This window comes from Micromonospora sp. NPDC007220 (assembly GCF_040634035.1).
Classification (GTDB): domain Bacteria; phylum Actinomycetota; class Actinomycetes; order Mycobacteriales; family Micromonosporaceae; genus Micromonospora; species Micromonospora reichwaldensis.
In genome coordinates this window covers 57672-113645 of record NZ_JBEYEU010000001.1, presented here as the reverse complement: position 1 = coordinate 113645, position 55974 = coordinate 57672, and the positions used below count along the sequence as shown (strand labels likewise).

Annotated in this window: 56 protein-coding genes and 3 tRNA genes (2 of these 59 running past the window's edge); 35 read left to right on the top strand and 24 right to left on the bottom strand. The window is 73.4% G+C overall.

From position 1 onward, the window contains the following. The 12 genes from ABZ573_RS00565 to ABZ573_RS00510 all read left to right on the top strand — a co-directional run. Positions 1–156: the 3' portion of a hypothetical protein gene (locus tag ABZ573_RS00565; protein ID WP_358114301.1), read on the top strand. 411 nt of this gene lie to the left of the window's left edge; 156 of the gene's 567 nt are visible here — the last part of the coding sequence; its start codon lies off the left edge, out of view; its stop codon occupies positions 154–156. Between the two features lie 107 nt (positions 157–263). After that, a complete protein-coding gene (locus ABZ573_RS00560) occupies positions 264–1136 on the top strand; it encodes a hypothetical protein (RefSeq protein ID WP_358116048.1) in 873 nt (290 codons plus the stop codon). Positions 1137–1191: 55 nt separating this feature from the next. Continuing rightward, complete coding sequence (locus tag ABZ573_RS00555; RefSeq protein ID WP_151456970.1) at positions 1192–1851, top strand: SAF domain-containing protein; 660 nt, start codon at positions 1192–1194, stop codon at positions 1849–1851. 2 nt (positions 1852–1853) lie between these two features. Further along, complete coding sequence (locus ABZ573_RS00550; RefSeq protein WP_358114298.1) at positions 1854–2654, top strand: ParA family protein; 801 nt, start codon at positions 1854–1856, stop codon at positions 2652–2654. Beyond that, positions 2644–4176, top strand: a complete 1533-nt coding sequence (locus ABZ573_RS00545; RefSeq protein WP_358114295.1) for an ATPase, T2SS/T4P/T4SS family — start codon at positions 2644–2646, stop codon at positions 4174–4176. The genes ABZ573_RS00550 and ABZ573_RS00545 overlap by 11 nt, the downstream gene beginning before the upstream one ends. Before the next feature lie 6 nt (positions 4177–4182). After that, on the top strand, positions 4183–5082 hold the full coding sequence (locus tag ABZ573_RS00540; RefSeq protein WP_358114292.1) for a type II secretion system F family protein: 900 nt from the start codon (positions 4183–4185) through the stop codon (positions 5080–5082). Then, entirely contained in the window at positions 5079–5960 is an 882-nt protein-coding gene (locus tag ABZ573_RS00535; protein WP_358114290.1) for a type II secretion system F family protein, read from the top strand. Before ABZ573_RS00540 ends, ABZ573_RS00535 begins: the two co-directional genes overlap by 4 nt. Positions 5961–5986: 26 nt before the next feature. Continuing rightward, entirely contained in the window at positions 5987–6190 is a 204-nt protein-coding gene (locus ABZ573_RS00530) for a hypothetical protein (protein ID WP_358114287.1), read from the top strand. A 90-nt stretch (positions 6191–6280) separates the two neighbouring features. Next, positions 6281–6664 (top strand): TadE family protein, encoded by a 384-nt coding sequence (locus ABZ573_RS00525; protein ID WP_225852454.1) that lies wholly within the window; start codon positions 6281–6283, stop codon positions 6662–6664. Beyond that, entirely contained in the window at positions 6649–7128 is a 480-nt protein-coding gene (locus ABZ573_RS00520; protein ID WP_151456964.1) for a TadE/TadG family type IV pilus assembly protein, read from the top strand. The genes ABZ573_RS00525 and ABZ573_RS00520 overlap by 16 nt, the downstream gene beginning before the upstream one ends. Continuing rightward, positions 7125–7556, top strand: coding sequence for a pilus assembly protein TadG-related protein (locus ABZ573_RS00515; RefSeq protein ID WP_358114284.1), 432 nt, complete (start codon positions 7125–7127; stop codon positions 7554–7556). The genes ABZ573_RS00520 and ABZ573_RS00515 overlap by 4 nt, the downstream gene beginning before the upstream one ends. Positions 7557–7571: 15 nt before the next feature. Continuing rightward, positions 7572–8846 carry a LysM peptidoglycan-binding domain-containing protein gene (locus ABZ573_RS00510; protein ID WP_358114281.1) on the top strand — a complete coding sequence of 425 codons (1275 nt, stop codon included), beginning with the start codon at positions 7572–7574 and terminating at the stop codon, positions 8844–8846. Positions 8847–8878: 32 nt separating this feature from the next. Here ABZ573_RS00510 and ABZ573_RS00505 read toward each other — a convergent pair whose 3' ends face one another. After that, complete coding sequence (locus ABZ573_RS00505; protein ID WP_151457166.1) at positions 8879–9730, bottom strand: Rieske 2Fe-2S domain-containing protein; 852 nt, start codon at positions 9728–9730, stop codon at positions 8879–8881. A gap of 166 nt (positions 9731–9896) precedes the next feature. On the opposite strand from ABZ573_RS00505, the gene ABZ573_RS00500 reads away from it, so the two are divergent. Next, entirely contained in the window at positions 9897–10814 is a 918-nt protein-coding gene (locus tag ABZ573_RS00500) for an EamA family transporter (protein ID WP_358114278.1), read from the top strand. Positions 10815–10854: 40 nt separating this feature from the next. Then, positions 10855–11619 carry a crotonase/enoyl-CoA hydratase family protein gene (locus tag ABZ573_RS00495; RefSeq protein WP_358114276.1) on the top strand — a complete coding sequence of 255 codons (765 nt, stop codon included), beginning with the start codon at positions 10855–10857 and terminating at the stop codon, positions 11617–11619. Positions 11620–11718: 99 nt separating this feature from the next. On the opposite strand, the gene ABZ573_RS00490 is transcribed toward ABZ573_RS00495, so the two are convergent. The 8 genes from ABZ573_RS00490 to ABZ573_RS00455 all read right to left on the bottom strand — a co-directional run bounded on the left by ABZ573_RS00490 (position 11719) and on the right by ABZ573_RS00455 (position 26651). Further along, positions 11719–15411, bottom strand: coding sequence for a discoidin domain-containing protein (locus ABZ573_RS00490; RefSeq protein WP_358114273.1), 3693 nt, complete (start codon positions 15409–15411; stop codon positions 11719–11721). A 178-nt stretch (positions 15412–15589) separates the two neighbouring features. Continuing rightward, positions 15590–18472: a discoidin domain-containing protein gene (locus ABZ573_RS00485; RefSeq protein WP_358114270.1), complete on the bottom strand. Its 2883-nt coding sequence runs from the start codon at positions 18470–18472 to the stop codon at positions 15590–15592. A 144-nt stretch (positions 18473–18616) separates the two neighbouring features. Next, positions 18617–20269: an alpha-amylase family glycosyl hydrolase gene (locus ABZ573_RS00480; RefSeq protein WP_151457108.1), complete on the bottom strand. Its 1653-nt coding sequence runs from the start codon at positions 20267–20269 to the stop codon at positions 18617–18619. A gap of 119 nt (positions 20270–20388) precedes the next feature. Beyond that, entirely contained in the window at positions 20389–21276 is an 888-nt protein-coding gene (locus ABZ573_RS00475; protein WP_358114267.1) for a carbohydrate ABC transporter permease, read from the bottom strand. Between the two features lie 12 nt (positions 21277–21288). After that, a complete protein-coding gene (locus tag ABZ573_RS00470; RefSeq protein WP_327030172.1) occupies positions 21289–22245 on the bottom strand; it encodes a sugar ABC transporter permease in 957 nt (318 codons plus the stop codon). Positions 22246–22323: 78 nt separating this feature from the next. Beyond that, on the bottom strand, positions 22324–23703 hold the full coding sequence (locus tag ABZ573_RS00465; RefSeq protein ID WP_327030171.1) for an extracellular solute-binding protein: 1380 nt from the start codon (positions 23701–23703) through the stop codon (positions 22324–22326). Positions 23704–24065: 362 nt separating this feature from the next. Then, complete coding sequence (locus ABZ573_RS00460; RefSeq protein ID WP_132235096.1) at positions 24066–25067, bottom strand: LacI family DNA-binding transcriptional regulator; 1002 nt, start codon at positions 25065–25067, stop codon at positions 24066–24068. Between the two features lie 126 nt (positions 25068–25193). After that, positions 25194–26651: an FAD-dependent oxidoreductase gene (locus ABZ573_RS00455; RefSeq protein WP_358114262.1), complete on the bottom strand. Its 1458-nt coding sequence runs from the start codon at positions 26649–26651 to the stop codon at positions 25194–25196. A gap of 92 nt (positions 26652–26743) precedes the next feature. On the opposite strand from ABZ573_RS00455, the gene ABZ573_RS00450 reads away from it, so the two are divergent. Next, a complete protein-coding gene (locus ABZ573_RS00450; protein WP_358114259.1) occupies positions 26744–27808 on the top strand; it encodes a serine hydrolase domain-containing protein in 1065 nt (354 codons plus the stop codon). A gap of 322 nt (positions 27809–28130) precedes the next feature. On the opposite strand, the gene ABZ573_RS00445 is transcribed toward ABZ573_RS00450, so the two are convergent. Continuing rightward, positions 28131–29069 carry a phytoene/squalene synthase family protein gene (locus ABZ573_RS00445; protein ID WP_358114256.1) on the bottom strand — a complete coding sequence of 313 codons (939 nt, stop codon included), beginning with the start codon at positions 29067–29069 and terminating at the stop codon, positions 28131–28133. Positions 29070–29134: 65 nt separating this feature from the next. On the opposite strand from ABZ573_RS00445, the gene ABZ573_RS00440 reads away from it, so the two are divergent. The 10 genes from ABZ573_RS00440 (at position 29135) to ABZ573_RS00395 (ending at position 36322) form a co-directional block, all read left to right on the top strand. Continuing rightward, positions 29135–30289: a polyprenyl synthetase family protein gene (locus ABZ573_RS00440; RefSeq protein WP_358114253.1), complete on the top strand. Its 1155-nt coding sequence runs from the start codon at positions 29135–29137 to the stop codon at positions 30287–30289. Beyond that, entirely contained in the window at positions 30289–31797 is a 1509-nt protein-coding gene (crtI, locus tag ABZ573_RS00435; protein ID WP_327031129.1) for a phytoene desaturase family protein, read from the top strand. The genes ABZ573_RS00440 and crtI overlap by 1 nt, the downstream gene beginning before the upstream one ends. 34 nt (positions 31798–31831) lie before the next feature. Further along, a complete protein-coding gene (gene idi / locus ABZ573_RS00430; RefSeq protein WP_358114250.1) occupies positions 31832–32461 on the top strand; it encodes an isopentenyl-diphosphate Delta-isomerase in 630 nt (209 codons plus the stop codon). Then, complete coding sequence (locus ABZ573_RS00425; protein WP_327030166.1) at positions 32451–33401, top strand: MerR family transcriptional regulator; 951 nt, start codon at positions 32451–32453, stop codon at positions 33399–33401. Before idi ends, ABZ573_RS00425 begins: the two co-directional genes overlap by 11 nt. Positions 33402–33476: 75 nt before the next feature. Further along, complete coding sequence (locus ABZ573_RS00420; protein WP_358114247.1) at positions 33477–34271, top strand: polysaccharide deacetylase family protein; 795 nt, start codon at positions 33477–33479, stop codon at positions 34269–34271. 153 nt (positions 34272–34424) lie between these two features. After that, positions 34425–34497: transfer RNA gene (locus tag ABZ573_RS00415), tRNA-Glu, on the top strand. 32 nt (positions 34498–34529) lie between these two features. After that, positions 34530–34606 (top strand) — tRNA-Asp (locus ABZ573_RS00410). Positions 34607–34704: 98 nt separating this feature from the next. After that, a tRNA-Phe gene (locus ABZ573_RS00405) sits at positions 34705–34778 on the top strand. Positions 34779–34825: 47 nt separating this feature from the next. After that, positions 34826–35050, top strand: a complete 225-nt coding sequence (locus tag ABZ573_RS00400) for a hypothetical protein (RefSeq protein ID WP_358114243.1) — start codon at positions 34826–34828, stop codon at positions 35048–35050. 441 nt (positions 35051–35491) lie between these two features. Next, the gene (locus ABZ573_RS00395; RefSeq protein WP_327030164.1) at positions 35492–36322 is read left to right on the top strand and encodes a DUF4303 domain-containing protein; all 831 of its coding nucleotides are present in this window, start codon (positions 35492–35494) and stop codon (positions 36320–36322) included. Between the two features lie 114 nt (positions 36323–36436). Here the strand turns inward: ABZ573_RS00395 and ABZ573_RS00390 are convergent, their stop codons facing one another. Continuing rightward, positions 36437–36763, bottom strand: coding sequence for a hypothetical protein (locus ABZ573_RS00390; protein WP_358114240.1), 327 nt, complete (start codon positions 36761–36763; stop codon positions 36437–36439). Between the two features lie 102 nt (positions 36764–36865). Here ABZ573_RS00390 and ABZ573_RS00385 point away from each other — a divergent pair, with 102 nt between their 5' ends. From ABZ573_RS00385 to ABZ573_RS00375, 3 genes are all read left to right on the top strand, one after another. Further along, positions 36866–37300 (top strand): VOC family protein, encoded by a 435-nt coding sequence (locus ABZ573_RS00385; RefSeq protein WP_151456597.1) that lies wholly within the window; start codon positions 36866–36868, stop codon positions 37298–37300. Between the two features lie 141 nt (positions 37301–37441). Continuing rightward, the gene (locus ABZ573_RS00380; RefSeq protein ID WP_151456598.1) at positions 37442–37942 is read left to right on the top strand and encodes a hypothetical protein; all 501 of its coding nucleotides are present in this window, start codon (positions 37442–37444) and stop codon (positions 37940–37942) included. Between the two features lie 96 nt (positions 37943–38038). After that, a complete protein-coding gene (locus ABZ573_RS00375) occupies positions 38039–38806 on the top strand; it encodes a Stf0 family sulfotransferase (protein WP_151456599.1) in 768 nt (255 codons plus the stop codon). A gap of 157 nt (positions 38807–38963) precedes the next feature. Here the strand turns inward: ABZ573_RS00375 and ABZ573_RS00370 are convergent, their stop codons facing one another. Then, positions 38964–40376, bottom strand: a complete 1413-nt coding sequence (locus tag ABZ573_RS00370; protein WP_358114236.1) for a hypothetical protein — start codon at positions 40374–40376, stop codon at positions 38964–38966. 203 nt (positions 40377–40579) lie between these two features. On the opposite strand from ABZ573_RS00370, the gene ABZ573_RS00365 reads away from it, so the two are divergent. Beyond that, a complete protein-coding gene (locus ABZ573_RS00365) occupies positions 40580–41098 on the top strand; it encodes an SRPBCC family protein (RefSeq protein ID WP_358114233.1) in 519 nt (172 codons plus the stop codon). A 120-nt stretch (positions 41099–41218) separates the two neighbouring features. Here the strand turns inward: ABZ573_RS00365 and ABZ573_RS00360 are convergent, their stop codons facing one another. Further along, positions 41219–41926 (bottom strand): DUF2786 domain-containing protein, encoded by a 708-nt coding sequence (locus tag ABZ573_RS00360; protein ID WP_151455698.1) that lies wholly within the window; start codon positions 41924–41926, stop codon positions 41219–41221. 166 nt (positions 41927–42092) lie between these two features. After that, positions 42093–42482, bottom strand: coding sequence for a hypothetical protein (locus ABZ573_RS00355; RefSeq protein ID WP_151455699.1), 390 nt, complete (start codon positions 42480–42482; stop codon positions 42093–42095). A gap of 155 nt (positions 42483–42637) precedes the next feature. Between ABZ573_RS00355 and ABZ573_RS00350 the strand changes: the two genes are divergently transcribed. Then, positions 42638–43987: an ABC transporter substrate-binding protein gene (locus ABZ573_RS00350; protein WP_327030160.1), complete on the top strand. Its 1350-nt coding sequence runs from the start codon at positions 42638–42640 to the stop codon at positions 43985–43987. 65 nt (positions 43988–44052) lie between these two features. On the opposite strand, the gene ABZ573_RS00345 is transcribed toward ABZ573_RS00350, so the two are convergent. Both ABZ573_RS00345 and ABZ573_RS00340 read right to left on the bottom strand, forming a co-directional pair. Continuing rightward, the gene (locus ABZ573_RS00345) at positions 44053–44796 is read right to left on the bottom strand and encodes an enoyl-CoA hydratase/isomerase family protein (RefSeq protein WP_151455701.1); all 744 of its coding nucleotides are present in this window, start codon (positions 44794–44796) and stop codon (positions 44053–44055) included. After that, positions 44793–45650 (bottom strand): 3-hydroxyacyl-CoA dehydrogenase family protein, encoded by an 858-nt coding sequence (locus ABZ573_RS00340; protein WP_327030159.1) that lies wholly within the window; start codon positions 45648–45650, stop codon positions 44793–44795. The genes ABZ573_RS00345 and ABZ573_RS00340 overlap by 4 nt, the downstream gene beginning before the upstream one ends. A gap of 162 nt (positions 45651–45812) precedes the next feature. Here ABZ573_RS00340 and ABZ573_RS00335 point away from each other — a divergent pair, with 162 nt between their 5' ends. Then, a complete protein-coding gene (locus ABZ573_RS00335) occupies positions 45813–46109 on the top strand; it encodes a hypothetical protein (protein WP_151455703.1) in 297 nt (98 codons plus the stop codon). Between the two features lie 73 nt (positions 46110–46182). Here the strand turns inward: ABZ573_RS00335 and ABZ573_RS00330 are convergent, their stop codons facing one another. After that, a complete protein-coding gene (locus ABZ573_RS00330; RefSeq protein WP_151455704.1) occupies positions 46183–46962 on the bottom strand; it encodes a class I SAM-dependent methyltransferase in 780 nt (259 codons plus the stop codon). Between the two features lie 55 nt (positions 46963–47017). Here ABZ573_RS00330 and ABZ573_RS00325 point away from each other — a divergent pair, with 55 nt between their 5' ends. Next, positions 47018–47416 (top strand): PPOX class F420-dependent oxidoreductase, encoded by a 399-nt coding sequence (locus ABZ573_RS00325; protein WP_132235136.1) that lies wholly within the window; start codon positions 47018–47020, stop codon positions 47414–47416. Between the two features lie 101 nt (positions 47417–47517). On the opposite strand, the gene ABZ573_RS00320 is transcribed toward ABZ573_RS00325, so the two are convergent. Then, on the bottom strand, positions 47518–47727 hold the full coding sequence (locus tag ABZ573_RS00320; protein ID WP_007073996.1) for a BldC family transcriptional regulator: 210 nt from the start codon (positions 47725–47727) through the stop codon (positions 47518–47520). Positions 47728–47978: 251 nt separating this feature from the next. Then, entirely contained in the window at positions 47979–48818 is an 840-nt protein-coding gene (locus ABZ573_RS00315; RefSeq protein WP_151455705.1) for a hypothetical protein, read from the bottom strand. A gap of 172 nt (positions 48819–48990) precedes the next feature. Here ABZ573_RS00315 and ABZ573_RS00310 point away from each other — a divergent pair, with 172 nt between their 5' ends. Both ABZ573_RS00310 and ABZ573_RS00305 read left to right on the top strand, forming a co-directional pair. Then, positions 48991–50073, top strand: a complete 1083-nt coding sequence (locus ABZ573_RS00310) for a Glu/Leu/Phe/Val dehydrogenase dimerization domain-containing protein (protein ID WP_358114226.1) — start codon at positions 48991–48993, stop codon at positions 50071–50073. A 286-nt stretch (positions 50074–50359) separates the two neighbouring features. After that, positions 50360–50575: a DUF3073 domain-containing protein gene (locus ABZ573_RS00305; protein ID WP_089002617.1), complete on the top strand. Its 216-nt coding sequence runs from the start codon at positions 50360–50362 to the stop codon at positions 50573–50575. 143 nt (positions 50576–50718) lie between these two features. Here ABZ573_RS00305 and amcA read toward each other — a convergent pair whose 3' ends face one another. The 5 genes from amcA to ABZ573_RS00280 form a co-directional block, all read right to left on the bottom strand. Further along, positions 50719–50952: a multiple cyclophane-containing RiPP AmcA gene (gene amcA / locus ABZ573_RS00300; RefSeq protein ID WP_151455707.1), complete on the bottom strand. Its 234-nt coding sequence runs from the start codon at positions 50950–50952 to the stop codon at positions 50719–50721. Further along, positions 50921–52024: a cyclophane-forming radical SAM peptide maturase AmcB gene (gene amcB, locus ABZ573_RS00295; RefSeq protein ID WP_358116043.1), complete on the bottom strand. Its 1104-nt coding sequence runs from the start codon at positions 52022–52024 to the stop codon at positions 50921–50923. The genes amcA and amcB overlap by 32 nt, the downstream gene beginning before the upstream one ends. A gap of 170 nt (positions 52025–52194) precedes the next feature. Continuing rightward, positions 52195–53349 carry a phosphoribosylformylglycinamidine cyclo-ligase gene (purM, locus tag ABZ573_RS00290; RefSeq protein ID WP_132235146.1) on the bottom strand — a complete coding sequence of 385 codons (1155 nt, stop codon included), beginning with the start codon at positions 53347–53349 and terminating at the stop codon, positions 52195–52197. A 58-nt stretch (positions 53350–53407) separates the two neighbouring features. After that, positions 53408–54946: an amidophosphoribosyltransferase gene (gene purF / locus ABZ573_RS00285; RefSeq protein WP_151455709.1), complete on the bottom strand. Its 1539-nt coding sequence runs from the start codon at positions 54944–54946 to the stop codon at positions 53408–53410. A 171-nt stretch (positions 54947–55117) separates the two neighbouring features. Continuing rightward, a complete protein-coding gene (locus ABZ573_RS00280; RefSeq protein WP_358114221.1) occupies positions 55118–55471 on the bottom strand; it encodes a sterol carrier family protein in 354 nt (117 codons plus the stop codon). 160 nt (positions 55472–55631) lie between these two features. Here ABZ573_RS00280 and ABZ573_RS00275 point away from each other — a divergent pair, with 160 nt between their 5' ends. Continuing rightward, positions 55632–55974 carry the 5' portion of a hypothetical protein gene (locus ABZ573_RS00275; protein ID WP_358114218.1) on the top strand. Its footprint extends 1613 nt past the window's final position, so the window shows 343 of its 1956 coding nt (coding positions 1–343); the start codon lies at positions 55632–55634; the stop codon falls past the right edge of the window.

Genomic DNA, 55974 nt, shown 5'->3' with positions numbered 1-55974 from the left:
GACGCCACCGGCTACCGGCTGGTCTACGCCAGGGACAAGCGGGTCGTGCCCGGCACCGGCGGGACGCGGCACCTGGCCACCGCCACCGCCACCCGCTACCCGGACGGCCGCTGGCTGATCAGCGCCGGCGCCGCCCACGAGGACCAGCCGTGCTGACGCGGGCGGGACGGGACGCCGGGGCGGCCCACGCCCGTACCGCCGACGGTGGCGGCCGGGATGGAACGGCCCGCCGGTCGCTCGCGGGCGCCGCCCTGGCCCTGCTGCTGGCGCTCGGGGCGGCCGTGCCCGCGATCGCCGCAGGACGCGCGGACCCCGGCGCGGAGTGCCCGCCGGGGCAGAGCGACTGCAGCGTCTGGGACGACGATCCCGGCACCCCGGGCGGCCCCGGCGGCGGCGGGGACGACGGCGGGGGCGGCGACTCGGGCGGCGGGGGCGGCGCCGCCAAGTGCCAGTGGAACGGCCGCACCGTCAAGTGCTACGACAGCGTGCTCGGCTGGTTCAACAACGGCGACGGCTGCTACTACAAGCTCGCCGAACCGCAGCCCGAGGCCCCCGAGGGCCAGCAGTGGTACGTGCGCACCTGCAACGGCGGCGACCTCGGCTCCCAGACCACGGTCCTGCGCGACGCCCCGCCGCCCGGCTTCGGCGCGCCGCCCGACCCGGAGGAACTCGCCCGGCGGGCGCTGGCCAAGATCACCATCGCGGCGCCCCGGATCGCGGTCGCCCCCCGCCGCAGCAACGGTCCCGGCCTGGTCGGGCTGCCGGTCTGGATGTGGGGCCGCAACGACGACCGGAAGTACTTCGGGCCGACCCAGCGGGCATCGGAGAGCGAGCGGGGCCTGACCGTACGGATCACGGCGAAGTTCGACCGGATCGTCTGGAACATGGGCAACGGCCGCAAGGTCACCTGCTCCGGCGCCGGTACGCCGTACCGGGCCGACGGCCCGCTCGCCGGCCGCCCCTCCCCCGACTGCGGCTACCAGGGCTACCCGAAGGCCGGCGACTACCGGGTGCGGGCCACGACCTACTGGACGGTGACCTGGCAGGGCGGCGGCCAGAGCGGCGTCATCCCGGTCAACCGGACCACGGGAACGGTCCCGGTCCGAATCAACGAACTTCAGGTGGTGGCCCAGTGAGCGCGAGGAGTGAGCCGATCTTGCGAGCCCCGCAGTCGCGAACGGAGATGGTCCGGTGAGTGTGGCGACCCGGAACGGAACCGGGCCGGTGGACGCGCCGGTCGCCCCGCCCCGGGTGGTGCGGCAGCGGCGGATGCGGCCCGGGCTGCTCGGCCTGGCCGTGCTGCTGATCGCCCTCGGCGGCCTGGGGGCGGCGTTCGCGGTCACCTCCGTACGCGCCACCGGCAGCTACCTGGCGGTGGCCCGGCCGGTCGAGGTCGGCCGGCAGGTCAGCGCCGACGACCTGGTCCCGGTGCAGGTGGCCGGCGGCCAAGGGCTCTCCCCGGTGCCCGCCGGGCGGCTCGACGAGGTGGTCGGCAAGCGGGCCGCCGTGGCGCTGACCCCCGGCACGCTGCTGACCATGGCGCAGCTCACCGACGACCCGCTGCTCGGGCCCGGCCAGCAGCAGCTCGCGCTGGGCCTGAGCCCCGCCGAGGTGCCCGCCCGCAGGCTCCACCCCGGCGACAAGATCCTGCTGGTGAGCACGCCGGACGGGGACGACGACCGCCCCGCGGGCGCCGCCACCCGGTTCGAGGCGACGGTCATCGACGCCGTCACCTCGGACGACGACGACGAGGTGGTGGTCTACCTGGCACTCGCCGTCCGGGACGTGCCGGCCGTCGTCGCGCTGTCCAGCCAGGAGCGGATCGCTCTCGTACTGACCGAGGCGGCCTGACCATGGCGATCATCGCGCTGGTGTCGGCGAAGGGCTCCCCGGGCGTCACCACCGCCGCCCTCGCGTGCGCCCTGACCTGGCACCGGCGGCTGGTGCTCGCCGAGTGCGACCCGGCCGGCGGGTCGATCCTCGCCGGCTACCTGGGCGGCGCGCTCGACGGCCCCCGGGGCATCGGCGAACTGGCGGTCGGCGAGTTGCGCGACGGCAACCTGGAGTCGGCGTTCTGGTCGCAACTGGTCGACCTGGACGCGCCGAAGCGGGAGCGGCTGCTGCTGCCCGGCGTCGTCGATCCCGCCCAGGCCGGCAGCGTCATCCCGCTCTGGCAGCGCTTCGCCGACTTCTTCGGCAGCCTGGAGTCAGGCGACCCGCCGTACGACGTGGTGGTGGACTGCGGGCGGCTGCACGTCGTCGGTCCACCGTGGCCGATCCTGCGCGCCGCCTCGGTGGTGCTGCTGGTCAGCGGCGCCCGGCTCCCCGACCTCTCCGGCACCCGGGCCATGGCCAGGACGATCGAGCGGGACTTCGCCGAGCACCGGGTGCCGCCGGGCACCCTGCGGCTGCTGCTGGTCGGCGACGGCCACGGCAGCGGCGAGGTCAGCAAGGCGCTGCGGCTGCCGGTGATCGCCCGGATGCCGCACGATCCGCGTACGGCCGAGGTGCTCGGCCTGGGCGGCACCGTGCGGGCCGGTCGGCCCCTGATGCGCGCGGCCGGGGCCCTGGAGGTGCCGGTCGGGGCGATGCTGGAACGCCGGCGCGCCCGGCTGACCTGGCCCGTGCCGCAGGGGGTGCCGGATGCGGTTTGAACCGGTCTCCGGCGATCCGCGCCGGCAGCCGCCCGGCGCCACCTCCACGGCGCCGCCGCTGGCCCCGCCCAACGGACGCCACCATCCCCTCCCGCTGCCGGTGCCGGTCACCGCGCCGCGGCCCGAGCCGCCGCCCCGGCCCCGGGTCGACTTCCAGGTGGTCCGCGAGCTACGCCGGGAACTCAGCGAGCGGCTGGCCCTGTGGCAGCGCGGCCGGGAGTTCACCGTCGACGAGGAGGACACCGAGCGCGCCCGGCTCGCGGTGACGGTGGTCGCCGAGTACGCGGACGCGGTGCGCCGGGCCGGCACCCCGATGGCGGCCGGCGAGGAGCGGCTCCTGCTCGACCAGGTGACCGCCGAACTGGCCGGGCTCGGCCGCCTCCAGACGCTGCTGGTCGACGACACCATCGAGGAGGTGCACATCCTCGGCTGCGACCAGGTGCGCGTCACCCGCCACGGCGGCGGCGTCGACTGGGTGGAGCCGATCGCCGACAGCGACGACGAGCTGGTGGAGATCCTCCAGGCGGCGGCCCGCCGGGCCGGGGCCACCGAACGCTCGCTGTCGACGTCCAAGCCCACCCTCGACCTGCAACTGCCCGACGGCAGCCGGCTCGCCGCGGTGTTCCTGGTCAGCCACCGCCCGTACGCGGTGATCCGCAAGCACAACACGCTGGACGTGAGCCTCGACGACCTCGCCGGGGCCAGGGGCGACCTGGACGAGATGATCGACCCGCTGGTGCGCGACTTCCTCCGCGCGTCCATGCGCGCCGGGCTGAACATCATGGTGGCGGGCCTCGCGGGCGCCGGGAAGACCACCGTGATCCGGGCGCTGATGGACGAGATCCCGGCCGACGAGCCGTACGTGCTGCTGGAGGAGAGCCGCGAGCTGCTGCCGGCCCGCCGCCGCCTCAAGCACCGGGCGGTGATGAGTTTCGAGGCCCGGGAGGGGCACGGCGAACGCGGGGCGGACGGCCGCCCGGCCGGCGAGGTGAGCATCGCCGACCTGATCCCGGTCTCCCTGCGGATGGGCGTGCTGCGGATCATCGTCGGCGAGGTCCGGTCCCGGGAGATCGTCCCGATGCTCCAGGCCATGACGACCAGCCGCGGCTCGATGTGCACCATCCACGCCCGTACGCCCGCCGGGGTCAGCGAGCGGATCATCGAGCTGGCGCTCGCGCACGGCCGGGAGATGACCGTCGACCAGGCCCGCCGGATGGCCGGCAACGCGCTCGACCTGATCGTCTACGTCACCGTCGAGGACGAGACCGCGATCGGCGGGCGCAAGCACCGCTTCGTCTCGCACGTCGAGGAGGTCATCGGCGTCGGCGACGGCAACCGGATCACCACCACCCATGTGTTCGGGCCCGGGCCGGACGGGCGGGCCGTACCCCGGCACCTGCCCGAGCGGGTGCGCGCCCAACTCCTCCGGGTCGGCTACGACGCCCGGCTGCTCAGCCGGTGGATCGAGGCCGGCACGGGCGCGTGGCGGCGGCCCCGGCAGACCCGGCTCGGGCGGCGGTGACCGGAGGTGCTGGACAACGTCGAACTCGTCGCGGTGGCCTCCGGCGCCGCCTGCGTGGCCGGGCTGCTGCTGGCGGTCGTCGCGCTGGTCGGCACCCGCCGGCCGCCCGGTGGCCCGGGCGCGGGCCGTGGGCTCGACCGGCTCTGGAAGGGCCCGGGCGTCACCCCGCGCGAGCAGCGGGCCCACCAGGCGCTGCTGGTTGCCGCCCTGGTCGCGGGTGCGCTGGCCTTCCTGGTCACCGGCCTGCCGGTGGTCGGTCTGCTGGTCGCGGTGGCCGTCCCGGGCACCCCGTGGCTGTTCTCCGTCGGCAAGGCCGAGCAGCGGGCCATCGCCCGCATCGAGGCGGTCGGCGAGTGGACCCGCCGGCTCAAGGACGTCTCCGCCACCGGCCAGGGACTCCAGCAGACGATCATCGGTACGGTCGCCACCGCGCCCGAGGAGATCCAGGAGGAGGTACGGCTGCTCGCCGCCCGCCTCCAGGCCGGCTGGCTGGCCCGCTCCGCGCTGCTCGCCTTCGCCGACGAGATCGGCGACCCGGTCTGCGACCAGGTGGTGGCGGCGCTGATCCTGCACGTGACCGACCGGGGCGAACGCCTCGGCGACGTGCTCGGCTCGATCGCCGGGGCGGCGGCGGCCGAGGTGGCCACCCGCCGGGAGATCGAGGCGAAGCGCACCCAGCCCCGGTTCGCGGTCCGCTTCCTCACCGGGATGACCCTGGCCACCGTCGCGTACGGGCTGCTCAACACCGAGTACGTGAGCCCGTACGGCACGCCCTTCGGGCAGCTCGTGATGGCGACGCTCGGCGCGGCCTTCGTCGGCCTGCTGGCCTGGGTGCGGTCGATGAGCCAGCCCCGCCGGCCGGCCCGCTTCCTGCCGGCTCCCGACCCGGAGGAGGTAGCCCCATGAGTACGGTCGTCCTCAACTGGCAGCTCGCCGTCGCCGTGTGCGGCGGGGCGGCGATCGGGCTGGGCGCCTTCCTGGTGGTCCGCGAGCTGGTGCCGGCCACGCCCGCGCTCGGGCCCGCGCTGCGCCGGCTGCACCAACCGGCCGGCGCCGGGCAGCTCGCCACGCCCGCCGACCGGCGGCTGGAGTGGCTCACCGGGCTGTCCCGCTGGCTGCGGCCACCGTACCGGCAGCTCGCCCTGATCGACCGGACGCCCGAGCAGTACGCCCTGTCGATGCTGCTCTCCGCGCTGATCGGGCTCGCCGCGCCGACGCTGCTCGGCGTCACCCTGTTCGCCGTCGGCATCCGGCTGCCGGTGGTCGTACCCGTGCTCGGCAGTCTCGGGTTGGCGCTGCTCTGCGCCCTGATCGCGCACCGGTCGGTGCTGGACCGGGCGGACAAGGCGCGCGACGAGTTCCGCCAGGCGGTCTGCACCTACCTCGACCTGGTCGCCCTCCAGCTCTCCGCCGCGCACGGGCCGGTGCAGTCGCTGGAGCGGGCGGCGGCGGTCTGCGACGGCTGGGTCTTCGACCGCATCTCCGAGTCGCTGCGGATCGCGCAGATGCAGATGCACTCGCCGTGGGACGAGCTTCGCGACCTCGCCGAGCGCATCGGCATCCCGGAACTGGGCGACGTCGGGGCGATCATGCGCTCCTCCGGCAGCGAGGGCGCGCAGGTGCACGAGACCCTGCGCAGCCGCGCCGACTCGCTGCGCGACCAGATCCGCACCGACAACCTGGCCCGGGCCGAGGGGGTGACCAGCCGGCTCGACATCCCCGGGGCGCTGCTCGTCTTCGTCCTGCTCGGCTTCGCCGTCTATCCGTTCATCGCCCGCCTGTGATCCGCCCCCGAGAGAAGGAGCACGTCATGTCCGTCATCACCCGACTGCACGTCGCGCTGTCGACACGCCTCGCCGAGCTGCGCGAGGACGGCGAGCGGGGCGACAGCCCCGTACCGACCGCAGTGATCATCTTTGGTCTGGTCGCCGTCGCGATGGCGGTCACCGCCGCCGCCCTCGGCGCCGCCAACGACTGGATGGACAACATCCCGAAGCACCAGGACCCGAAGTAACGCCGGGCCGTGCGCCGAGCAGACCCCACCCCGGGGCGCCGGGCGGCCACCGCCGCCCGGCGTCCCGTCGCGGCTGCCGGCCGGCGGCTCGTGGCCGGCGGAGTCGACCGGGGGGCCAACCCGGTCGAGCTGGCGGTGGTGATGCCGGTGATCCTGCTGCTGCTCTTCGCCTCGATCCAGGCCGCGGCCTGGTTCGTCGCCCGCTCCACCGCGCTCAACGCCGCGCAGAGCGCGGTCAACGCGCAGCGGCTGCACCAGGCGCCGCCCGGGGCCGGTGAGGCGCGGGCCGTCCGGTTCCTGAAAGCCTCGGGCGGCTGGCTGGTCGGCTGGAAGGACCCCGCACCGAGCTGCGAGACCACCGCGACCGAGGTGACCTGCACGGTGCGCGGGCGGTCCCTGTCGGTCGTACCCGGGGTCACCTTCCCGGTGCACCAGACCGCGCACGGGACCGTGGAACGGTGGACCGCGCCGTGAGCCGTACCGCCGAGCGGGGCTCGGTCTCGATCGAGGTGGCGGTGCTCGCCCCGGCGTTCATCGCCCTGATCGTGCTGGCCGGCGTCGCCGGGCGTACCGCCGTGGCGGCCGAGGCGATCGACGCCGCTGCCCACGACGCCGCCCGCGCCGCCTCGATCTCCCGGGACGCCCGCACCGCCCGCGCCGAGGCCCGGGACGCGGCCCGCCGGCAGCTCGACTGGCGCGGCCTGAACTGCGCCGGCACTCCCGAGGTGACGTTCAGCGGCGCGGTACGCGGCGCCCCCACCAGCTTCGACGCGGCGTTCCGCAGCCCGGCCGGGCAGGACGCCTCGGTCACCGTCCGGGTCGCCTGCACCGTCTCCTACGGGGACCTGCACCTGTCCGTCCTGCCGGGGATGCCCGCCGGCAAGCGCGTGTCGGCGAACTTCACGTCGCCGCTGGACCGCTACCGGAGCCGGGGATGACCGCCGTGGCCGGTCGGCACGATGAGGGCCGGGTCAGCATCTTCCTCGCGGTGGCGATGGTCGGCGTCCTCTCCGTCATCGGTCTGGCCTTCGACGGCGCGGGTCAGCTGCGCACGTTGCAGCGGGCCGACAACCTCGCGGCCGAGGCCGCCCGCGCCGGCGGCCAGGCCATCGACCGGGCCACCGCCATCGAGGGCGGGCCGACCCGGATCGACCGCCCCCAGGCCCGCCGGGCCGTCGCCGGCTATCTCGCCGCCGCCGGCGCCGCCGGCCACACCGTCAGCTTCCCGGTCGTCGACGGGGAGACCCGGGTCCGGGTACGCGTCACCGTCACGCACCGCAGATCCATGCTCGGCCTGCTCGGCTTCGACGAGACCGTCACCGTCTCCGGTGAGGCGACCGCGCGGCCGCTCACCGGGGCACCGTAGGAAGGGAAGGCAGCCATGGCCGCATCGGGGCGTTCCGTCGTACGGCGGACCGGACGCATCCTGACCGGGTTCGGCGCGCTCGTCGTGCTCTGCGCGGTGCTGGTCGGCGCGCCGGTGGCGCTGCTCGCCCTCGCCGGCAACCCGCTGCCCGACCACCTGCCCAGCGTCGCGGAGATCGGTTCGACGCTGACCAGCCGGGACGACGGGCGGCTCTTCCTGCGGGCGCTGGCGCTGGCCGGCTGGTTCGGCTGGGCCACGTTCGCCTTCTCCGTCCTGGTCGAACTCTGCGCGCAGGCGCTGCGCCGGCCGGCGCCCCGGCTGCCGGGGATGAGTCGCCAGCAACGGGCCGCCGCCGCGCTGGTCGGTTCGGTCGCGCTGGTCCTCGCGGCCAGCCCGGCGGCGAGTGCGGCGGCGGTCGCCGGCCCGTACGCCCTGCCGGCGGCACCGCCCGCGACCGCGCGGACGGTGGTTGCGGAGGCCGCCTGGCCGGGTCCGGCCGCGCACACCTGGTCCACCCCGGTCGCCTCGTCCGCTCCCGTGACCTCATCCGCCTCGGACGACGGTGTGGCGGTCTACCGGGTGGCCCGGGGCGACCACCTGGGCGCGGTCGCCCAGCGCTACCTGGACGAGTTCGCCGACTACCGGGAGTTGGCCGAGCTGAACCGGCTCGGCGACCCCGACCGGATCCACCCGGGTCAGCTGTTGAGGCTGCCCGGGGACGCCGAGGACCGGGGTGCCCGCCGGCACGCGACCGGCCGCCTCGTCGCCCGCCCGACCTCGCCCGCGCCCGCCCGGCCGGCCCCGCAGCCGGCACCTGGGAAGGTCGCTCCCGAGCGGGCCACGCCGCCCCCGCCGGCTGCCGAGGCCCCGGTGCCGCCCCCGGCGGAGAGGGACGCCGGTCAGGCCCCGACGGTGACGGTGGGCGCCGCCCGCGCCGGCGAGCCTGACCGGGTGAACCGGCCCCTCGCGGTCTCCGCCGTCTTGGCGGTGGCGAGCATCGTCGGCGCGCAGATCGGCGCGGTCCTGGGCCTGCGCCGCCGCCCGGCCCACGTACCGGCCGGCGCGGCCCGGACCACGGCCGCCGCCCGCCGGGGCAGCACCGCGCGCGGCACCACCACGGCCAGGCGCGGCACGGGTCACCGGGACATCCGCACCACCCCACGCGGCAGCGCGATCGGAGTCGACCGGGGCACGGGGACCGGTACCCACGACAGCGTTCCGACCGGCCACGGCCGGACCCGTGCGGATTCGTCCCACGACACGGCGATCGGCCGCCACCGCCGCCCCTGACTCCCGGGGGCCGGGAGGCCGCCGGGCGCCGGTCAGGGCAGGCGGGTCTCCAGGACGCCGTCGACGACGCGGGTCGGCAGGATCTGCTGGTCGTTGCCGGAGGGGCCGTGCACGACCTCGCCGCCGTTGAGGCGGAACGCGCTGCCGTGCCACGGGCAGACCACGCAGTCGTGCCCGTCGATCTCGCGCACCTCGCCCTCGCCCAGCGGGCCGCTCTGGTGCGGGCAGCGCTCCAGCATCACGGTGACCTCGTCGCCGTGCCGGTAGAGGATCACCGAGACGTCGTCGACGTCCCGGGTGATCAGCGTGCGCTCCGGCAGGGCAGCCATGTCCGCGATCGAGTGCCAGCCGTCGCTCATCCGGTGCAGCTCGGAGATGCTCTGGTTGACCTGCGCGCCCTGCTTGTACGCCAGGTGCCCGCCGAGGTAGGCCCCCATGCTGGCGGCGCCGAGCCCGAGGAAGCCGAGCGTACGGCCGAGGTTGTGCCGACCGGTCATCCGGGCGGCCACCGAGCCGGCGTAGAACGCCAGGCCGACGCTGTTGGACGCGGCGTGCACCAGGCCGATCCGGCGCTGGTCACGAGCCAGTGCCGCCCAGTCGTTGAGGCCGGTGACCGCAGCCGGGAGGGCGCTGACGGTGCCCACCGCGCACAGCGTGGCGGCGGCCCGGCGCTGCCCCGGCATCAGGTCCAGCACCGCCGTGCTGATCCACGCGCCCACCGGCACCTGCACCATCGCCGGGTGCAGCGGATGGCCCAGCCAGACGCCGTGCAGCAGGTCGCGGACCCGCTGCGGTCGGAGGGTGGCCTGGACGGCACGCTGCAACCGGTCGCCGACCCGGTCCAGCCCGGATGCCTGCTCGATCTTCGTCAAGAGTGCTCGCACCCGTACCGACTTCCCGGCAGGAGCCCCCGCAAACCGGTCGGCGGTGACGGATCCGCAGCGGTACGTGGTCGCGCCCCCACCGGCCCGTAACGGGACGTCCCCACCGAGGTCGGCGGGCGTGGAAATCCGGTCGCGGGCCGCACCGTCCACGACCACTGTGGTCCGGGTGTACGCACTCTCCTCCCGCCCGCTGCCGGCCGGTCGACCGGCGAGCCGACTGAGCGTCGCGCTGGGGCAGCCCCGGGCCGTGCCGCCCCCGCTGCTGATGCTGCTGGGCATGCTCTCCACCCAGGTCGGGGCGGCCGTCGCCAAGCAGCTCTTCGGCAGCGCCAGCGCCGGCGGCACCACCACGCTGCGGCTCGGCTTCGCCGCGCTCATCCTGCTGGTCCTGGTCCGGCCGGGGCTGCGCCTGGGCTGGCGTACCGCCGGTCTGGTCGGGGCGTTCGGGCTGGCCCTGGCGGTCATGAACCTCGCCTTCTACGCGGCCCTGCACCGGGTGCCGCTGGGCGTCGCGGTCACCATCGGCTTCGCCGGGCCGCTGCTGGTGTCGCTCGCCGGCAGCCGCCGGCTCGCCGACGTGGCGTGGGCGGCGCTGGCCGGCGGCGGCGTGCTGCTGATCAGCGGGCTCGGCGGGACGGGGATGGACCGGCTGGGGCTGCTGTGCTGCGTGGCCGTCGCGGTCGGCTGGGCCGGCTACGTGCTGCTCGGCAAGGCGGTCAGCGCCCGGGTGCCGGGCAGCCGGGGCCTCGCGCTGGGGATGGCCGTCGCCGCGCTGGCCGTGCTGCCGTTCGGGGTCGCCGGCAGCGGTACGGCGCTGCTCGACCCGTGGACCCTCGCGCTGGGCGCGGCGGTGGCGCTGCTGTCGTCGGTGCTGCCGTACTCGGCGGAGATGGCGGCGCTGCGCCGGATGCCGGCCCGGGTCTTCGCGGTCCTGCTCAGCCTGGAGCCGGCGATCGGGGCGCTGGTCGGGCTGGTCCTGCTCGGCGAGCTGCTGGCCTGGCCGCAGGCGGCGGGGGTGGCCTGCGTGGTCGGCGCCGCGCTGGGCGCCACCCTGGTCCGCCGGGAGCGGCCCGCCGCGCCCTGACGCCTGGCGCCGCCGGCACCGCCGGGGGCATGCTGTCGGCATGGGCGTACGCGTCGAACGCGCCGCGGCGGTGACCACGGTGATCCTGGACCGCCCGGCGGCCCGCAACGCGGTCGACGGGCCGATGGCACGGGCGCTGGCCGACGCGTTCCGCGCCTTCGAGGCCGACCCCGACGCCTCCGTGGCCGTGCTATGGGGGGCCGGCGGCACGTTCTGCGCCGGGGCCGACCTGAAGGCCATCGGCACCCCGAGCGGCAACCGGGTCGAGGCGCAGGGGGACGGCCCGATGGGTCCGACCCGGATGACGCTCAGCAAGCCGGTGATCGCCGCGATCTCCGGTCACGCGGTGGCCGGCGGGCTGGAGCTGGCGCTCTGGTGCGACCTGCGGGTCGCCGAAGCCGACGCGGTGCTCGGGGTGTTCTGCCGCCGCTGGGGGGTGCCGCTGATCGACGGGGGCACGGTCCGGCTGCCCCGGCTGATCGGCGAGAGCCGGGCGATGGACCTGATCCTCACGGGGCGGCCGGTGCCGGCCGAGGAGGCGTACGCCATGGGCCTGGTCAACCGGCTGGTCGCGCCGGGTGAGTCCCGGGCGGCGGCCGAGCGGCTGGCCGCCGAGATCGCCCGGCACCCGCAGACCTGCCTGCGCAACGACCGGGCGGCGCTGCTCGCCGGCGCCGGCCGGCCCGAGCCGGAGGCCATGGCGGGCGAACTGGCGTACGGGATGGCCTCGCTGGCCGCCGACGCGGCGGCCGGGGCGGCCCGGTTCGCCGCCGGCGCCGGTCGGCACGGCGACCCGGCCGACTGACCGGGCGGGACATCTCGACGGGCCGGGCGGTGCCGCCACTCGGTGTCGAGTGGCCGCACCGCCCGGTGGACCGGCCGCCGCCCGGGCGACCGGGGTGGGTCAGTTGCGGTTGATGGTGAACGTCGTGGTGGTGTTCTGGATGTCCACCGCGTTGTTGCTCAGCCGCAGGTTGTTGAAGGTGACCGACCCGACGGCCGGGCCCTGCCCCGTCTCCGGCATCGGGTTGGCCCAGATGCCGAAGCCGGACTTCGCGTCGTAGGCGTCACCGCTCTTGCGGGCTCCGCTGATGGAGACGTTGGTGAAGACCGTGTCGGTGACCGGGAACTGCGGCTGCCCGCCGACGTAGTTGGTCTGGAACATGATGCCGCTGTAGGTCGGGTCGACGATGTCGACGTCGCTGACCCGGATGCCCTGGAACACCTTCGAGGCGGAGAAGACCCAGATCGCCGGGAAGGTCTGCGCGCCCCAGAAGTGCCCACCGGCCCGGACGATCGAGATGTTCTCGAACCGGGTGGGCGGGCTCGCCCCGAAGCCGTTCATCGGGTAGCCGAAGTCGAGCGAGCTGATGGTGATGCCGGAGTAGACGAGCGTGTCCGCGATGTAGATGTTGCGGAACGTGTTGCCGTAGCCGCCGTAGACGGCGACGCCGGCGGCCCGCCAGGTCAGCGTCGAGGTCAGGTTCTCGTAGACGTTGTCCTTCATGTCGGCGCCGCCCGCGTCGATCGCCGAGAACAGCGCGAAGCTGTCGTCGCCGGTGGCCCGGGCGTCGTTGTTGCTGACCAGGTTGTTGGTGCTCCCGTTGGTCATGTTGATGCCGTCGGCGAACATGTTCCGGATCCGGGAGTTCTTGATCGTCATGTGGTCGGTGTTCGCGCCCCAGTAGAGGCACACCATGTGCTCGTTCCAGATGTTGTCGATCACGATGTTCGACACGTTGGAGAAGTCGAACACCTTGCCCGGCCCGTCGATCCGCGAGGTGTAGTTGCCGAAGTAGGCGAAGTTCGCGAAGGACGATCCGGCCGCCGAGTTCTCGGCCCGGAAGCCGATGTCGGTGTTGTCCTGGCCGGAGGGCGCGTTGAACCGGGTGTACCAGGGGCCGGCGCCGGTCACCTTGACCGCCTTGCCGTACACCTGGAACTTCGACGCGGTGGAGTAGTTGCCGGCGGGCAGGTACACCCCGACGAGGTTGCCGGTGGTGTCCATCCGCACCCGGTCCAGGGCGTTCTGCACGTCGGAGTGGGTGAAGCCGGTCGGCGTGGCGTAGCGCGCCGGATCCGGGTTCGCGATCGGCGCCACCTGCTCGGTGTTGATGAAGTCGATCGCGTACGTGGTGGTGTTGGCCGGGTCCTTCTGGAGGCGGATCCTGCTGCCCGCCGGCACGGTCGAGTTGAGCATGACGTTGGCCTCGTCGTAGATGTGCCGCGGTCCGCCCGCGCTCGGCGAGTTGCCCGGGCTGGCCTCGTTGCCGTAGAGCCAGGCGTACCGGGACGTCAGGTCGATGGCCTTGTGGAACGCGCCGTTGACGTAGACGTTCAGCGTCGAGTTGATCCCGCCGCCGCCCGGGGCGTCCGGGATGGAGAAGCGGGTGACCAGGGTGTTGGTGCTGGCCCGGGTGGTCCACTCGACGTAGCTGCCGGTCGAGTTGAGGGTCACCGCCCGCCGGCCGGACGCCTCACCGGCGAGGTCACCGACGGTCCGGTTCGGCCCGACGACGCTGGCGCCGCCGCCGACCACGCCGTCCTCGGCCTCGTACATGTCGTACGGCATGTTGGCGCCGCGCCCCACGAAGAGCGCCCGGTCGCTGGTGTTGTTGCCCTGCTTGACCGGCAGCTCGTTGCCGTCGGCCGCGAGCACCACCCGGACGGTGTACTTGCCGTTCGCGGCCGTCCAGGTGCCCAGGTTGACCGGGCCGACGGTGGCCCCGGCGTTGATCACCCCGGAGTACGAGCCGGTCAGCGTACGCACGACCGTGCCCGCCTCGTTGAGCACGGTGAGCGTGATGCCGTGCGCGCCCGACGCGGAGGCCACGCTGCCGGCGTTGCGGATCGACACCGAGAAGGTGACCGTGTTGCCGGCCGCCGGGGTGCCCGGCGACCAGGCGACCGCGGCGGCGACCAGGTCGGAGCTGGCGACCGGGCTGACCACCAGCGGACTCGGGTTGGTGTAGCTGTTGTTGGTGTCGTCCTGCTCGACGACGGTGTTCGACTCGTCGACCTTCGCGCTCAGCGGATAGCTGCCCGCGTCCCGGTTGCCGATGTTGGCGGTGACCGTGGCCGAGGCGCCGGCCGCCAGGCCGCCGACCGGCGCGGTGCCCACCCGGTTGGTGCCGAGGTAGAAGTTGACGTTGGTGGCGCCGGAGGCCGCCGAGCCGGCGTTGCGGACGGTGGCCGAGAGCGTGACGGTGCTCGTCTCCACGGGCGCGGACGGGCTGAACGACATGCCGGTCACGGTCAGGTCCGGGTTCGGCGCCGGGGTGCCGATGACCTGGAACTCGGCGATCTGACCGGCCGGGGCGCCGGTGTTCGAGGCGATCGAGAGCCGCACGTCGGCCGCCGCGCCGGAGACCGGGATGGTCACCGTGTTGCCGCTGGCCGGGCTGAAGGCGTAGTTCGCCGCGCCGACCAGGGTGGTGAAGGTCGAGGAGCCCTGGTCCCGCCCGAGGACGGTGATGTTCTGGGTACGCGCCCCCCAGGCGGAATCGGGGTTCAGCTTCAGCACGACCTGGCTGAGGCTGGCGTTGGCGCCGAGCTGCACGGTCAGCGTGCTCGGGTTGCCGCTGCCCTCCCAGTAGGTGGCCACGTTGTTGTCGTTGGCGTTGGCGGCCACGAACGTGTGCACGTGCCCGGAGGCGGTGATCGGCTTGCCGACCGCCAGGTTGGTGCCGACCGGCGGGTTGCCGGTGCCGGTCCGGGTCACGGTGTTGCTGTTCGCCGACTGGTTGCCGGCGGCGTCCCTGGCCCGGACGTGGTACGAGACCGTGGCGCTGTCCGGCTGGCTGTCGGTGTACGTCAGCGTGGAGCCGTTGACGCTGCCGCGCAGCGCGCCGTTGGCGTACACGTCGTAGCCGGTGACCCCGACGTTGTCCGTGGACGCGGACCAGGTGAGCCGGATCTGCCCGCTGGCGGGCTGGGTGTACGCGAGGTTGCCCGGGACGCTGGGCGCCTGGGTGTCGGGGTTCCCGGCGGCGCCGTAGACCTCGACCTCGGAGAGTTGGGCGGCCGGCCAGCCGGTGTTGCCGGTGACCTGCACCCGCACGTACCGGGTGCTGGTCGCGGTGAAGCTGACGGTGACGGTGTTGCCCGTGGCCGGGTTGAAGGTGTGGCCGCCGGACGCCTTCAGGGTGGTGAACGACGAGCCGTTGGTGGAGCCGAGCACCGACAGCGTCTGGGTGCGGGTCTGCCAGTCCGACGAGGGCGGCAGCTTGAGCACCACCCGGTCGACGGTGACGGTGGCGCCGAGGTCGGCCTGGATCCACTGCGGGAACGCGTTGTTGGCGCTCTCCCAGTAGGTGGCCGCGTTGCCGTCGTTGGCGTTGCTCGCCACGTAGTTCTGGTTGTGGCTGCTGGCGGTCATGGTCGCGGAGAGCCCGGCGAGCAGGGCGGCGCGGGCGGCGGTCGCGGCCGGGTCCGCCGTTGGCGCGGCGGCAGCCGGGGTGACGGCCGGGACGGCGGTGAGGAGCAGCCCGGCGAGCACGCCGGCGAGCAGCCGCCGGTTGGCCGGGCGGGTCGACCGGGGGACGGGACGGGGCGCGCCGGCCGGCGCGGTCCCGGGTCTGGTGCCGTTTCTGGACATGGGTCGCTACACCTCTTTCGGGGGTGGGGTGCGGGTGCGTTGCCCGGTGACGGGCGCAGGGGTACGCCCGTCGTGCCGCGACAGGTGGGGGACGGTGCGGGGCGGAGGTCGGGGCGGCGCTGCGCCGGGCCGCCCGGGACCGGGACGGCCCCCGCCGGGACGGGCGGGGGCCATCGGGCTAGCTGGAGTGGACCTCGAACTCGCTGAGCTGGCCGGCGGGCCAGCTGCTGTTGCCGGTGAACGTCAGCCGCAGGTACCGCTGGCTGGTCGCCGCGAAGGTCACGGTGACCGTGTTGCCGCTGGCCGGGTTGAAGGTGTGGCCGGCGGACGCCTTCAGGGTGGTGAACGACGAGCCGTTGGTGGAGCCGAGCACCGACAGCGTCTGGGTGCGGGTCTGCCAGGCCGAGGACGGCGGGAGCTTGAGCACGACCCGGGACACCGTCCGGTTGGCGCCCAGGTCCACCGTCAGCGACTGCGGGAAGGCGTTGTTGGCGCTCTCCCAGTAGGTGTTCGGGTTGCCGTCGACCGCGTTGGCCGCCACGTACACGTCGGCGTGGCTGGTCGCCGCGGCCGGTCGACCGAGCGCCAGGTTCCCGGCCGGGGGCGGGGTCGTCGGCGGCGGGGTGGTCGGGGGCGGGGTGGTGGTGCCGCCGCCGTACACCTCGAACTCGGAGAGCTGCGCCGCCGGCCAGCCCGTGTTGCCGGTGACGGTCAGCCGGACGAACCGGCGCTCGCCGGCCGGCACGCTGATCGACACCGTGTTGCCGCCGGCCGGGTCGAACGTGCGCCCGGCCGACCCGGCGAGGGTGGCCCACGAGGAGCCGTCGGTCGAGCCGAGCACCGACAGCGTCTGGGTCCGGCTCTCCCAGCCGGCGGGCAGCTTCAGCACCACCCGGTCGACGGTGCGCGCCGCGCCCAGGTCGACGGTCAGCGACTGCGGGAACGCGTTGTTGGCGCTCTCCCAGTAGCTGGCCGCGTTGCCGTCCACCGTGTTCGTCGCGACGTAGTTCTGGTTGGCGCTCGTCGCGGTCACGGGCCGCCCCTGCGCCAGGTTCCCGCCGGTCGGGGGCGGGGTGGTCGGCGGGGGCGTGGTGGGCGGCGGGGTGGTCGGGGGCGCGGTGGTCGGCGGCGTCGTCGGGGGCGGGCTGGTGGGGCCGCCGCCCCACTGCGGCTCGGGCCACGGCCCGCAGTACGGCGTCGACGTGTACCAGCCGGAGTTGCCGGTGCCCTGGGTGATCTGGAAGCCGCTGCCGACGCAGTTGTGCATCGGGTTGGACTGGGCGATCCCGGTGGCCCGCACGTTCGTGAACGACACCTGGCTGGGCGCCTGCACCTGGAGGGCGTACGTGCCCGCGCCGTCGATCCGTACGTTGTTGAAGCTGATCCCGCTGGACTGTCCCTCGATCCAGTGCAGCGCCGCGTACGAGCTGTCCAGGATGTCGGTGTCGGTGACGTTGACCGCCGCGCCCTGGATGGGCTCGTTGAGCGCGGAGAACCAGATGGCGCCGACGCCGAAGCGCCAGTTGTAGTCCGAGTTGCCGTTGCGGATCAGCGTGTTCCGGGCGACGGTGATCGTCCCGGAGACGGCGGTCGGGCCGGTCACGCCCGGGTAGCGGTTGGCGACGTGGATGCCGCCACCGTTGGTGACCGAGTCGGCGGTGACGTTGTCGGTGATCTTGATGTCCCGCCCGCCGTAGGTCACCAGGTGGTTGGCGAGGATCGTCACGCCGATCGTGTTGCGGGTGAAGGAGTTGTTCACGTTCGGCACGCTCTGCGCCCACATGGCGAGGGCGTCGTCACCCGTGTTGCGTACGAACGTGTTGGTCACCGTGGAGTTGGTGACGCCCCAGTGGAAGTTCACCCCGTCGGCGGTCTGGTCGAGGATCCGGCTGTTGCGGATGGTGAAGTTGTCCATCGGGCCGTCCATCCAGGCCCCGACCTTGGTGTGCTGCATCCAGACGTTGTCGACCACCGAGTTCGACATCGCCCCGCCGATGGCGTTGACCTGGTCGTCGTCGATCCGCTCCCGGATGTCGCCGATGATGGCGAAGTCGCGCAGCGTGACGTTGCGGCTGGGTCCGCCGGCCTCGTGCGGCCGGATCTCACCGCTGTAGCCGCCGCCGGGGACGTACTTGCCGTAGATGCCGGCGGCCCGCTTGCGGTCGGTCGGGTGCCGCCCGCCGAGCACCGAGTACCACGGTCCCGCCCCGCGCAGCGTCACCCCGTCGACGACGACGTGGTCCCAGAGGGTGAACGTGCCGGTCGGGATCCAGACGGCCCGGCCCTGGGCCTTGCCGGCGTCCACCGCCGCCTGGAACTTCGCGGTGGAGTCGGTCGCCCCGGTCGGGTCGGCGCCGAAGTCGGTGACCACGTCGAGCGCGCCGGACGGCTTCGCGATCGGGGCGCCCACCAGCTCGAAGTCGGCCAGGTCGATGGTGAAGGTCGGCGACTGGGCGGTCGAGGAGACCTGGAGGCGGATCTTGCTGCCGGCCGGGTACGTGGTCCCGAACATGGCCCGGGTCTCGTCGTAGAAGTGGTGCGGGTTGGTGTCGCCCGGGTTGTTGTTGAACGGGTAACCGCCGTAGTACCAGCCGTACCGCGAGGTCACCGGCACCGCCTTGACCAGGGTGCCGTTGGCCCGCAGGTCGATGCTGGCGTCCCGGCCGGTGCCGGCGGCGTTGTCCGGCAGGCTGTAGCGGAAGGTCACCGCGTTGGCGGGCGCGGTGAGGGTGAACTCGACGTACTCGCCGACGGCGTCGAGGGTGACCGCCTCCCGGCCGGACGCCTCGGACGGCAGCGTGCCGTAGCGGCGGTCCGGGCCGATCCTCGTGCCGGTGTGCGCGACTTCCTCCGCCTCCTGCTCGACGAACGGGACGGTGGCGCCCCGCCCCGGGATGTCGAACGGCGAGAGCCCCGCCGCCTGGGCGGGGGTGGCGGTGCTGGTCAACGCGATGACGGTGAGCGAGGTCGCGGTGAGGGCGAGGCCGGCGAGGGCGGCGATACCCGCCCGGGTCCTGGTTCCGGGGGGCGCGTGCGGGGTGGCGGTGGTGTGGTCGGGCATCGGCGAACTTCTCCCTGTCGTCGGTGGTCCCCCCGTGCGGTACAACGTGGCGATGGAGCTGCGTACCTCCTTCCCGGGTGCGGGTGCGGGTGCGGGTGCCGCGGTGCCGACGGCCGGGACGGGCCGCCGGCACCGCGCGGATGGTCAGACCGTTTCGGGTCCGGCCGGGTCTTCTTCGGCGGTACGCAGCCAGACGGCGGTGTCCGGCGGAAGCAGGTCGTCGTCGAGCGGCCCGCTGGCGAGCAGCCGCCCGGTGTGGGGCGGCAGCGGCACCGCGACGTCCGAGAGGTTGACCAGGCAGGTGAAGCCGGGCCGACGGTGGTAGGCGAGCACGTCGTCCGGGGCGGGCAGCCAGCTCATCGTCCCGTCGCCGAGCGCCGGCTCGGCCCGCCGGATCCGGATCGCCGCCCGGTACAGCTCGAGCATCGAGGACGCGTCGCCGGTCTGCGCCCGGACCGTCTGGTCCTTCCACCCGGCCGGCTGGGGCAGCCAGGGGGCGGTGGCGCCGTCCGGACTGAACCCGAACGGCGGCTCGTCGCCGGCCCAGGGCAGCGGCACCCGGCAGCCGTCCCGGCCGGGGTCGATCCGGCCGGAGCGTTCCCACATCGGATCCTGGCGCAGCGCGAACGGGATGTCCTCGACCTCCCAGAGGCCCAGCTCCTCGCCCTGGTAGACGTAGGCGGCGCCGGGCAACGACAGCGACAGCAGCACGGCGGCCCGGGCCCGGCGGGTGCCCAGCTCCAGGTCGGTGGGGATGCCCTCGCGCTTCGCGGCGAAGCTGAACGTGGTGTCCTCCCGCCCGTAGCGGGTGACGTGCCGGGTGACGTCGTGGTTGGAGAGCACCCAGGTGGCGGGCGCGCCGACCGGCGCGTGCGCGCTCAGCGTGCCGTCGATGCTGTCGCGCAACGCCGTGGCGTCCCAGGCGCAGCCCAGGAAGTCGAAGTTGAACGCGGCGTGCAACTCGTCCGGGCGCAGGTAGTTGGCGAAGCGCTGCCGGTCCGGCATCCACACCTCACCGATCAGCGCCCGGTCGCCCGGGTACTCGTCGGCGACCCGCCGCCAGGCGCGGTAGATCTCGTGCACGCCGTCCAGGTCGCGGAACGGGTGTGGCCGGTCCGGCAGGGTCTCGGGCAGCGTCCCGTCCTTGACCAGCAGCCCGGCCGAGTCGATCCGGATGCCGTCCACCCCCCGGTCGAACCAGAACCGCAGGATGTCCTCGAACTCCGCCCGCACCCTGGGGTGGTCCCAGTTGAAGTCGGGCTGCTCGGCGGTGAACAGGTGCAGGTACCAGTCGCCGGGGGTGCCGTCCGGGTTGGTGGTCCGGGTCCACGTCTCGCCACCGAACTCGCCGACCCAGTCGGTGGGCCGTTGGTCGCCGTTCGGGCCCCGGCCGGGCCGGAACCAGAACAGCTCCCGCTCGGGCGCGTCCGGCCCACCGGCGAGGGCCGCCTGGAACCAGGGGTGCGCGTCGGAGCAGTGGTTCGGCACCACGTCGACGATGGTCCTCATGCCGAGCGCGTGGGCCTCGGCGATCAGCGCCTCGGCCTCGGCCAGGGTGCCGAAGACCGGGTCGATGTCGCGGTAGTCGGAGACGTCGTAGCCGGCGTCGGCCATCGGGGAGGGGTACCAGGGACTGAACCAGATCGCGTCGATGCCGAGCGCGGCCAGGTGATCCAGCCGGGACCGGATGCCGGCGATGTCGCCTATGCCGTCGCCGTCACCGTCGGCGAAGCTACGTGGGTACACCTGGTAGATCACCGCTCCACGCCACCACGGACTGTTGTCTGCTGTGGACACGGACACCTGCTTTCTGCGTCGGCACGTCGGCGTTGTCGCCGGACCTGAATGTGTGTCGGGCGAACGGTCGTTGGTCGCCGACGGGGTTTCGGTGGTGGTGATGCGTCGGTGCGCCGGCCCTATCCCTTGAGGCTCCCGGTGGTCAGGCCGGACATGATGTTGCGCTGGAAGATCAGGAAGACGATGACGGTCGGGATCGCGGCGATGACCGAGGCGGCGACCACCACGTTCATGGGCGTACCGCCCGAGAAGGCGTAGATGCCGACGCTGACCGTCCGGGTCTCGGGTGACGGCATGACCAGCTTCGGCCAGAGGAAGTCCTTCCAGACCGCGGTCACGGCGAAGATCGAGACCACGCCGAGGATGGGGCGGGACATCGGCAGGACGATCGACCAGAGCGTGCGCAGCGGGGTCGCCCCGTCCATGAGGGCCGCCGCCATCAGCTCCTCCGGGATCGAGTCGAAGAACCGTTTCAGGAGGAAGATGTTGAACGCGTTCGCGACCAGGGGCAGCCAGATCGCGAACGGCGAGTCGAGCAGGTTGACGTGCAGGATCGGCAGGTCGATCACGGTCACGTACTGCGGGACGATGAGGACCATCGCGGGGATCATCAGCGTCGCCAGCATCAGGCCGAGGATCACGTTGCCGAAGATCGGCCGGAGCTTCGACAGGGAGTACGCCGCGGCGGTGTCGAGGACGAGTTGGAACAGCACCGCGCCGGTCGCGTAGTAGAACGTGTTGAACAGCAGCTTGGCGAGATCCAGGTTGTGCCACGCGTCGACGTAGTTCTGCCACTGGGGATCCTGCGGGAACAGCGACGGCGGGGTCTGCGCGATCTCCTGGCCGGACTTGAGCGCGCCGGTGACCATCCAGTAGAGGGGCCCGAGGAAGACGAGCGTGAAGCCCGTCACGACGACGGCGAGCAGCGCCCAGTAGATCACCCTGCCGCGTCCCCGCCTGAGCTGGGCGGGGGAGACGAGTGTCCGGGTCCCGGAGTCCTGTGCCATTCCGCGTCCGTCCTAGTCCTGTTTCGCAGTCAGCCGCACGTAGACGGCGGAGAAGCCGGCCAGCACCACGAGCATGATCACGCCGAGCGCGGCGGCGCCGTTGAGATCGTTCTGGAAGAAGCCGTGCTGGTAGATGAGGTACGCGACCGAGGTCGCCGAGTCCTCCGCGCCCGCGCCGTTGGCGAGGATCAGCGGCTCGATGAAGAGCTGCATGGTGGCGACGATCTGGAGCATCGCCAGGAGCGCGAGGATCAGCCGGGTCTGCGGGACGGTCACGTGCAGGATCCGCCGCCAGATCCCGGCCCCGTCCAGCTCGGCCGCCTCGTAGAGTTCGCCGGGGATGTTCTGCAACGCCGCCAGGTAGATCAGCACCGCGCTGCCCATGTTCATCCAGGTCGACGCCAGCACCATCGCGGGCATCGTCATCTCGGGGGACTGCATCCACTGCGACGTCGGCAGGTGCAGCGCCTTGAGGATCGCGTTGAGGAGTCCCGCGTCGCTGGGGTCGTACGCGTAGAACTTGAACAGGAAGAGCGCCGAGGCCGGCGGCAGCATGACCGGCAGGTAGACCAGGATCCGCAGGTACCCCTTGGCGTGGCGGAACTCGTTGAGCAGGATCGCCACGAAGAACGGCACCACGTAGCCGAGGACGAGCGCGAGGACCGTGAAGTAGAAGGTGTTCTTCCAGGCGGTCCAGAAGCTCGGGTCGTCGAGGATGCGGGCGTAGTTGTCCCAGCCCACCCAGGTGGTCTCGCCGCGCCGGGTGCGCTGGAAGCTCATCACGATGCCGCGGATCATCGGGTACCAGGAGAAGACCACGAAGCAGAGCACCGCACCGATCAGGAACGCGTGGCCGGTGAGGTTGTCCCGCACCTTGCGGCCGAGGCTCGTACGCTGCGGCCCGACCGGGGACGGCGACGCGGGACGACCCGTGTCTCTGGTGGTCCCCGGGGCGGAGAGGATCGCCAAGGCAACTCCTGGTGAGTCGGTGACCGGACGGGCGGTGCGGACGGGGTGGGGGCCGGCGCACCGGCCCCCACCGTCGGGTCAGCTCGCCGCGGCGAGGAGCTGGTTGACCTTGTCCTCGGCCGTCTTGAGCAGCGCGTCGATGTTCGCGTTCGGGTTGGTCAGCACCCCGGACATCGCCGCGTCGAGCACCGCGTAGATCGCCTGCGCGTTGCGCGGTTCGCCCTTGATCTGCACCGGGGTGGCCTCGAAGAGCGCGAAGTTGGCGGTGTCGACGTTCGCGTTCGCCTTGCGCAGTTCGAGCTCCTGCTTCTGCGCGTCACTGCCGTTGGCGAAGAGCAGCGGCTGGGGCAGGCCGACCGGGTAGTTCTGCGGCTTGGCCCGGACGTAGTCGAACTGGCCCTTGCCCGGCGTCAGCTTCTGGTAGGCGATCCACTTCAGACCGGCCTCGACCTGCTCCGGGGAGAGGCCCTTCTTGAAGAAGTAGCCCTCGCCGCCGCCGAGCGTGCCCTTCGCCGCGCCGTCCTGACCGGGCAGCGGGGCCATCGCCCAGTCCTGGAACTTGCCCTGGAACTGGCTGACGATCGCCTGGGTGGAGTCCGGCGCGCCGATGAACATGCCCACCTTGCCGGCGGCGGCGTTGGTCAGCAGGTCGCCCCACTGGAGCAGCTGGCGGCTGCCCATGCTGTTGTCGCCGTACCGCATGTCCTTGAGGTTCTGCAGGACCTGCTTGCCCATGGCGTTGTTGAAGTCGGCCTTCTTGCCGTCCTCGGTCAGCATCTGGCCGCCCTGCGAGTAGAGCAGGGAGGTGAAGTGCCAGCCGCCGGTGTTGCCGGCGCTGTACTCCGAGTAGCCGGCGATCCCGTTGCCGAGCGCGGAGATCTTCTTGGCGGCCGCCCGGACCTCGGGCCACGTCTTGGGCGGGTTGTTGACGTCGAGCCCCGCCTGCTGGAACAGCACCTTGTTGTAGACCAGACCCATCGAGTAGTTCTTCGCCGGGACGGCGTAGAGCTTCCCGTCGTGGCTGAAGGCCTCCTTGAGCGCCGGGTCGACGCTGTCCCAGGTGGGGACCGTGTCCTTGTCGGCGTACTCGCTGATGTCCATCGCCTGGCCGGAGTCCAGCACCTGCTGGAGATCGGTCATGTACCCGTAGAACAGGTCGGTCACGGTGCCACCGGCCAGGCGGGCGGTGAAGTCCGGCGGGTTGTTGCACTGCTCGCCGACGCTCACGCTCTTGATGACGATGTCGGGGTTCTGCCGCTGGAATTCGGCGACGTCGTCGTTCCAGTTCTTCAACAGCTCTTTCTGGGAGCCGACCGGCTGGCAGTCGACGGTGACGGTGACCTTGCCGCCTGCGCTGCCTGTCGCGTCGTCGCTCTTCGTCGAACAGGCCGCAAGGCTGAGCCCCAGGCCGGCCACGAGCGCCAACGCCGCAGTCTTCCGGTACTGCGGTACGGACATCTGTCCATCCCTTCGGGAACGGTGTCTCCATGACCTGCGCTGATGCCCGGTGGTCGTCACCGCGCCGATGCGCCGGCACTGATCTGCATCTGCCAAGCGACCTGACCCCGGGTAGCTGCGCCGGGGCCAGGTGTGAGTGGGGTCACTGTAGCCAAGCGAACTTGTCCCAGCAAGGTATCGATCTCTTGCTGAAAAGACGAGACTTTGGGGCGACAGAATTTGACAGGATCTTGGAAGGCGGCCTATTTGCGGCTTTGGCCCGACTGGTTCCTGCCAGCGGGCAGGCAGAACGGAACGGCCGCCGACCGCGGGCAGCGGTCGACGGCCGTTCCGTCGTTCAGGTGGGCGGAGGCGGGCCCGGGTCAGCGACCGGGGGCGGGCGCGGTGGAACCGCGGACGACCAGCTCGGGCTCGAACAGCAGCTCGTCGTGCAGCACGCCGGCGCCCTCGATCTGGGTGACCAGCAGGTCCACGGCGGCCTGCCCCATGGTCTCGATCGGCTGCCGCACCGTGGTCAACGGCGGGTCGGTGCAGGTCATGAACGCGGAGTCGTCGAAGCCCACCACCGACACGTCGGTCGGCACCACCCGACCCAGCCGCCGGGCGGCCCGGATGGCGCCGAGGGCCAGCACGTCGCTGGCGCAGACGATGCCGGTCACGCCGCGCTCGACCAGCTTGGTCGCGGCGACCCGCGCCCCCTCCATGGAGAAGCTGGAGCGCTCCACGTACGCCGTGTCGTCACCCCAGCCCGCCGCCTGGGCCATCGCGTCCAGCTTGCGCCGGGACGGCACGTGCCCCTCCGGGCCGAGCACCATCCCGATCCGCTCGTGCCCGAGCGAGCGCAGGTGCCCGTACGCCTGCTCCACCGCCACCGCGTCGTCCGTGGAGACCCGGGGAAAGCCCAACTCGTCCACCCCCGCGTTGACCAGCACCACCGGCAGGCCCCGGTCGGTCAGCCGGCGGTAGTGGTCGTGCCGGGCGTCGGCGAGCGCGTACGACCCACCGGCGAAGATCACCCCGGAGACCTGGTGGTCGAGGAGCATCTCCACGTAGTCCATCTCGGAGACGCCACCGATGGTGCGGGCGCAGAGCGCCGGGGTGAACCCGCGCTGGGCGAGGGATCCGGTGACCACCTCGGCGAGCGCCGGGAAGATCGGGTTCTGCAACTCGGGCAGCACCAGCCCGACCAGCCGGGCGCGCTCGCCGCGCAGCTTGGTGGGCCGCTCGTAGCCGAGCACGTCCAGCGCGGTCAGCACCGCCGTCCGGGTCGCCTCGGAGACCCCGTCCCGGCCGTTGAGCACCCGGCTGACGGTGGCCTCGCTGACGCCCGCCTTCTTGGCAACTTCGGTCAACCGCTTCGTCACGGCCGCAATCGTACGTCATCCCGATGAAAGAAATGAGCAGCCATCTGCCGCACGATTGCCTTCCGCTGCCGCGCGCTGCCCGCCATCCGGCATCCGGCATGCGGCATGCGGCATGCGGCCCGGTCGTCAGGACATGTTCCGCAACGCGTCCTCGATCGTCCGGTGGAAGGTCGGGTACGCGTAGATCATCTGCCGGAGCCGGGCGAGCGGCACGGCCGCGTGCACCGCCACCGCCAGACCGGAGAGCACCTCGCCACCGGCCGGCCCCACCGAGGTCGCGCCGATCAGCACGCCCTGGTCGGCGTCCGCGACCAGCTTGACGAAGCCCTCGTTGCCGGCCTTGTGGATCCAGCCCCGGGCCGACGACGGCAACCGGGCGAGGCCGACCTGCACGTTGACGCCCCGCTCGCGGGCCTGCGACTCGGTGAGGCCGACCGCGCCGACCTCGGGGTCGGTGAAGGTCACCCGGGGCAGCGCCCGGTAGTCGGCGCGCGGCACCGCACCGGTGGAGCCGCGCACGCCGGTGGTGCCCGACGCGCCACCCGTCGCGCTCGCGGTGCCGCTGGGGTCGGGCCCGCCTGCGGCGCGCCGGGCGTGGTCGAGCAGGTCGGCGACGACGATCCCCGCCTGGTACATCGCGACGTGCGTGAACGCCCCCTCGCCGGTGACGTCGCCGACCGCCCAGATCCCCTCCGTCACGTGCAGCCGGTCGTCCACGGCCAGGTAGCGCCGGCCGGCGTCCACCCCGACGGTGTCCAGGCCCAGCTCGTCCAGGTGGGCCCGGCGACCGGTCACCACCAGCAGCCGCTCGGCGGTGAACCGCGCCCCACCGGCCGCGTGCAGGGTGAAGCCGCGCCCGTCGTGGCTGACCCGCTCCGCCCGCACCCCGGTGTGGATCTCCACCCCGTCGGCCCGCAGCGCGGCGGCGGCCACCTCGGACGCCTCGGGCTCCTCGACGGCGAGCACCCGGTCCAGGGCCTCGACCACGGTGACCCGGACCCCGAACCGGGCGAAGACCTGCGCCAGCTCCAGCCCGATCGCCCCGCCGCCCAGCACCAGCAGCGACTCCGGCAGCTCCTCGACCTCGATCGCCTGCCGGTTGGTCCAGTACGGCGTGTCCGCCAGCCCGTCGACCGGCGGCACGGACGGTCTGGTGCCGGTGCCCAGCACGATCCCGTGCCGGGCCTGGAAGACCCGCTCGCCCACGCGTACCCGGCCGGGGCCGTCGAGCCGGGCGGTGCCCCGGACGAACCGCCCGCCCTTGCCGGTGAACCGCTGCACCGCGACCGTGTCGTCCCAGGTGTCGGTGGCCTCCTCGCGGATCCGCTTCGCCACCGGCGCCCAGTCGGGCCGGACCTCGGCGGTGCCCGCGAGCCCGTCCACCCGGCGGGCCTCGGCGATCGCGTTGGCCGCCCGGATCATCATCTTGCTCGGCACGCACCCCCAGTACGGGCACTCCCCGCCGACCAGATCACGCTCGACGCCGACGACGCTCAGCCCCGCCTCGGCGAGCCGCCCGGCCACCTCCTCGCCGCCGACCCCGAGCCCGACCACGACCACGTCCACCAGTTCCGGATCCGCCATCCCGCCAGCATCGCGCACCGCCCGGCGGCCGGCCAGCGGGTCGAGCCGGAAATCCGCTGCCCGCCGGCGTCCCGGCCTCCTACCGTGGCCGGATGCGCACCCGCTTCTCCGCCGTCCACGACTGCTTCGCCGAACTGCTCGCCGAGGGCCGGGAGACCGGGGCCGGCCTGGCGATCTGGTACGACGGCGAGCCGGTGGTCGACATCGTCGGCGGCGAGCGGTCACCGGGGCAGCCGTGGCTGCCGGACACGCTGGTGAACGTCTACTCCGTCGCCAAGCCGGTCGCCGCCCTCTGCCTGCTGGCGCTGGTCGGCCGGGGCCGGCTCGACCTGGACGACCCCGTCGTCGACCACTGGCCCGGCTTCCGCGCCCCGGCCACCGTCCGCCAGGTGTTGGTGCACACCGCCGGGCTGCCGGCCTTCCCGGTGCCCCGGCCGGCCGCCGCCGTCGCCGACTGGGACCTGCTCTGCGCCGACCTCGCCGCCGCCGAGCCGGAATGGCCGCCCGGGTCCGTCGCGGGCGAGCACGCCTGGACGTACGGGCACCTGGTGGGCGAGCTGGTACGGCGGGTCGACGGGCGGTCGGTGGGCCGCTTCCTGGCCGAGGAGATCGCCGGTCCGTGGCGGCTGGACCTCGGCTTCGGCCTGGGCGAGGCGGACCAGCGCCGCTGCGCCGACCTGCGCCACGGCGATCCGGGGTGGCCGGACCGGGCGGCCGGCGAGCCGGGTTCGCTCTGGGCGCGGGCGCTGGACAACCCGCCCGGCGGCCGGGACCCGGCGGTGGTGAACAGCCCGCTCTGGCGCGGCGCCGAGGTGCCGGCCGTCAACCTGCACTCGACCGCCGGCGCCCTGGCCCGCCTCTACGCGGGACTGCTCGCCGGCGGCGTCCTCGACGGCGTACGGCTGTTCAGCCGGGAACTGGTGGCCGAGGCGACCCGGGTCCAGTACGACGGCGACGACCTGCTGCTCGGCCGGCGGACCCGCTGGACGCTGGGCATGCAGTGGGAGGAGGACGGCAGCTGGGGCATGGGCGGGATCGGCGGCAGCTCCGCCTGGGCCGATCCCGGACGCGGCTACACCTTCGCCTACGCCACGGCGCACCTGGCCGACCACGACCGGGTCGACGCCCTGGCGGACGCCCTGCACTCCTGCCTCTGACCGCACGGCCGGCGACTGGCGACTGGCGCTGGGCTGCGGGCGCAGGGCGCCGGGCGCAGGGCGCCGGGCGCAGGGCGCTGGGCGCTGGGCGCTGGGACCAGCTCGTCATCTCCGACCACTGCCACCCCCGGCCCGCTCCGGCCAGCGCCGCCGGCTGGCCGTGGCTGCCGCCGGCCTCCGGCGGACGGGCGGACGGGCGGACGGGCTGACGGGCGACGGGCTGACGGGCGGACGGGCTGACGGGCGGACGGGCTGACGGGCGACGGGCTGACGGGCGACGGGCTGACGGGGGGACGGGCTGACGGTCAGCGGCGGGCGGCCGTCACGGGGTCGGCACGGCCAGCGGGCCGGGCACCCGGGCGGGGCCGGGGATCACCACCGGCGTGCCGGCGGGGGTGAGCAGGGCGCGGGCGGCCACCGCCAGCCGGCGGCGCTGCGGCACCAGCGCCCGGTCGACGAAGACGTCGTAGTCCCGCGCGGCCACCTCGTCCAGGATCCCGCCGTACAGCGCGTACGCGGTGCGCATGCAGGCCTGCGAGGCGGGTGCGAGCAGGGTGATCCCGGGAGCCGCGGCGACGTAGTGCGCCTGGGCGCGGGTCACCTCGTACGCGATCAGCTCCCGGATCCGGGACGTGGCGCGGCCCCGGGCGCGCGCCTCGGCCAGGTCCTCCCGGGTGACGCCGAACAGGGCCAGGTCGTCGTCGGGCAGGTAGGTCCGCCCCCGGTCGAGGTCCTCGGCCACGTCCCGGATGAAGTTGGTGAGCTGGAAGGCGAAGCCGAGCTGGCGGGCGGGCTCCCGGGCCGCCGCCGGGTCGGAGCTGCCCAGGATCGGCAGCATCATGGTGCCGATCACCGCCGCCGAGCCCTCCATGTAGTGGAGCAGGTGGTCGTAGGTGCGGTACGAGGTGACCGTCAGGTCCATCGCCATGCTCTTGAGAAACGACGCGAAGTCGTCCCGGTCGAGATCGAAGACGGCGATCGTGTGCAGCACGGCGGGGAGCAGCGGGTCGTCCACCGGGCCGCCATGCAGTCCGGCGATGAATCGGCCGGCCCAGTCGTCGAGCCGGGCGGCGCGCTCGGCCGGGGGAAGTTCCTCGGTGCGGTCGACGATCTCGTCGGCGTAGCGCGTAAATCCGTACAAGGCGTGCACATGCCGCCGTTTCCAAGCGGGCAGCAGCCGGGTGGCGAGATAGTAGGTGCGGCCGTGCCGTTTGTGCAGCTCACGGCAGCGTTCATAGGCAGCGGTGAGATCGGTGTCCACCGGCCCTCCTCAATTATCGACGCACAAATCGACGCAACTCGTAAGCCTAGGGTACGCTCGGTCACATGGCCAACGACGCAGTTGCGGGTAACTCGCTCCGCGTGGCCCCCACCGGCCCGACCGACGGGGACGACCCGGTCCGGGCGGTCCTGGCCGCGTACACGAAGGACCTGGTCACGGCGGTGCAGGACACCCTCGCCGCCTTCCTGGCCACCGAGGTCGACGCGTTGCGCGAGATCGACGCGGCGATGGGCGGATTCGCCGCGACGGCGCGCGACTGCGTGCTGGCCGGCGGCAAGCGCGTCCGCCCCACGTTCGCCTACTGGGGGTGGCGCGGCGCGCCGGACGGCACAGGTCCGCTGCCGGCGGTGCTGCCCGCCTTCGCCGCCCTGGAGCTGCTGCACACCTTCGCCCTCGTCCAGGACGACGTGATGGACGCCTCCGCGACCCGCCGTGGCCGGCCCACCGCACACGTGGCGCTGGCCGCCCGGCACGCCGCCGCCGGCCACCGGGGCGACCCGCGTCGGTTCGGCGAGGCGGTCGCCGTGCTGATCGGCGACCTCTGCATGGTCTGGGCCGACCGGCTCCTCGCGCGCGCGACGCTGCCGCCGGCCCGCCTGCTCGACGTCCGGCGCTGCTACGACCAGATGCGCGTGGAGACGATCGCCGGGCAGTACCTCGACGTGCTCGGCGAGAGCGACGCGGCGAACTGGTCCGTCGACCGGGCGCTGCGGGTTGCCCGCTACAAGACCGCGAGCTACACGGTGCAGCGGCCGCTGCTCTTCGGCGCCCGTCTGGCCGGCGTCGGCGGCGACGCCCCGCTGACCGCCGCGTACACCCGCTACGGGCTGGCCGTCGGCGAGGCGTTCCAGCTCTGCGACGACCTGCTCGGCGTCTACGGCGACCCGGCGACCACCGGCAAGCCGACCGGGGACGACCTGCGCACCGGCAAGCCGACCGTGCTGCTCATGCTGGCCCGGCAGCTCGCCACGCCGACCCAGCGGCGCGCGCTGGACGGCCTCGGCGCCGACGTGGGGGACGCGGAGGTCGCCCGCCTCGCCGAGGTGGTCGCCGACACCGGGGCGGTCGACCGGGTCGAACGCATGATCTCCGACCGGGTCGACGAGGCGCTGACGGCCCTCGGCACCGCGTCGATCGACGAGACCGCGCGCACCGCGCTGACCGGCCTCGCCACCGCCGCCACCAACCGGCGGGCATGATGGGCAACTTCGCACAAGGAGGTGGTCGCGTGCGCACCGTCGACGGGCGTACGGACCGGGTGGTCGTCGTCGGCGCCGGGCTGGGCGGGCTGGCCTGCGCGCTGCACCTGGCGGGCAGCGGTCGGCAGGTGACCGTGCTGGAGCGCGAGCCGGTGCCGGGCGGCCGGGCCGGCCGGCTCGGCGTGGACGGCTACGAGTTCGACACCGGACCCACCGTGCTCACCATGCCCGACCTGATCGCCGAGGCGCTCGGCGCGGTCGGCGAGGAGCTGGACGACTGGCTCGACCTCACCCCGCTCGACCCGGCCTACCGGGCGTACTACCCGGACGGGTCGACGCTGGACGTCATCACCGACACCACCCGGATGGCCGCCGAGATCGCCCGGGTCTGCGGCCCGCGCGAGGCCGACGGCTACCTGCGCTTCGTCGACTACGCGCGCAGGCTCTGGCAGTGGGAGCGCGCCGACTTCATCGAGCGCAACCTGGACGCGCCCACCGACCTGCTCACCGGCAACCTGGTCAAGCTGCTGGCGGGCGGCGCCTTCCGCCGGCTCCAGACGAAGATCAACCAGTTCTTCCGGGACCCGCGCACCCAGCGGATCTTCTCCTTCCAGGCGATGTACGCCGGCCTCGCCCCGCACGACGCGCTGGCCATCTACGCGGTCATCGCGTACCTCGACTCGGTGGCCGGCGTCTACTTCCCGCGCGGCGGCATCCACGCGGTCTCCCGCGGCATGGCCGGCGCCGCCGAGAAGCACGGCGTCGAGATCCGCTACGACACCACGGTGACCCGGGTGGAGACCGCGCACGGCCGGGCCACCGGCGTGGTGACCGCGGACGGCGAGCTGATCCCGGCCGACGTGGTCGTGCTCAACCCCGACCTGCCGGTCGCCTACCGCGACCTGCTGCCGCCGAGCCGTCCGCGCCGGCTCACCTACTCCCCTTCCTGCGTGGTCCTGCACGTCGGTTCGACCCAGGGGTATGGGAAGATCGCCCACCACAACATCCACTTCGGACGGTCGTGGAAGGGCACCTTCGATGAGGTCATCCGGCGGGGCGAGCTGATGAGCGACCCGTCCCTGCTGGTCACCAACCCGAGTCGGACCGACCCGTCGGTGGCTCCGGCCGGGCGGCACACCTACTACGTGCTCGCCCCGGTGCCCAACCTCGACCGGGCGCCCTTCGACTGGCGGGGCGACCTCACCCGGCGCTACGCCGACCAGCTCGTCGGGACCCTGGAGGAGCGCGGCTACGTCGGCTTCGGGGCCGGCGTCGAGGTGCTGCGGGCCGTCACCCCGGCCGAGTGGGCGGAGCAGGGCATGGCCGCCGGCACCCCGTTCGCCGCCGCCCACAGCCTCTTCCAGACCGGCCCGTTCCGCCCGTCGAACCTGCACCGGACGCTGCCGAACGTCGTCTTCGTCGGCTCGGGCACCCAGCCCGGCGTCGGCGTGCCCATGGTGCTCATCTCCGGCAAGCTCGCCGCCGGCCGCATCACCGGGGCAGCCTGATGGCCCTCCCCCTCGGACCCTGGAGACACCTGCCGTGACCACCCGCGAGAAGCATCTCGTCGAGCTCGTCGACGACGCCGGGCGGCCGCAGGGCGAGACCACCGTGGCCGCCGCCCACCAGCCCCCGGGCCAGCTCCACCGCGCCTTCTCGGTGCTGCTCGTCGACCCCGACGGCCGGGTGCTGCTGCAACGGCGGGCGCCGGTGAAGACCCGCTTCCCGCTGCGCTGGGCCAACTCGTGCTGCGGCCACCCGACGCCGGGCGAGTCCCTCGTCGAGGCCGCCAACCGCCGGCTGCGCGAGGAGCTCGGCGCCGGCCCGGTCGAGCTGACCGAGGTCGGGGTGTACGTCTACTACGCCGAGGACCCGGTCACCGGTCGGGTCGAGTTCGAGTACGACCACGTCCTGCGGGGCGAGTTCCGACCGGACGACCCGCTGCTGCCCGACCCCGACGAGGTGGCCGAGCTGCGCTGGGTGGACCCCCTCTCGCTGGCTGCCGACCTCGACGCCGACCCCCGCGCGTACGCACCGTGGCTGGGCGGGGTGGTGAACCGCCTGCTGGCCCCCTCGGGGTCGGCCGCCAGCCTGCCCGGTCCGCCGGGTCCGGCCGTCACCCCGCCCGGTCCGCCGGCGAACGACGCGTCGGAGCGGTCGGGTGGCCGATGAGGCGCTGAGCGCGGGAGCCGTCGCCCGACGGCTGGGCGTCGCCGTGACCACCCTGCGCACCTGGCACCAGCGCTACGGCCTCGGGCCCAGCGAGCACGTACCCGGGCACCACCGGCGCTACACGCCGGCCGACCTCGCGCGCCTGGAGATCATGCGACGGCTCACCGCCCAGGGGGTCACCCCGGCGGAGGCGGCCCGCTGGGCCCGCCGGACACCGGACGCCGTGCCCGCCGACGCCGCCGTACCCCCACGGGTGCGCGCCGTCGCCGGCCGGGACGGCGGCGGTTCGACGATCCCGGTCGGTCGGGCCGGTCCGGCGGCCCGGGGGCTGGCCCGCGCCGCCATGCGGCTCGACGCGGTCGCGATCGGCGAGACGATCGCCCGGGCCGTCCAGGCAGACGGCGTGATCGCCACCTGGGACGGGTTGCTGCGCCCCGTGCTCTTCGGCATCGGGGAGCGGCACGCCGCCACCGGTGGACTGGTCGAGGTCGAGCACCTGATGTCGCGCTGCGTCTCGGAGGCGTTCGCGGTGGCCGCCCGGGCCGGCGCGCCCGCCGGCCCACCACGCATCGTGCTCACCTGCGCCGACGAGGAGCAGCACACCCTGCCGTTGGAGGCGCTCGCCGCCGCGCTCGCCGAGGCCGGGGTCGGCTACCGGATGCTCGGCGCCCGGATGCCGCTGCCCGCGCTGCTCGAGGCCGTCAACCGGACCGGGCCGGCCGCCGTGGTGATCTGGTCGCACACCCGGGACACCGCCGACCCCACCCAGCTCAACGCCCTGCTCGCCGCGCCCCGCCGGCCGCTGCTGGTGCTCGCCGCCGGGCCGGGCTGGCTGGCGGACTCGCTGCCCGCCGGTGTGGTGCGGCCGGTCGACCTCGCCGAGGCGGTCTCGCTGGCGCTCGCCCTACGCGACTCCCTGGACCAGGCGACGGCGGACTGACGGGGGTGCCGCGGGCGGGACGCCGTCCACTAGCGTCGGGAGTTCCGCCGACCCCGACCCCTCCGGGAGCGAACGATGCGCCTACGCGCCGTGCTGGCCACCGGTCTGGCCCTGATCCTCCTCGGCGGCTGCGGCGACGGCACCGCGACAGATCGGCGGGCCGCCGGCCCCGCCCCCGTCGCCTCGGCCCCGCTGCCGGCCGAGCCGACTCCGTCGGCCACCCCGCGACCGACCCGCGGCACCCCGCCCAGGCGCCTGGTCCGGCCGCTGCCACCGAAGCTGCCAGCAGGGCTGCGTCGCACGACCGGCGCACGGACCGTGGCGCTGACCTTCGACGACGGGCCGGACCCGACCTGGACGCCGAAGGTCCTCGACCGCCTCCGGGCGGCCAGGGTCACCGCCACCTTCTGCGTGGTGGGCAAGCAGGCCCGGCGCCACCCCGAGCTGGTCCGGCGGATCGTGCGGGAGGGCCACCAGCTCTGCAACCACAGCTGGAACCACGACATGCAACTCGCCCGGCGTCCGGCCGCCGAGATCCGGCGGGACCTCCTGCGCACCAACGCGGCCATCCGGGCGGCGGTGCCGGGCGCCAAGGTGCCGTTCTACCGGCAGCCGGGCGGCCGGTGGACAGCCGAGGTGGTGACGGTCGCCAAGCAGCTCGGGATGCGGTCGCTGCACTGGCACGTCGACCCGCAGGACTGGGGCAAGCCGACCGCCGCGACGATCGCCAAGCGGGTACGCGCCGCGGCCCGCCCCGGCTCGATCGTGCTGCTGCACGACGGCGGCGGCGATCGGGCGGCCACGCTGGCCGCCAGCCCCCGCCTGATCGCGGACCTGAAGCGCCGCTACGGCGTCGCCCGGCTCCGCTAGACCCCTCTGACCTGCGGATTCGTGCGCCGTTGTGGCCAGGGCCATACCGGTTTGGTCGAGAGACCGACCATCACGTAAGCTATCCAAGCCTCCGGCGGGGCCGGATGGGAGCAAGTCCGCTTGAAGTTGCGAGTGTGCAATGATGGCGGGGCCGCCCTCATCGTCTAGCGGCCCAGGACGCCGCCCTTTCAAGGCGGTAGCACGGGTTCGAATCCCGTTGGGGGCACGGTCCGGCTTCGGCCGGAGGCAACAAAGCTAGGTCCTGTGGAGCAGTTGGAGTGCTCGCCGCCCTGTCAAGGCGGAGGTCGCGGGTTCAAGTCCCGTCAGGACCGCCAGCGGAGAACGCCGCGCCCTGCGCGGCGTTCTGCGTATCGGGGCATGTGACCCTTCCGGCGGAGAACCCGCCGTGCGGGTAGCATGAACCGAGCAACACGGCCAGGTAGCTCAGTTGGTACGAGCGTCCGACTGAAAATCGGAAGGTCGGCGGTTCGACCCCGCCCCTGGCCACATAGCCTTTCGCCGGGCTAAAGAGGTCCCCACCAGCGGAAACGCCGGTGGGGATCTTCTTGTATGCCCTTCTGGCGCATCGATCGGCGTTGCCCGTGGTTACCTTCCATGACCTGCAGCACACCGGACAGACCCTCGCCGCGCAGACCGACGCGACCCTGGCTGACCTGATGAAGCGGCTCGGGCACTCGTCCATGGCTGCGGCACGCCGGCATCTGCACGCTACGGCAGGCTACGGCGGGCTTCTGACCTGCGGAAATGTGGGCGCTTGAAAATCGGGAGGCTTCCGGTTCGACGCCGGAGGGGACTCTGCTTCACCTTCCCTGAGGCCAGCGCTGGGTGGCTCCTTCGGAGCTGACGGTCCGGGCAGCGTCGGTGGCAGGACCGGGCTGGCGGACGTCACCTGTCGCCCCGGCTCCGCTGGGTCCGGTGCGCCGGGCGCGTCTGAGGCGCCGTATCGCCTCGGCTCCGGCCGCTCCCGCCGCAAGCAGCCCCGCCATCAGCGGCCATGGAGTACGACGCTTCACGGCTTGTTGCCTCTTCCGAGCACGAGCACGACGGAGAGGGACGGCTGTATGCCTCTTCAGGTACCTCTGCGCTGTCATTTCCTCATTGTGGGCACCCGCGACCGGGCCAGGTGGCCAGATCGAGGCGCAGAAATGGTCCGGTTGGTCCTGCCCCCGGGTTGGTGGCGGGGACGCGGGTGGCGGCAGGTGCTGCGGCTGTCCGAGGTTCTCGTCCGGGTGGGCCACCTGGTGAAGTGCGCGGATGACCATCAACCTGCGTTCCGCACCACCCAGGCAACCAGCACAGGTCATCCACCCAGCCGCGATCCGAATGGAGTCGGCGCAATCGCACGTTGGCTGCCGCAGTACTCGACGTGGCGGCACCCCTGCTACGTTGCGTCTTCCGGGGCGGCCGGCGTCCCGGCGACCAGGACGAGGAGAGCCTCGGGGAGGAGCGCGGTGCCCACCGTCGACATGCCCGCACTGCGCGAGCGGATCGTCGCGAGCATCTGCGCGACGATCGGCCCGATGCTCGAGGGACGTGCATCGGAGGAGCTGTACGCGGTGGCGCTCACCACGGACAGCGACGTCGTCACGGTGACCCTGCTGGCGCACACCGAAGAGGCCCTCCAGGTGCTCGTCGAGGCCGACGACGCGTACGCGGACGGCTACCGCTGGTGGCCCGACGAGTGGGCTGTCACGGACGACCAGGGGGCTGCCGAGCCCGGCGTCGAGTCGATGGTGCAGATCAGCCGGGACATGTTCGACACCCACGACTCGCTCGGCGACGACGACGAGGCTCACGGCGAATGGTGCCTCCGGGCCCGCGCGACGCTGGATGACGCCCTGGGCGACCACCGCGTCCGGGCGAGCATCGCCGACATCAACCCCGCATGGCACCCCGTGCTGTTCGTCACGGACACGGATGGCAACGCGCATCTCACGGTGCGCAGCATCGACCTCCTCAACGACGGCCACCCGAACCCCGACCTCGTCGCTTCCGCCCGCGACTTCTTCGACGAGACGGACGGCGGCTGACGACCGTTGCCGTAACCCCATCTTCGCGACGCCTACGCCGCCACGCGGCCGGAATGACCGCCTCCTGCCCGGCCTGGGCAGGATCAGCCAGCGACACGGCACGGAGCCGGTGCTCTAGCGCCGGAGCAGGGCGAACCATCCCGCCCCGGTGACGGCAAGGAGGAGTGCCACCACGAACAGGGTGCGCCCGGCCAGGAAGGGCATGGGAACGAGGAGCGGCGCCTGCTGGACCAGCAGGCACGCGCCGAACAGCGCCTGGCTACCGCCGATCCGGGCGGGTTGGGACCGCTGGCTCGCCGTCAGACGGGCGACCCGCACCCACGCCGAGGGAAACCGTCCCGACACGGCGACACGCACGCCGAGAGCGATCATGGCCAGGCTGAGGACCACGATCACGAGGCGTACGGCGATCCACACCGGGTCCGGATCACTCAGGCTCATGCGGCCCATCATGCAGGGAACGTCAAGGTCCCAGGCCGTACCGGCGGTGCCCGCCCTTTCGGCTCGGCCGCGACTGTCGGGGGCACGCAGTACGGTCCTGCCATGGCAGCCAGAATCAGCCTGACCCTCGACTGCGCGGACGCGAAACTCCTCGGCGAGTTCTGGAAGACGGCGCTGGGTTACGTGGACGAGCCGCCGCCCGCGCCCTTCCGGACCCGCGCGGAGTGGCACGCGAGTTTCCACCTGCCGGAGGACGACCCGGTGGACGACGTGGCGTGGCTGTGCGATCCCGCCGGCGTCGGGCCCGCGCTCTCCATCCTCAGGGTCCCCGAGCCGAAGACGGCGAAGAACCGACTGCACATCGATGTCCGGGTGCCGGGCCACGGCACCCCCGACGAGCGGTGGGCGCGGATCAGGGCCGAGTCCGAGCGGCTGGTGAAGGCGGGCGGGAGCGTCCTGGAGGAGTTCACCGGGCACCACGTCGTCATGGCCGATCCGGAGGGCAACGAGTTCTGCGTCGCCGCGACCTCCGCCTGACGGCGCGTCTGCCGTCCGCCCGCCCCGACTCCTGTCGGCGGACGGATCCGGGACAGCGGTAGGCCGCCCGGTTCTGCCAGGCTGTTCACCGACCCGCCCTGGTTCCGTCTGCGGCGGGCCGGCGCGACGGGGGGGCGGAGCGTGGCCGAGCAGTCGACCGCACAGTCGGCACCGCTGGTCGTGAACTCAGGACGCCTGGCGGTGGGGCAGATGGTCGTGGTCGGCGCGACGGCCGTCCTGTTCCTGCGCGGGACCGACGGGGGCCCGTGGCTGCTGTTCGCCTTCTTCGTGGGGGTGCACGCCGTGCTGCTCGCCGGCGTTGCGACGCTGCTGACGCTGACCTACCTGCTCGGCACGCTCACCCGCCACGGGTCGCTGCTGACCGAGAGCCCCGGGCGCCGGTGCGGCTGGACCCTGCTCGTCTGGGTCGGCGGTGCCGCACTCGTCGGCTACGGGCGTGCCGCCCTCGGCCACCTCGGCTTCGAGCCCGACCGGCACCCCGAGGTCGGTCACTGGTTGCTGGGCCTGGGCGCGGCACTGGTGGTGGGCCTGTTCACCCGGTCGCGACAGGCACGGATCGCCTCCGCCGCCACCATCGCGCTCTTCGTCGTGGTCACGGGCGCACTGCGGACCCTCGACTGATCATCCCGGTCGCGCGGGCCCGGACACCTGGGGCCGGGGCGACGGCATCGACGAATTCGGTTGCGACGGGTGCCTGCCCTGCGGTTGTGTGCGGCCATGCCTACGGACCGTGTCGACTCGTACTTCGTCTGCGGCACCCCCCGCACCGGCAGTTCGCTCCTGCTCGGGTTGCTGGAATCCACCGGTCTCGCCGGTCGCCCCCAGGCCTACTTCCGCTCCCCGGACGAGCCGCTGTGGGCCGACCGGTGGCAGCTTCCCCGCGCGGCGGACGGCGGCTTCGACTACGCGGACTTCGTACGGGCCGCGCTCGCCGCGGGCCGGACCGGCAACGGCGTGTTCGGCGCGAAGCTCATGTGGGGAACGCTCGAGGAGGTGGTCGCGAAGCTCGCAGCGGTCCATCCCGACCTCGACGGCGACGACGTCGCGCTGCTGAACCGGGCATTCGGCCGCACCGGCTTCGTCTTCCTGCGACGCGACGACGTACTGGCGCAGGCGGTGTCGCGGCTGCGCGCCGAGCAGACCGGCACGTGGTTCGTCGGCGGCAGTGGGGAGATCAGCGGCGACGTGGGCAACGGGCAGGCGCCCCGCTTCGACGCGAACGGGATCAGGCACTACATCGAGGAGATCCGGGAGCACAACGCGGCCTGGGAGGCGTGGTTCGCCTCGTGCGGGATCCAACCGCACGTCGTGCGCTACGAGGACCTGGCCGAGGACATGGCCGCCACCACGCGCGGCGTCCTCGACTTCCTGGGGCTCGACGTGCCCGAGAACGGCTGTGCCGTCATCGCGCGTCACCAACGCCAGGCCGACGAACTCAACCGGCAGTGGATCGCCCGGTATCAGGCGGCGGTGACCAGCACCTGATCCGTCGGCCGGCGGGGCTCCCCGTCGACTCCTCGAACCACGGATACGCCGGATGCGTCAGGGCGACCGGACCGCCAGACCGGGCCGCCGCCACACCGGGCCTGCCCTCGGCCCGTGGACGTCCACGACGGGGCCGCAGGCAGGCCCGCCCGCTGGGTCAGCGCCGCTGTTGGCGGTGCTGGGCAATCCCGCCCTGGATCGCCTCCCAGACGCTCCGGCCGGCCTGCCTCAGCGTCTCCCCCGCCTGCTCGGCGATCTGGGCGGCGCTCGGTGCGCCACCACCGCCACCGCCTGAGGTCTCGGGCTGCTGCCGGCCCTGCCCGCCCTCGGACGGGCCGCCCGACGACTCACGCTGCCCGGCCTGCGGCCCGCCACCGGACCCGCCGGCACCCCGGTCCCCGCCGCCCGCTGCGGCCGTACCGCCCCCGGGCCCGCCGACCCTCTCACCGCCCGGCTGCTGAGCGCCCTGTTCCGCGCGCCCCGGCCGCTGCCCGCCCTGCTCCGCGCCGCCCTCTTGCGAACCGCCCGGCTGCTGCCCACCGCCCTGCCCGCCACCCGGCCGCTGCCCGCCACCCTGCTCGCCGCCCTGCTGCTGCTCGCCGCCCTCCGCGCCCTGTTGCGAACCGCCCGGCCGCTGCCCGCCACCCTGATCGCCCTGTTGCGAACCGCCCGGCTGCTGCTCGCCCGGCTCGGCGCCACCCTGTGGCGAACCATCCGGCCGCTGCCCGCCCTGCTCCGGGGCGCCCTGGCCCTGCTCCCGTTCCTGGGGTCCGCCCGGCTCCCGACGGGCCGCCTCGTCGCCCTCCTGCTCGCGTGCGCGCTGCGCCTGGCCCTGCTCGCCGCCGCCGCCCGACCCACTGGCGAGGCCACCACCCCGCTGGGCCTGCTCGGCGCCGGGCTCCCCGCCCTGCCCTCGGCCGCCCGGCTCCCCGCCCTGGCCGGCGCCGGGCTTGCCGCCCCGGCCCGGGCCGCCCAGCTCCCGCAGTGACTGGTCGGCGACCGCACCGATCGCGCCCACCTGCTGACCGAGATCGTCGGTCGCGCCGCCGGCCCGCTCCAGCGGGCGCTGCTCCCCGAGGGCGGTGAGCTGCCCAGCCCCGCCGCCTCGCTCACCCGGGCCGGTGAGCTGCTCACTCAGGTTGGCCATCTGCTGACTGGCCCGGTTCACGTCGTCCATCGAGGCCGTCGCCGTACCCGACAGCGTCTGGATGACCTGCGGGTTGCGGTCGATGGTGGTCAGCGCCCGGTCGAGGATCTGCACCAGCTTCTCCAGCCGCACCTTGAGCAACGCCTCGGCGTGCACCCCGGTGATGTCCAGCTCGACGCCCTCCAGGTGCACCCGTACCCCGGCGTCGAGCTGGAGGAGGTTGGCCAGCCTGGCCCGCAGGGAGACGTCGGCGTCCAGCCCGTCCACGGCGAGCCGGATCGAGTCGACCGACACCTCCGGGATGTCCAGCAGGACGTCCGGCTCGTTCTCCCCACCCCGGCGGGCGGGTTCCGCTTCCCCGTCACGTCGCCTCGATCGGCCGCCGGTCCGGTCGTCGTCCCGCTGCTGCGCGTTCTCGCTCATGCTCCCCGCTCCGCATTCTCCGGCCGGGCCGGCCGGGACCGTTCGGCGCGGGTACCCGCTATCCGGCCGAACATCCCGCCGGCACGGCGACACAGCCGGTCACGGGCGGGGCGCGCGGGCGTCTTCCCGCGTACGGATGGGCGGCCCGAAGACAGCAATCACGAAGCTGCGCACCCGGGCATGAGCCGGTATGGTCCGGGCCTATGGGACAGGAGATGGCTGACCCGGCCGGCATCCGGCAGGAGTCCGAACGATTCGCGTTGCGCAGCGCCCTCCTGGTCCCCGCTCCCGCGCAGCGGGCGTTCGAGGTGTTCACCGGCGCCCTGGCGCAGTGGTGGGTGGTGGAATACACCTGGTCCGGGCCGGAGCAGCTCGCCGACCTGGGCATGGAGCCGCGCGGCGGCGGGATGCTCTACGAGATCGGTCCGCACGGCTTCCGCTGCGACTGGGGCCGGGTGCTGGCCTGGGATCCGCCCGAGCGGCTGGTCTTCACCTGGCAGATCGGGGCGGACCGGGCACCGGTGCCGGACCCGGCGAAGGCGAGCGAGGTGGAGGTGCTCTTCCACGCCGACGGGCCGGAGCGGACGCGGGTGGCGGTCGAACACCGGCACTTCGACCGGCACGGCGAGGCCGCGGAGGGCTACCGGCAGGCGCTGACCGCCGGCTGGCACGAGCTGCTCACCCGCTACGCCGCCAGAGTGGCCGACCGCAGCGCCGACTGACCGGCTTCCGAGCGAATCAGCGGCCGCGGCCCGACCGCCCGCACCACGCGCCACCGCCGCCCGGCCACGCGCCACCGATACCATCCGCCACCGCCACGCACCGCCAGAGGCTGCGGCGAATCAGCGGTCGAGGCCGGGACGGGCGCCCGGCGCGGTGGCGACGCCCCGGCCGCCGAGGTCGGCGCGGCGGCCCGCCTCGGCGCCCGAGCCGAACCCGCCGCCGGCCAGCCTGCGCGGCGCGGCGGTCCGCAGTCGTGGGTACACCTCGGCGACGCGGTGCTGGACCCGGTCCGACCGGTCGGCCAGGACCAGAGCCACCGAGGGCGCGCCCGCCTCGGCGACCGCCCCGGCCTCCGCCGCCCGCAGTCGCACGCCGATCACCTGGGCGAACCCGGCCAGCCACGAGCGCCGGAAGGCGGCGACGTGCGCGCCGGCCGGCACCTCGACGCCGGCCAGCCCGTGGGCGGCCTGCACCAGCAGCGACGTGAAGAGCAGCTCGACCCGTTCCAGGTCGCTGGCGAAGCCGAACAGGTGCATGGCGAAGCCGGCGCCCTCCCGGCGGCGGACGCAGCGGCAGCGCAGCGGATCGGCGACCGCGGCGAGCAGGCCGGCCTTGTCCCGGGCGTACGGGGCGACGACCTCGACCACCCGGTCGCCGACCGGGTCCGTGGCCGGGTCCCGGGCGGCCAGCAGCGCCCGGTCCACGCCGTAGCGGGCGATCAGCTCGGTCGCCTTGGCCGTGAACGCGGCCGACTCGGCGGGGGTGCAGGCCGGGTCCTCGGCCTGGGCCAGCAGCTTGCGCACCTTGCTGAGCATGGCGTCGGACATGCCCTCAGCCTGTCACGGCGGCCTGGCCCCGCCGCGCCACGTCCGGGCCGGCGGGCGGGCGACGGTCCGGCTGGCGGGCGCCCACCCGTCCGGGCCGCCGGGCGCCCAACCGTCCGGCCGGCGTGCGCCGTCGTCCCGGTCCGTGCCGTCGGGGCGGCACGAACGGTCAGGTGGTCCGGCTACGCAGCGTTGCCACGGTCGAGCCGGCGAGCGTGAGCAGGCACTCCGGCAGCAGCCCGTCGGCCGCCGCCGCGCCGAACAGCGCCTCGCCGGTGTCGTCGTCGGCGTTGGCGTACGCGCTCACGAAGCGCGCCACCCAGCGGGTGTCGTAGCCCGCCTCCTCGATGCCGGGGAAGTCCAGCGCGCACGTGCCCGGCGGCACCGGATCGCCGACCATGGTGGCGGCAAGACACCAGGCCACCCCGTACGCGCCGGCCAGGCCGGACCGGTCGACGACCGCGTCGAACGCCCCCGCCACCGCGTCGCCGTCCCCGGCCAGCGCCGAGCGGAGCACGGCGGTCGCGTCGTCAAGCGTCTGCTGTGGTGAGTCCGTCACCCACAGCACGGTAGAGGGGAGGGTCAAGCCATCCACCAGCGGTCACGCTCCGTAGTCAGGGCGGGCGACCTGCGGATTGAGCCGCATCCGTGGTCCCGCCGCACGGCCCAGCACGCTAATGTGCGCAGCGGACCTTCGCCGGAGGAAGGACGACCATGTTCAAGTCACGCGCCTCGCGGGCGGCCACCCTGGCTGCCTGCGCGACGTTCCTGCTCGCCACGAGCGCCTGCGGGACCGAAGAGCCCGAGGAGGCGGCCACCCAACAGGTGCGCCTCTACGGCACCGACGGCAACATGCTGAACTCGTACCCTGCCGAGCTGAAGGACCGCGCCAGCCTGGTCGACGGCATGAAGGGCACCACGCCGCTCACGCCCCTGCCCGAGGACTTCAAGAACCGGCTCCGGTCCGTCGACCCGAAGCTGGGCGACTTCCTCTACTCCGCCGAGGCGTACGACGCGGTGGTGATCAGCGCGATCGCCGCCCAGCTCGCGGGCACGACGGATCCGGCCGCCATCGCGAAGCAGATCGTCGGGGTCACCAACGACGGGCAGCGCTGCGAACGGGTGGCGGAGTGCCTGACCCTGGCCCGCGCGGGCCGGGACGTGGAGTACCGCAGCGTCTCGCTGACCCGGGCCGGCTTCACCGACGCCGGCGAGCCGTCCACCGCGAGCTACGGCACGCTGCACTTCGACGGCCAGCGGCTCAACGACGGCAAGACGGAGTTCGTCGGGGCCGGGGACGAGTCGGCGGCGAGCACCAAGGCCCCGCCGAAGGCGAAGAAGCAGCGTGGCGGCCGGACCGACCGCAGCGACGGCTCGCCGCTGGTCCTGGGCGGCCTGCTGTCGCAGACCGGTGACCTGGCCCTCGCGTACCCGCCGATCTCCGCCGGCACCAAGCTGGCGATCAGGGAGATCAACGCGGCGGGCGGGGTGCTCGGCGAGCCGGTGGTCTGGATCGACGGCGACGACGGCACCAACCCGGCGGTCGCCAAGGCCACCGTGGCGAGGCACGTCGCGCAGAAGGTCCACGTCATCATCGGCGCCAGCGCCTCCGGCATCTCCCGCGCGGTGCTGCCCGACGTGGTGCAGGCCGGGAAGGTGCTGTTCTCCCCGTCGAACACCGATGCCAGCCTCACCGAGCTGGACGACAACGGCCTCTACTTCCGCACCGCCCCGCCGGACAGCCTCCAGGGCCGGGCGCTGGCCGACGTCATCCTCCGCGACGGCCCGCAGAAGATCGCCATCGTCGCCCGTAAGGACTCCTACGGCGAGGGCCTCCAGGGCACCGTCCGGGCCGAGTTGGAGCGGGCCGGCATCGGCGGTGACCGGCTCAAGCTGCTGACCTACGACCCGCCGGCGGACGCCAAGGCGAACCCGATCGACTTCGTCGCGGGCGCGAAGGAGATCAAGGACTTCGGCGCGGAGGCCGTGCTGGTCATCGGCTTCGCCGAGTCCGCAGAGGTGATCCGGGCCCTCGCGGACGCCGGGGTGCAGATCCGGCACTGAGTCACCACCCGTGGGACACGGACGGCCGCACCGGTGACCGGTGCGGCCGTCGTCTCGTCCGGGGCTCAGCGGGGGCGTCGCCGCTCGAGGAACTCCGTCATCCGCCGGTGCTTCTCCTCGTCCTCGAAGAGCACCGCCTGGCTGACCAGGTCGAGGTGCGGGTGCGCGGCGGCCGGCGCGTCGACCGCCAGCTTGGTCAGCCGCAGCGCCAGCGCGGACCCCTTCGCCATCTCGTCGAGCAGCCCATGCGCCGTGGGCAGCAGCTCGCCGGGCTCGGCCACCACCCGGTTGACGAGCCCGATCCGCAGCGCCTCCTCGGCGTCCACCCGCCGGCCGGTGAAGAGCAGTTCCTTGGCCCGGGCCTCCCCGACCAGCGCCGGCAGCCGGTGGGTGGCGCCCGCGCCGGCCAGGATCCCCAGCCGGACCTCCGGCTGGCCGAACACCGCCCGCGCCGTGCAGACCCGCAGATCGCAGGCGTACGCCAGCTCGGCGCCCCCGCCCAGCGCGGGCCCGTCCACGGCCGCCACGGTCGGCATCGGCAGCGCCCGGATCCGGGCGAAGGCCGCCGAGTTGATCGCCGCGAGGGCGTCCAGCCGGCCCCGCTCACGAAGCTGCCCGATGTCCGCCCCACCGGCGAAGATCCCCTCGGCGCCGCCGGTGAGCAGCAGCAGGCGGGGCCGCGCCTCCAGCTCCGCGCAGACCTGGTGCAGCTCGGCGATCAGGTCGGCGTCGATGGCGTTGCGCTTCTCCGGCCGGTCGAGCGTCACCACCAGCCGGTCCGGCTGCTCCTCGATCCGCAGCCCACTCACGAGCGCACCCCGCCTTCCCAGCGGTAGAAGCCCTGGCCGGACTTCTTGCCCAGGCGGCCGGCGGCCACCATCTCCGCGAGCAGCGGCGGCGGGGCGAACCGGTCCCCGTACGCGGCCTGGAGGGTGCGCGCGATGTCGAGCCGCACGTCCAGCCCGACGATGTCCGTCAGCTCCAGCGGGCCGACCGGGTGCCGGTAGCCGAGCACCATCGCCTTGTCGATGTCGGCCGGGCTGGCCACCCCGTCGGCGACCATCCGGATGGCCTCCAGCCCGAGGGTGACCCCGAGCCGGGAGGTGGCGAAGCCGGGCATGTCGCGTACGACGACGGGGTCCTTGCCCAGCCGCCCGGCGAGCGCGACCGCCGCGGCGGTGGTCTCCTCGGCGGTGGCCGGGCCGACCACGACCTCCAGCAGGGCCATCGCCCAGACCGGGTTGAAGAAGTGCAGCCCGAGGAAGCGCTCGGGTCGGGCCAGCCCCTCGGCCAGCTCGGCGATCGGGATGCTGGAGGTGTTGCTGCCCAGCAGCGCCGGTCGCAGGGCCTCGGCCTCGCGCAGCACCGCCCGCTTCAGCTCCGGCCGCTCCGGTACGGCTTCGACCACGACGGCCGGCTCCTCGGCGACCTCGGCGAGCCCCGAGCGCAGCGTCACCCGCTGCCGGTTCGTCGCGGCCCGGTCGGCGTCCAGCTTGCCGCGCTCCACCGCCCTGTCCCACAGCTCCCCGAGTCGCTCGACGGCCGCCGCGCCCCGGGCCCGGTCCACCTCGACCAGCTCGACGGCGTGGCCGGCTCCGGCCGCCACGTACGCGATGCCGAGCCCCATCGTGCCGGCCCCGACGACGACAAAGCGGTCGCTCATGACGCCTCCCTGTCTCCGGTGGCGGGACGGGGTCGACCCGCGCCCCGCCGTCCGCTCCACTCGCTCATGGGCCCGACCCTATGCAGCGGCGATCTTCCCGGCATGCGTGGGGGCGCGCCGGATCGGGTACCACGGCACGCAACCGAGGGAAGGACGGCCCAGATGAGCCAGGCACCGGAGACCGTGCACGCCGCGGACGCGGCGGAGACCGTGGAGACCCGCGGGGACGAGCGGGTCGACCTGCTGCGCGCCGACACCAACAACGACGGCCGCACCGACGTCTGGGTGGTCGACACCGACGGGGACGGCAAGCCCGACCTGTTCCAGTTCGACACCGACGGGGACGGCAAGGTGGACATCACGATGGTCGACCTCGACGAGGACGGCACCCCGGACGAGGTGGTCGACGGCGACGGCGGCCTGCCGCCCGAGCAGCTCCCCCCGACCGTCCAGGTCTGACACCCGCGCCGGGTTCCCGCGTCCGGCGGGAATCCGGCGTCGGCGTCGGGGGGTCCGCGGTCGGGGCCGGTCGTCAGCCGGCGAGGCGCAGGGTCGCCAGGTAGTACGGCGCGTCCCGATCGTCCACGTCGGTCAGCCGCCAGTCGGTGCCCCGGACCAGCTCGGCCAGCTCGTCCGGGGAGCAGACCAGGTAGTCGAACCACTCGGTGCCCAGTTCCCGGTAGCGCAGTCGGAGCCGGAGCTGCCCACCGAACCGGCCCCGACGCCGGTTGCGCTCGTGGTAGCCCGTGTGGACCGGGTCCCGGGTGCCGTACGGGTCGGTGCCGTGGGCGATGACCTGTGCTCCCGGCCGGGCCAGCGCGGCCAGCGCGGCCAGCAGCGCCGGCCCGCGTTCCCGCCCCTCCAGCAGGCCCACATTGTTGCCGAGCAGCAGGAACGTGTCGTAGCGGCGGCCGTCCGCCACGTGCGCGTCGACCGTGCCGTGCACCAGGTCGCGTACGCCCCGGCGGCGGCAGACGGCCAGCGCCCCGGCCGAGGTGTCCAGCCCGGTGACGGGCACGCCCCGTTCCTGGAGCAGCAGCGCGATCCGGCCCGCCCCGACGCCGACGTCCAGGGTCGCGCCCCGGACCCGGTCCACGGCCCGGTGGTCGTACGGCTGCCAGTCGGCCGGCCCGTCCAGGTAGTGCGCGGCGGGGGCGCCGTTGATGAGCCCGTCGTCCCGCTCGATGATCTCGATGACCGGTCGCGGCAGCCGCCCGCCGGCCAGCGGGCGGGGGCCGACCCCGGTGGCCACGGCGTACGCGTCGCGCAGCATCTCCCCGAACACGTCACCGATCCGTGGCTGTCCCGTCACGGGCTTCACGCTATCCGGCCGGTCAGTCAGCCGCACCGGCCGTATCCTTGGCGGGGTGACCACCCTGGACCGCCTCGGCGCGGAGAAGTACATCCTGCTCACGACGTTCCGCAAGGACGGTCGGGCGGTGCCGACCCCGGTCTGGGCGGTGCGCGACGGCGACGCGCTCTGGGTGTGGTCGGCGGCGGACGCCGGCAAGGTGAAGCGGATCCGGCGCAGCGGCGACGTCACGGTGGCCCCGTGCGACGTCCGGGGCCGCCCGCACGGCGAGGCGGTCGCCGCCCACGCGACCCTCTGCGACGCGGCCGGCACCCGGCGGGTACGTGAGCTGATCAAGCAGAAGTACCGGATGATCGGCCGGCTCAGCCTGCTCGGCAGCCGCCTGCGTCGCGGCGAGAGCGGCACGGTCGGCATCCGGGTCGTCCTCGCGGACCGGCCGCCGGCTGGCGCCTGATCCCACGCCCGTCGTCCGTACGCGGGCGGGGTCCGGACACGACGGAGGGCGGCGGACCATGTCCGCCGCCCTCCGTTCACACCCGTTTGTATCCCGGTCGGTCAGTCCCCCTGGCGCTGCTGGGGGATCTGTCCCTGCAACAGGGCCCTGACCTCCGACTCCCGGTACCGACGGTGTCCACCCAGCGTGCGGATGGCGCTGAGCTTGCCCGCCTTTGCCCACCGGGTCACCGTCTTCGGGTCGACACGGAACATCGACGCCACCTCGGCCGGTGTGAGTAGCGGCTCTGGTTCGTGCGTTCGCGATGCCATCGGTCACTCCTCCACATGTATAGACATCGGCCGGGGTCCCGCCGGTCGACGCGTCTCCCATGGTCCGGCTAGTCCCCGATGTCCGACATGGGCCGAACGGCCGAACGTCCCTAGACGGACGGATGAACCATGCCCGATTTATGCGACTTTTACACGGCAGAAAGTACCTTATTCGGACTCATGATCACGGTTCGTGATGCGTCGACTACGAACTCGCCTCGACTTCGGAGCAGTTTCTGGGCGATTTCGCCTCAGTTGCACCGTTCCAGCAGCTGGACCGCCCGCCAGCGCGCGACCAGCTTGTCGTACGCCGCCGAGGCCTCCTCCGCCTCGCCCCGGGACAGCCCGGCGAGCCCGCTCGCCACCAGCTGGGGCGAGTCGTCGGCGGCCAGCGTCTCGTCCGACAGCAGCTCGACCAGGCCGCCGTAGTCCAGCTCCACCATCGAACGGGGGTGGAACTCCTCCAGCCAGCGGGCGGCCTCCTCGACCGCCTCCGTGATCGGCGCGTCGCCGATCGACTTGCGCAGCACCGACAGGGCCCGCGACGAACGCCGCCGCGCCTTGGAGATCTCCGTCCGGTAGTGCAGCGCCCGCCGCCCGGGGTGGGTCACGTGGTGCCGTTCCTCTGGGCCGAAGAGCACGAACCAGCGCAGCGGTACGCCCCACGTGGCGATCTGCTCGTGCACGCGCGGCACGCCGTGCTCCAGCACCCGCGCCCCGCTGCGCCAGTCCTCCACCACGGCCTTCGCCTGCCCGGCGAGCACCGGCGGCACGAACGCGTCGGCCAGTACCGGCGGTACCCCGTCGCGCGCGTTCAACGCCGCCTCGGCCACCCGGATGCGCAGGTTCCACGGGCAGACCAGCAGGGCCTCGTCGGTCTCCAGGACGTACGCCTCGTCCGGCAGGTCGGGCAGCCGGGTCCAGCCGGCGCCGAGCGCCTCGAGCACCGACGTCCGTTGCCGGCCCGGCCCCTCCACCGGTGCCACCGCCCGCCCCTGCTCGACGTAGCGCCGCCAGTACGCCTGGCGGTCCCGGTCGAAGGCGGTCAGCGGCTCGTACACGCGCAGGTATGAAGCGAAGAGCGACGGCACGGCGCGATCCTCCCACGAATTGGAACTCGGCCGTCGTCGGCAGCGCGATCACGCGTGCCGTGGGCGGCCGGACGGCGTCGGCCGATACTAGGCTCAGCGGCACCGGCAGCATCCCGCCGGCGGTCCACCGGTCCGCGTCCCACAAGGGCGCACCCCACACCAGGAGCGAGTCATGGGCGTATTCGCCACCACCGAAGACCCGGGGTCCAGCGGTCACGAACAGGTCGTGTTCTGCCAGGACAAGCAGACCGGCCTCAAGGCGATCATCGGCATCTACTCCACCGCGCTCGGCCCCGCGCTCGGTGGGACCCGGTTCTACCCGTACGCCAGCGAGTCCGACGCCCTCGCCGACGTGCTCGACCTCTCCCGGGGCATGGCCTACAAGAACGCCCTCGCCGGGCTGGACCTGGGCGGCGGCAAGGCGGTCATCTGGGGTGACCCCGAGCGGATCAAGAGCGAGGCGCTGCTGCGCGCGTACGGCCGCTTCGTGGAGTCCCTCGCCGGGCGCTACTACACCGCCTGCGACGTCGGCACCTACGTCGCCGACATGGACGTGATCGCCCGCGAGACCTCCTACGTCACGGGCCGCAGCGTCGAGCACGGCGGCGCCGGCGACTCCTCGATCCTCACCGCCTGGGGCGTGTTCCAGGGCATGCGGGCCGCGGCCGAGCACGTCTGGGGCGCCCCGACCCTCGCCGGCCGGCGGGTCGGCGTGGCGGGCCTGGGCAAGGTCGGCAAGTACCTCGTCGGCCATCTGGTCGACGACGGCGCCGAGGTGGTGGCGACCGACGTCAACCCGAAGGCCCTCGAGTGGGCCCGCGTCACCCACCCGCAGGTCGCGCTGGTCGACGACGCCGCCGCGCTGGTCGCCGCCGACATCGACGTGTACGCCCCGTGCGCGCTGGGCGGCGCGCTCAACGACGACACGGTGCCGGCGCTGCGCGCCAAGGTGGTCGCCGGCGCGGCCAACAACCAGCTCGCCCACTCCGGCATCGAGAAGCTCCTCGCCGACCGCGGCATCCTCTACGCCCCGGACTACGTCGTGAACGCCGGCGGCGTGATCCAGGTGGCGGACGAGATCGAGGGCTTCAACTTCGACCGGGCCAAGCTGCGCGCGACCCGGATCTACGACACCACCCGGGAGATCCTGCGACTGGCCGACGCCGAGGGCGTGCCGCCGGCCGTGGCGGCGGACCGGCTGGCGGAGCGGCGGATGGCCGACGTCGGCCGGCTGCGCACGATCCACCTGCGCTGAGCGCCTCGGGGGCGGAGCGGCCGTTCCGCCCCCGGCCCCGGCGGGCGGCCCGTCCCGTTAGGGTGGTTTCGCATGGCTCTGCCCGGTGTCACGGGCGCTCCCGGCGCCGCTCCTTACCGGGTACAATCGGTGACGGCCGGATGACCGCGACGCGCGGTGTCGGTCGACGGTAACCCGAGGTGCCGAACGGTGGCATCCCCATGTACCGTAAGAGCCACGAGAGATGCCTGACGTCATCGGGGCCCGCCTTCGGGCTGCCCCGCATTCTGTGCGAGGGGGTCGAGCCATGGGGCGCGGCCGTGCTAAGGCCAAGCAGACGAAGGTGGCGCGGGAGTTGAAGTACCACTCCCCGAACACCGACCTCACCGCCTTGCAGCGCGAACTGGCGGGTGCTGGTAAGTCTGAGCACAACTTCGACGACGACTACAAAGAGTATGTCGACGACGATGATGAGGATCACGCGGACGAAGACCCGGATCCCTGGGTACGTCCGCCCCGCTGACCTCCGGTAGCAGCTGAGCACGCGGTGATCGCCCGCGTGCTCACGCATGTGCCCATCGAAGCGGCGCCAAGACCGACGATCAGGGACCTGCCCCGCCCGGACAACCCTCCGGACGATCGGCAGGTCCCTGATCACGGTCTGTCTCAGCGGGGACGGTTGTTCCAGTTGTAGAACGTCGGGATGTTCTCGAAGTGGTTCCAGGCGCACACGGCGCTCGCGCCGTCCCCGCCCGCCACCTCGGCCCGTAGTCGCCGCGCGGCCTCGGCCTCGTGGAGGAGTGCGGTGAGTCCCGGCGCGGCTTCCCGCACCCGGTCGGCGACCTCGTCCGGGGTGTCCGTCCTCCGGTCAGGATGCCGGTGACTGGTGGTCTCGGGCATGCTCCAACACTCCCTCCAGTAAGTGGATCTTGCTGTTGCGGCAGTGCGCGGTCTGCGTACCGTCGAAACGCCCCTGTTCGAAGTAGCGGTTGGCCGCGTGGCCGCCGCCGCAGAACCCGAAGTAGGGGCAGGACGCACGGCACGCCTCGACGCCGGCGAGGAACTCGCCGACCCAGGGCGTCCGGTCCGCGTGGGCGAGGATCTCGACCAGCGGGGTGGCCAGCACGTTTCCGCTGCTGAAGTCGCCGTACCGGACATCGGTGAAGCCGGCCAGCTCCGGCGAGAGCACGGTCACCGAGCCGTCGTGGCCGACCGTCGGGATCGGGTCCAACCGCCGGGGAAGCAGGTCGTCGGCGCTGCCGTCGAGCACCGCCGCGGCGTACCGTAGCGACCACTCGACCTCGCGCAGGTGAACCCGGGGCTCCCGGCGCCAGGCCGCCACCAGCTCCGCCCAGAAGGCGGTCACCAGCTCCGCGTCGTGGGAGTTGTCGCGGAGGTTGACCCCCTCGGTCTCCTCGATGTTGACGCCCAGCACGTCACAGCCGAGGTCGAGGAAGTAGTCGTACAGCTCGGTGGCCAGGCCCGGCCCGGGACGACCCACCACCGCCAGCGCCGAGAACGGCAGGCCGTGCCGGCGCAGCGCCGCCACCCCGCGCAGGATCCGGTCGTACGCGGGACCGCCGCCCCGGGTGACCCGGTCGCCGTTGCGTTCCCGCGGGCCGTCCACGCTCACGCTCACCCGCACCCCGTGCTCGACGAAGAACGCGCACCAGGCGTCGTCGATCAGCGTGGCGTTGGTCTGCACGTGGTGCTCGACCCCGGGCCCGAAGGGCGCGATCAGCGCGGCCAGGTGCTCCCGTCCGGCGGCCAGCGGCTCGCCGCCGTGCCACACCACCGAGAACCGGCCCGCCGCCGCCCACGGGTTGACCGAAGCGGCCACCGCCTCGGCCACCGGCACCGGCATCCGCCGGTCGGCCGCGCGGAACGGCAGGTAGCAGTAGGCGCAGTCCAGGTTGCACAGGGTGGTGGGCTGCATGACCACGTACGAGGGGACGGCGGCCAGGCCGCGCATCCCGCTGAACGACAGTCCCCGAGCAGCCATTGCCCTCCTCCGCGCCTGAAGGGCTGTCGGGAAAACCGGGCAGGCGGCCCCGACAGCTCTGAGGGTGCCCTTCAGGCTAGGCGGCGACGGCCACTCGGGTGAAGCCCTGATCAGGTGCCCGTACGGTCACCGGGAGTCGATCAGCCCCGGGTGTGCTGGCCGACCATCTGCACGTTGCCGGAGCCCTCGATGATCTCGCCGGCCTGCCACGCGTCGACGCCCCGGCCCGTCAGGGTGGCCAGCGCGCGGTCCGCGTCCTCGGCGGAGACGATCGCGAACATGCCGACGCCCATGTTGAAGGTCGCCTCCATCTCCGGGTCCTCGATCCGCCCCTTGGACTGGATCAGGTCGAAGATCGGCTGCGGCTTCCAGGTGGACCGGTTGACGACCGCGTCGACGTGCTCGGGGAGCACCCGGACCAGGTTGCCGGGGATGCCGCCGCCGGTGACGTGGGCGATGGAGCGCACCTCGGCCTCGGCGATGAGCTTGAGGCAGTCCTGCGCGTAGATCTTCGTCGGGGTGAGCAGCTCCTCGCCGAGGGTGCGCTGCCGGCCGAAGTCGTCGATCACCACGTCGAGCCGCATCCGGCCGGCGCCCAGCAGCACGTGGCGCACCAGCGAGTAGCCGTTGGAGTGCAGGCCGGAGGAGCGCATCGCGATGACCACGTCGCCCACCTCGACCCGGTCCGGGCTGAGGATGTCGCTCTCCTCGACCACACCGACGCCGGTGGCGGAGATGTCGTACTCGTCCGGGCGGAGCACGCCCGGGTGCTCGGCGGTCTCGCCGCCCAGCAGGGCGCAGCCGGCGTAGCGGCAGCCGTCGGCGATGCCGGCGCCGATCTCGGCGACCTTGTCCGGCACGACCTCGCCGGTGGCGATGTAGTCGAGCAGGAAGAGCGGCTCGGCGCCGCAGGCCACCAGGTCGTCGACGACCATCGCGACCAGGTCGATGCCGACCGTGTCGTGGATGTCCATCTGCTGCGCGATCACCAGCTTGGTGCCCACGCCGTCCGTGGACGAGGCCAGGATCGGGTTCTTGTACTTCTTCGTGTCCAGCCGGAACAGGCCGGCGAAGCCGCCCAGGTCGCCCATCACCTCGGGGCGTCGGGTCTGCTTCACCTTCGACTTGAGCAGCTCGACCGCGCGGTCGCCCGCCTCGATCGAGACCCCGGCGTCCGCGTACGAGACCGAGCGTTTGCGCGCCTGGCGGCCGGTGCCGGCCGTCCAGGGCTGGCGGTCGCCGCCGGCGCCGGACGGGCTGCTTCCTGCGCCGCTGCGCTCGGACACGTGCGTCACGGTTCTCCCCCTTGGTTCTGGCGCCGCGCCGGCGGTGGCCGGGCCGCGCCGGGTGGTGCTACGGGCGGTGTGTGGTCACGCCGCCCGGAGTGGCGACGAGCGGGGCGGTGTGCTCCGGAGTGTCGACCGCCTGCGCGGCGACCCGCCGGCCCACCCCTTCGAGCACGTGCTTGCCGATCAGGTTGCCGGCGGGCAGCTCGATCGGGTATTCCCCGTCGAAGCACGCCCGGCACAGCCGGGTCTTCGGCTGCTCGGTGGCGGCGATCAGGCCCGGGAGCGACACGTAGCCGAGCGTGTCCGCCCCGATGGAGCGCCGGATGCCGTCGTTGTCCAGCCCGTTGGCCAGCAGCTCGGCGCGGGTGGCGAAGTCGATGCCGTAGAAGCACGGCCAGTTGACCGGCGGCGAGGAGATGCGCACGTGCACCTCCAGCGCGCCGGCCTCGCGCAGCATCCGCACGATCGCCCGCTGGGTGTTGCCCCGCACGATCGAGTCGTCGACCACGACCAGCCGCTTGCCCCGGACGTTCTCCCGCAGCGGGTTGAGCTTGAGCCGGATGCCGAGCTGGCGCAGCGTCTGCGACGGCTGGATGAAGGTGCGCCCGACGTACGGGTTCTTCATCAGGCCGGCGCCGTAGGTGATGCCCGACTCCTCGGCGTAGCCGATCGCGGCCGGGGTGCCGGACTCCGGCACCGGGATGACCAGGTCGGCCTCGACCGGGTGCTCCTTGGCCAACTGGCGGCCGATCTGCACCCGGGCGGAGTGCACGTTGCGACCGGCGATGGTGGCGTCCGGGCGGGCGATGTAGACGTACTCGAAGAGGCAGCCCTTGGGCTCCGGGGCGGCGAACCGGCTGGAGCGCAGGCCGTCCTCGTCGATCGCGATCAGCTCGCCGGGCTCGACCTCGCGGACCACGCTCGCGCCGACGATGTCCAGCGCGGCCGTCTCGCTGGCCACCACCCAGCCGCGCTCCAGACGGCCCAGCACCAGCGGGCGTACGCCGTGCGGGTCGCGGGCCGCGTAGAGGGTCGACTCGTCCATGAACACGAAGCTGAACGCGCCCCGCAGCCGCGGCAGCACCTCCAGCGCCGCCGCCTCGACCGACAGGTCCGGGCGGCTGGCCAGCAGCATCGTCACCAGGGAGGTGTCGTTGGTCGAGCCGTCGGCGACCAGGCCCCGCTCGGCGACCTCGCGCTGGAGCTCCGCGGTGTTGACCAGGTTGCCGTTGTGGGCCAGCGCGATGGTGGTGCCGGAGGTGGTGGACCGGATGGTCGGCTGGGCGTTCTCCCACGTCGAGCCGCCGGTGGTGGAGTAGCGGGCGTGCCCGATCGCCACGTGCCCGCGCAGGCTGGCCAGGGTCGGCTCGTCGAAGACCTGGGCGACCAGGCCGAGGTCCTTGTAGACCACGACGCCCGAGCCGTCGCTGACCGCGATGCCCGCGGCCTCCTGACCACGGTGCTGGAGGGCGTAGAGCCCGAAGTAGGTCAGGTTGGCGACCTCCTCCCCGGGCGCCCAGACGCCGAAGACGCCGCACGCGTCCTGGGGGCCTGGTCGTTGGGGATCAAGGTCGTGGCTCAGCCGGCCGTCGCCTCGGGGCACCTGCGCTCCCTCATGCTGATCTGGACCGGCCTTGCGGAATCACGCGGGGGGCGGATCCGCACTCCTCGGCCGGGACCACTGTCGTCGCCTGACAGTGTACGCGAATCCGTGTCGATACAGAAAGTCACGATCCGGCTCCGATGTGTGACCGGTCGATGCGTATCGCCCCAGCTAGAGCGGCAGGTGCGCGGAGAGATCCGCTCGGATTCCGCTCACCCGTACGCGACCCTGGGTGATCGCCTCGGCCCAGTCGAGCCGTCCGGTGGCCACCGCCAGCCAGGTCTCGGGCTCCATCTCGACGACGTTGGCGGGGGTGCCACGGGTGTGTCGGGGACCGGGAACGCACTGAACTGCGCCGTAAGGTGGGACCCGCACCTCCACCGATCGGCCGGGGGCGCGCTCCGCGAGGACGGTCAACAGGGCACGGACCGCCTCCCGGAGGACCGGCCGTTCGGGCGTACGCCCCTCGTCGAGCGCCGACAACGCCGCCGCGACCGCGGCGGACTTAGTGTGCGGAGAGGACACGACGGGACGATACGGCTTCAACGCGCCGCGCCTGACGCTGGCCCTGGGTCGCGCCGATCCGGTCAGACAAGGCATAGTTGCCGACGGCGTATTCGTACCGTGATGATCCCCGGCCCGGCGCCCCGCCGCCGAGGGAAGTCAGTCCGGAAGGGCGGTGGACGTGTCAACACACCGACGTGCCTGGAAGCAGCGGGCCGGTGTGGTCGTGGCGCTGGTTGTCGGCGCTCTGCTCGCCGCCCCCGTCACACCAGCCCTGGCCGCGGACGTCACCGTGTCGCCCGGCTCGGTCACCGTCAACGCCGGCAGCGACGCCGCCGTCACCGTGCAGGTGACCCCCCGCGAAGGCGACGAGAAGGTCAAGATCAGCCTCGCCGGCCTGCCGGGCGGCGTGAGCTGCGCGGGCGGCTGCGGAGAGATCGACGTCAACAACGACCGGCCGAGGTCCCAGCTGCTGCGGATCAGGGCCAGCGACAACGCCGGCGACGCCAACGTCACCGTGACGG

Excerpts from the sequence above, each read along its gene's own strand:
- ABZ573_RS00455 (WP_358114262.1), bottom strand. The coding sequence starts at position 26,651 with ATGGCGGATCCGGAACTGGTGGACGTGGTCGTGGTCGGGCTCGGGGTC.
- ABZ573_RS00515 (WP_358114284.1), top strand. The coding sequence starts at position 7,125 with ATGACCGCCGTGGCCGGTCGGCACGATGAGGGCCGGGTCAGCATCTTC.
- ABZ573_RS00350 (WP_327030160.1), top strand. The coding sequence starts at position 42,638 with ATGTTCAAGTCACGCGCCTCGCGGGCGGCCACCCTGGCTGCCTGCGCG.
- ABZ573_RS00475 (WP_358114267.1), bottom strand. The coding sequence starts at position 21,276 with ATGGCACAGGACTCCGGGACCCGGACACTCGTCTCCCCCGCCCAGCTC.
- ABZ573_RS00370 (WP_358114236.1), bottom strand. The coding sequence starts at position 40,376 with ATGAGCGAGAACGCGCAGCAGCGGGACGACGACCGGACCGGCGGCCGA.
- ABZ573_RS00510 (WP_358114281.1), top strand. The coding sequence starts at position 7,572 with ATGGCCGCATCGGGGCGTTCCGTCGTACGGCGGACCGGACGCATCCTG.
- ABZ573_RS00550 (WP_358114298.1), top strand. The coding sequence starts at position 1,854 with ATGGCGATCATCGCGCTGGTGTCGGCGAAGGGCTCCCCGGGCGTCACC.
- ABZ573_RS00360 (WP_151455698.1), bottom strand. The coding sequence starts at position 41,926 with ATGTCCGACGCCATGCTCAGCAAGGTGCGCAAGCTGCTGGCCCAGGCC.
- ABZ573_RS00530 (WP_358114287.1), top strand. The coding sequence starts at position 5,987 with ATGTCCGTCATCACCCGACTGCACGTCGCGCTGTCGACACGCCTCGCC.
- ABZ573_RS00320 (WP_007073996.1), bottom strand. The coding sequence starts at position 47,727 with ATGGCATCGCGAACGCACGAACCAGAGCCGCTACTCACACCGGCCGAG.
- ABZ573_RS00335 (WP_151455703.1), top strand. The coding sequence starts at position 45,813 with ATGAGCCAGGCACCGGAGACCGTGCACGCCGCGGACGCGGCGGAGACC.
- ABZ573_RS00440 (WP_358114253.1), top strand. The coding sequence starts at position 29,135 with ATGGCCAACGACGCAGTTGCGGGTAACTCGCTCCGCGTGGCCCCCACC.
- ABZ573_RS00535 (WP_358114290.1), top strand. The coding sequence starts at position 5,079 with ATGAGTACGGTCGTCCTCAACTGGCAGCTCGCCGTCGCCGTGTGCGGC.
- ABZ573_RS00375 (WP_151456599.1), top strand. The coding sequence starts at position 38,039 with ATGCCTACGGACCGTGTCGACTCGTACTTCGTCTGCGGCACCCCCCGC.
- ABZ573_RS00310 (WP_358114226.1), top strand. The coding sequence starts at position 48,991 with ATGGGCGTATTCGCCACCACCGAAGACCCGGGGTCCAGCGGTCACGAA.
- ABZ573_RS00340 (WP_327030159.1), bottom strand. The coding sequence starts at position 45,650 with ATGAGCGACCGCTTTGTCGTCGTCGGGGCCGGCACGATGGGGCTCGGC.
- ABZ573_RS00305 (WP_089002617.1), top strand. The coding sequence starts at position 50,360 with ATGGGGCGCGGCCGTGCTAAGGCCAAGCAGACGAAGGTGGCGCGGGAG.
- ABZ573_RS00495 (WP_358114276.1), top strand. The coding sequence starts at position 10,855 with ATGGGCGTACGCGTCGAACGCGCCGCGGCGGTGACCACGGTGATCCTG.
- ABZ573_RS00385 (WP_151456597.1), top strand. The coding sequence starts at position 36,866 with ATGGCAGCCAGAATCAGCCTGACCCTCGACTGCGCGGACGCGAAACTC.
- amcB (WP_358116043.1), bottom strand. The coding sequence starts at position 52,024 with ATGCGCGGCCTGGCCGCCGTCCCCTCGTACGTGGTCATGCAGCCCACC.
- ABZ573_RS00545 (WP_358114295.1), top strand. The coding sequence starts at position 2,644 with ATGCGGTTTGAACCGGTCTCCGGCGATCCGCGCCGGCAGCCGCCCGGC.
- ABZ573_RS00365 (WP_358114233.1), top strand. The coding sequence starts at position 40,580 with ATGGGACAGGAGATGGCTGACCCGGCCGGCATCCGGCAGGAGTCCGAA.
- ABZ573_RS00450 (WP_358114259.1), top strand. The coding sequence starts at position 26,744 with ATGCGCACCCGCTTCTCCGCCGTCCACGACTGCTTCGCCGAACTGCTC.
- ABZ573_RS00420 (WP_358114247.1), top strand. The coding sequence starts at position 33,477 with ATGCGCCTACGCGCCGTGCTGGCCACCGGTCTGGCCCTGATCCTCCTC.
- crtI (WP_327031129.1), top strand. The coding sequence starts at position 30,289 with ATGGGCAACTTCGCACAAGGAGGTGGTCGCGTGCGCACCGTCGACGGG.
- ABZ573_RS00465 (WP_327030171.1), bottom strand. The coding sequence starts at position 23,703 with ATGTCCGTACCGCAGTACCGGAAGACTGCGGCGTTGGCGCTCGTGGCC.
- amcA (WP_151455707.1), bottom strand. The coding sequence starts at position 50,952 with ATGCCCGAGACCACCAGTCACCGGCATCCTGACCGGAGGACGGACACC.
- ABZ573_RS00490 (WP_358114273.1), bottom strand. The coding sequence starts at position 15,411 with ATGTCCAGAAACGGCACCAGACCCGGGACCGCGCCGGCCGGCGCGCCC.
- ABZ573_RS00485 (WP_358114270.1), bottom strand. The coding sequence starts at position 18,472 with ATGCCCGACCACACCACCGCCACCCCGCACGCGCCCCCCGGAACCAGG.
- ABZ573_RS00390 (WP_358114240.1), bottom strand. The coding sequence starts at position 36,763 with ATGAGCCTGAGTGATCCGGACCCGGTGTGGATCGCCGTACGCCTCGTG.